This is a genomic window from Alcaligenes sp. YSL9 (genome assembly GCF_030515105.1).
Lineage (GTDB): Bacteria > Pseudomonadota > Gammaproteobacteria > Burkholderiales > Burkholderiaceae_B > Alcaligenes > Alcaligenes phenolicus.
On sequence record NZ_JALXJU010000001.1, the window covers coordinates 341,573 to 399,243 of the forward strand.

The 57,671-nt window shown below is 55.2% G+C and carries 44 protein-coding genes, 1 tRNA gene and 1 pseudogene (2 of these 46 running past the window's edge); 30 read left to right on the plus strand and 16 right to left on the minus strand.

Features of this window, described 5'->3' with window-relative positions:
- From M2Q46_RS01575 to M2Q46_RS01585, 3 genes and pseudogenes are all read left to right on the plus strand, one after another.
- On the plus strand, positions 1-435 hold the 3' portion of the coding sequence (locus M2Q46_RS01575; RefSeq protein ID WP_302356463.1) for a sulfite exporter TauE/SafE family protein. 372 nt of this gene lie to the left of the window's left edge; 435 of the gene's 807 nt are visible here — the last part of the coding sequence; its start codon lies off the left edge, out of view; its stop codon occupies positions 433-435.
- Between the two features lie 153 nt (positions 436-588).
- Positions 589-1,443: pseudogene (locus tag M2Q46_RS01580) on the plus strand (SLC13 family permease); the annotation flags it as partial.
- A gap of 90 nt (positions 1,444-1,533) precedes the next feature.
- Positions 1,534-2,376: an SLC13 family permease gene (locus M2Q46_RS01585; protein ID WP_367997714.1), complete on the plus strand. Its 843-nt coding sequence runs from the start codon at positions 1,534-1,536 to the stop codon at positions 2,374-2,376.
- Positions 2,377-2,472: 96 nt separating this feature from the next.
- Here the strand turns inward: M2Q46_RS01585 and M2Q46_RS01590 are convergent, their stop codons facing one another.
- Positions 2,473-2,904 carry a hypothetical protein gene (locus tag M2Q46_RS01590; RefSeq protein ID WP_009455757.1) on the minus strand — a complete coding sequence of 144 codons (432 nt, stop codon included), beginning with the start codon at positions 2,902-2,904 and terminating at the stop codon, positions 2,473-2,475.
- Positions 2,905-3,161: 257 nt separating this feature from the next.
- Here M2Q46_RS01590 and M2Q46_RS01595 point away from each other — a divergent pair, with 257 nt between their 5' ends.
- Positions 3,162-3,560: a DUF1090 domain-containing protein gene (locus tag M2Q46_RS01595; RefSeq protein ID WP_009455758.1), complete on the plus strand. Its 399-nt coding sequence runs from the start codon at positions 3,162-3,164 to the stop codon at positions 3,558-3,560.
- A gap of 185 nt (positions 3,561-3,745) precedes the next feature.
- The gene (locus tag M2Q46_RS01600; RefSeq protein ID WP_081055387.1) at positions 3,746-4,669 is read left to right on the plus strand and encodes a DNA/RNA non-specific endonuclease; all 924 of its coding nucleotides are present in this window, start codon (positions 3,746-3,748) and stop codon (positions 4,667-4,669) included.
- Between the two features lie 34 nt (positions 4,670-4,703).
- On the opposite strand, the gene M2Q46_RS01605 is transcribed toward M2Q46_RS01600, so the two are convergent.
- The gene (locus M2Q46_RS01605) at positions 4,704-5,129 is read right to left on the minus strand and encodes a hypothetical protein (protein WP_251197139.1); all 426 of its coding nucleotides are present in this window, start codon (positions 5,127-5,129) and stop codon (positions 4,704-4,706) included.
- 131 nt (positions 5,130-5,260) lie between these two features.
- Here M2Q46_RS01605 and M2Q46_RS01610 point away from each other — a divergent pair, with 131 nt between their 5' ends.
- The 3 genes from M2Q46_RS01610 to M2Q46_RS01620 all read left to right on the plus strand — a co-directional run bounded on the left by M2Q46_RS01610 (position 5,261) and on the right by M2Q46_RS01620 (position 7,432).
- Positions 5,261-5,503 carry a hypothetical protein gene (locus M2Q46_RS01610; RefSeq protein ID WP_009455761.1) on the plus strand — a complete coding sequence of 81 codons (243 nt, stop codon included), beginning with the start codon at positions 5,261-5,263 and terminating at the stop codon, positions 5,501-5,503.
- Positions 5,504-5,550: 47 nt separating this feature from the next.
- Entirely contained in the window at positions 5,551-6,516 is a 966-nt protein-coding gene (locus M2Q46_RS01615; RefSeq protein WP_302356467.1) for an arsenic resistance protein, read from the plus strand.
- A gap of 379 nt (positions 6,517-6,895) precedes the next feature.
- Positions 6,896-7,432, plus strand: a complete 537-nt coding sequence (locus M2Q46_RS01620; protein WP_026482851.1) for an AmiS/UreI family transporter — start codon at positions 6,896-6,898, stop codon at positions 7,430-7,432.
- Positions 7,433-7,593: 161 nt separating this feature from the next.
- Here M2Q46_RS01620 and soxR read toward each other — a convergent pair whose 3' ends face one another.
- Positions 7,594-8,082, minus strand: coding sequence for a redox-sensitive transcriptional activator SoxR (gene soxR / locus M2Q46_RS01625; protein ID WP_035268132.1), 489 nt, complete (start codon positions 8,080-8,082; stop codon positions 7,594-7,596).
- A gap of 113 nt (positions 8,083-8,195) precedes the next feature.
- Here soxR and M2Q46_RS01630 point away from each other — a divergent pair, with 113 nt between their 5' ends.
- The gene (locus M2Q46_RS01630) at positions 8,196-9,629 is read left to right on the plus strand and encodes an MFS transporter (protein ID WP_302356469.1); all 1,434 of its coding nucleotides are present in this window, start codon (positions 8,196-8,198) and stop codon (positions 9,627-9,629) included.
- Positions 9,630-11,089: 1,460 nt separating this feature from the next.
- On the opposite strand, the gene M2Q46_RS01635 is transcribed toward M2Q46_RS01630, so the two are convergent.
- A tRNA-Leu gene (locus M2Q46_RS01635) sits at positions 11,090-11,174 on the minus strand.
- A 123-nt stretch (positions 11,175-11,297) separates the two neighbouring features.
- On the minus strand, positions 11,298-12,509 hold the full coding sequence (locus M2Q46_RS01640; protein WP_254003042.1) for a CaiB/BaiF CoA-transferase family protein: 1,212 nt from the start codon (positions 12,507-12,509) through the stop codon (positions 11,298-11,300).
- 173 nt (positions 12,510-12,682) lie between these two features.
- Between M2Q46_RS01640 and tig the strand changes: the two genes are divergently transcribed.
- The 4 genes from tig to lon all read left to right on the plus strand — a co-directional run bounded on the left by tig (position 12,683) and on the right by lon (position 18,787).
- Entirely contained in the window at positions 12,683-13,993 is a 1,311-nt protein-coding gene (tig, locus tag M2Q46_RS01645; protein ID WP_009459092.1) for a trigger factor, read from the plus strand.
- On the plus strand, positions 13,993-14,646 hold the full coding sequence (clpP, locus tag M2Q46_RS01650) for an ATP-dependent Clp endopeptidase proteolytic subunit ClpP (protein ID WP_021446711.1): 654 nt from the start codon (positions 13,993-13,995) through the stop codon (positions 14,644-14,646). Before tig ends, clpP begins: the two co-directional genes overlap by 1 nt.
- 100 nt (positions 14,647-14,746) lie before the next feature.
- Positions 14,747-16,048 carry an ATP-dependent Clp protease ATP-binding subunit ClpX gene (gene clpX / locus M2Q46_RS01655; protein WP_009459099.1) on the plus strand — a complete coding sequence of 434 codons (1,302 nt, stop codon included), beginning with the start codon at positions 14,747-14,749 and terminating at the stop codon, positions 16,046-16,048.
- Between the two features lie 273 nt (positions 16,049-16,321).
- Positions 16,322-18,787 (plus strand): endopeptidase La, encoded by a 2,466-nt coding sequence (gene lon, locus M2Q46_RS01660; protein WP_009459101.1) that lies wholly within the window; start codon positions 16,322-16,324, stop codon positions 18,785-18,787.
- A gap of 313 nt (positions 18,788-19,100) precedes the next feature.
- Here the strand turns inward: lon and lexA are convergent, their stop codons facing one another.
- From lexA to M2Q46_RS01675, 3 genes are all read right to left on the minus strand, one after another.
- Positions 19,101-19,760, minus strand: a complete 660-nt coding sequence (gene lexA / locus M2Q46_RS01665) for a transcriptional repressor LexA (RefSeq protein ID WP_026482844.1) — start codon at positions 19,758-19,760, stop codon at positions 19,101-19,103.
- A 105-nt stretch (positions 19,761-19,865) separates the two neighbouring features.
- Complete coding sequence (locus tag M2Q46_RS01670) at positions 19,866-20,426, minus strand: GNAT family N-acetyltransferase (RefSeq protein ID WP_302356473.1); 561 nt, start codon at positions 20,424-20,426, stop codon at positions 19,866-19,868.
- A 71-nt stretch (positions 20,427-20,497) separates the two neighbouring features.
- Positions 20,498-21,700 carry an amino acid aminotransferase gene (locus M2Q46_RS01675; RefSeq protein WP_009459106.1) on the minus strand — a complete coding sequence of 401 codons (1,203 nt, stop codon included), beginning with the start codon at positions 21,698-21,700 and terminating at the stop codon, positions 20,498-20,500.
- Positions 21,701-21,784: 84 nt separating this feature from the next.
- On the opposite strand from M2Q46_RS01675, the gene uvrB reads away from it, so the two are divergent.
- The 8 genes from uvrB (at position 21,785) to M2Q46_RS01715 (ending at position 29,389) form a co-directional block, all read left to right on the plus strand.
- A complete protein-coding gene (uvrB, locus tag M2Q46_RS01680; protein ID WP_088452618.1) occupies positions 21,785-23,806 on the plus strand; it encodes an excinuclease ABC subunit UvrB in 2,022 nt (673 codons plus the stop codon).
- Positions 23,807-24,103: 297 nt separating this feature from the next.
- Positions 24,104-24,595: a low molecular weight protein-tyrosine-phosphatase gene (locus M2Q46_RS01685; RefSeq protein WP_026482840.1), complete on the plus strand. Its 492-nt coding sequence runs from the start codon at positions 24,104-24,106 to the stop codon at positions 24,593-24,595.
- Between the two features lie 141 nt (positions 24,596-24,736).
- Positions 24,737-25,213, plus strand: coding sequence for a Fe-S cluster assembly transcriptional regulator IscR (gene iscR, locus M2Q46_RS01690; protein WP_021446710.1), 477 nt, complete (start codon positions 24,737-24,739; stop codon positions 25,211-25,213).
- Between the two features lie 33 nt (positions 25,214-25,246).
- Positions 25,247-26,440 (plus strand): IscS subfamily cysteine desulfurase, encoded by a 1,194-nt coding sequence (locus M2Q46_RS01695; protein WP_088452620.1) that lies wholly within the window; start codon positions 25,247-25,249, stop codon positions 26,438-26,440.
- A complete protein-coding gene (locus M2Q46_RS01700; RefSeq protein ID WP_081055386.1) occupies positions 26,437-26,820 on the plus strand; it encodes an iron-sulfur cluster assembly scaffold protein in 384 nt (127 codons plus the stop codon). Before M2Q46_RS01695 ends, M2Q46_RS01700 begins: the two co-directional genes overlap by 4 nt.
- A gap of 54 nt (positions 26,821-26,874) precedes the next feature.
- On the plus strand, positions 26,875-27,198 hold the full coding sequence (locus tag M2Q46_RS01705) for an iron-sulfur cluster assembly accessory protein (RefSeq protein ID WP_003801383.1): 324 nt from the start codon (positions 26,875-26,877) through the stop codon (positions 27,196-27,198).
- Between the two features lie 6 nt (positions 27,199-27,204).
- Positions 27,205-28,083, plus strand: a complete 879-nt coding sequence (locus tag M2Q46_RS01710) for a methylglyoxal synthase (RefSeq protein WP_115635136.1) — start codon at positions 27,205-27,207, stop codon at positions 28,081-28,083.
- A gap of 289 nt (positions 28,084-28,372) precedes the next feature.
- Positions 28,373-29,389 (plus strand): tripartite tricarboxylate transporter substrate binding protein, encoded by a 1,017-nt coding sequence (locus M2Q46_RS01715; protein ID WP_257113276.1) that lies wholly within the window; start codon positions 28,373-28,375, stop codon positions 29,387-29,389.
- A 193-nt stretch (positions 29,390-29,582) separates the two neighbouring features.
- Here the strand turns inward: M2Q46_RS01715 and lysS are convergent, their stop codons facing one another.
- From lysS to infA, 5 genes are all read right to left on the minus strand, one after another.
- Positions 29,583-31,106: a lysine--tRNA ligase gene (gene lysS, locus M2Q46_RS01720; RefSeq protein WP_035268111.1), complete on the minus strand. Its 1,524-nt coding sequence runs from the start codon at positions 31,104-31,106 to the stop codon at positions 29,583-29,585.
- A gap of 11 nt (positions 31,107-31,117) precedes the next feature.
- Positions 31,118-31,855 (minus strand): SDR family NAD(P)-dependent oxidoreductase, encoded by a 738-nt coding sequence (locus tag M2Q46_RS01725; protein ID WP_302356479.1) that lies wholly within the window; start codon positions 31,853-31,855, stop codon positions 31,118-31,120.
- Position 31,856: 1 nt separating this feature from the next.
- A protein-coding gene (prfB, locus tag M2Q46_RS01730; RefSeq protein ID WP_115635138.1) for a peptide chain release factor 2 occupies positions 31,857-32,961 on the minus strand; the annotation gives its coding sequence in 2 pieces (ribosomal slippage) (positions 31,857-32,879 and positions 32,881-32,961; 1,104 coding nt in all).
- A gap of 111 nt (positions 32,962-33,072) precedes the next feature.
- Entirely contained in the window at positions 33,073-34,782 is a 1,710-nt protein-coding gene (locus tag M2Q46_RS01735; RefSeq protein WP_302356481.1) for a methyl-accepting chemotaxis protein, read from the minus strand.
- A 111-nt stretch (positions 34,783-34,893) separates the two neighbouring features.
- Positions 34,894-35,166 (minus strand): translation initiation factor IF-1, encoded by a 273-nt coding sequence (gene infA / locus M2Q46_RS01740; protein ID WP_009458008.1) that lies wholly within the window; start codon positions 35,164-35,166, stop codon positions 34,894-34,896.
- A 694-nt stretch (positions 35,167-35,860) separates the two neighbouring features.
- On the opposite strand from infA, the gene M2Q46_RS01745 reads away from it, so the two are divergent.
- A complete protein-coding gene (locus M2Q46_RS01745; protein ID WP_302356483.1) occupies positions 35,861-36,772 on the plus strand; it encodes a DMT family transporter in 912 nt (303 codons plus the stop codon).
- A gap of 118 nt (positions 36,773-36,890) precedes the next feature.
- On the opposite strand, the gene M2Q46_RS01750 is transcribed toward M2Q46_RS01745, so the two are convergent.
- Positions 36,891-37,823: a bile acid:sodium symporter family protein gene (locus tag M2Q46_RS01750; protein WP_035268109.1), complete on the minus strand. Its 933-nt coding sequence runs from the start codon at positions 37,821-37,823 to the stop codon at positions 36,891-36,893.
- 347 nt (positions 37,824-38,170) lie between these two features.
- Here M2Q46_RS01750 and M2Q46_RS01755 point away from each other — a divergent pair, with 347 nt between their 5' ends.
- From M2Q46_RS01755 to M2Q46_RS01785, 7 genes are all read left to right on the plus strand, one after another.
- Positions 38,171-39,094 carry a DMT family transporter gene (locus M2Q46_RS01755; protein ID WP_115635142.1) on the plus strand — a complete coding sequence of 308 codons (924 nt, stop codon included), beginning with the start codon at positions 38,171-38,173 and terminating at the stop codon, positions 39,092-39,094.
- A 236-nt stretch (positions 39,095-39,330) separates the two neighbouring features.
- Positions 39,331-40,947: a ShlB/FhaC/HecB family hemolysin secretion/activation protein gene (locus tag M2Q46_RS01760; protein WP_226349700.1), complete on the plus strand. Its 1,617-nt coding sequence runs from the start codon at positions 39,331-39,333 to the stop codon at positions 40,945-40,947.
- 47 nt (positions 40,948-40,994) lie between these two features.
- Positions 40,995-49,790: a hemagglutinin repeat-containing protein gene (locus M2Q46_RS01765; RefSeq protein WP_239055491.1), complete on the plus strand. Its 8,796-nt coding sequence runs from the start codon at positions 40,995-40,997 to the stop codon at positions 49,788-49,790.
- Positions 49,787-50,218, plus strand: coding sequence for a hypothetical protein (locus M2Q46_RS01770; RefSeq protein ID WP_060185969.1), 432 nt, complete (start codon positions 49,787-49,789; stop codon positions 50,216-50,218). Before M2Q46_RS01765 ends, M2Q46_RS01770 begins: the two co-directional genes overlap by 4 nt.
- A 945-nt stretch (positions 50,219-51,163) precedes the next feature.
- Positions 51,164-51,385, plus strand: coding sequence for a hypothetical protein (locus M2Q46_RS01775; protein WP_155624336.1), 222 nt, complete (start codon positions 51,164-51,166; stop codon positions 51,383-51,385).
- A 295-nt stretch (positions 51,386-51,680) separates the two neighbouring features.
- The gene (locus M2Q46_RS01780; protein WP_060185968.1) at positions 51,681-52,112 is read left to right on the plus strand and encodes a hypothetical protein; all 432 of its coding nucleotides are present in this window, start codon (positions 51,681-51,683) and stop codon (positions 52,110-52,112) included.
- Positions 52,113-52,628: 516 nt separating this feature from the next.
- The gene (locus tag M2Q46_RS01785) at positions 52,629-53,465 is read left to right on the plus strand and encodes a dienelactone hydrolase family protein (RefSeq protein WP_226349696.1); all 837 of its coding nucleotides are present in this window, start codon (positions 52,629-52,631) and stop codon (positions 53,463-53,465) included.
- Positions 53,466-53,752: 287 nt separating this feature from the next.
- On the opposite strand, the gene recJ is transcribed toward M2Q46_RS01785, so the two are convergent.
- Entirely contained in the window at positions 53,753-55,477 is a 1,725-nt protein-coding gene (gene recJ, locus M2Q46_RS01790) for a single-stranded-DNA-specific exonuclease RecJ (RefSeq protein WP_115635146.1), read from the minus strand.
- Positions 55,459-56,406 carry a hypothetical protein gene (locus M2Q46_RS01795; RefSeq protein ID WP_137430912.1) on the minus strand — a complete coding sequence of 316 codons (948 nt, stop codon included), beginning with the start codon at positions 56,404-56,406 and terminating at the stop codon, positions 55,459-55,461. The genes recJ and M2Q46_RS01795 overlap by 19 nt, the downstream gene beginning before the upstream one ends.
- A 42-nt stretch (positions 56,407-56,448) precedes the next feature.
- Here M2Q46_RS01795 and M2Q46_RS01800 point away from each other — a divergent pair, with 42 nt between their 5' ends.
- Positions 56,449-57,671, plus strand: partial view of a lipoprotein-releasing ABC transporter permease subunit gene (locus tag M2Q46_RS01800; protein WP_009457991.1) — the 5' portion only. The gene runs 52 nt beyond the window's last position; 1,223 of the gene's 1,275 nt are visible here — the first part of the coding sequence; the start codon lies at positions 56,449-56,451; its stop codon lies beyond the right edge, outside the window.

Genomic DNA, 57,671 nt, shown 5'->3' on the forward strand with positions numbered 1-57,671 from the left:
CTGTTTCGTTCCGGCTTCACCCAAGAGTCCAGCAATACCATGCGCCCTTTAAGCAAGGCCAGTAGTGCTGGGGCCGGGGTAATTATTGGTGTGATTGCCGCCTTTTTGGGCGTCGGTGGTAGCGTGATAACCGTCCCCCTGATGCGTCGACGCGGTGCCAGCATGACCGCTGCCACGGCCGCAGCCAATCCCTTGTCCTTGCCGATGGCGGTGGTGGGGAGCCTGACTTACGCCATGCTGGCCTGGAATGCCGATTCCTTGGGGGCCTGGCATGCAGGTTATATCGACTTGCGCGCATGCCTGGTGCTGGTGGTTGGCTCCTGGCTGGGGATTCGCTTCACCTCGCGCTGGATCGGCAAGATCCCGGACAGCATTCATGCCAAAGCCTATATCGCCTTGTTGGGGCTGGTGTTTTTGGTGATGCTGCTGGTTTAAGCGTTGCAGGGGTGGCCTTGCGCCACCGATCCTTCCAAGCTTGAAGGCTTCACTTTTCCTGTTTTGAAAACTTGTGTTTTTTGTTGAGTGCGGCGAAATGCAGTGCTTGCTGTGCTGCATTTTTCCCTATACTGAGCAGCACAGCACAAACAGGAGTGGGGCAACATGACAACAGAGATTGCAGTGGTCTTGGGTCTGGCTTTAATCGCGATTGTCTTGTTTGCTACAGAAAAACTCCGAATAGATGCTATCGCCTTGCTGGTGCTCAGCACCTTGGCGGTTCTGGGTTTGGTGACTCCCGAGCAGGCCGTGGGTGGTTTCAGCAATCCGGCCACGGTTACCGTCGCGGCCATGTTTGTGCTGGCTGCCGGGCTGCAAAATAGCGGGGCGCTGTCCGGGATTGGGGATTTGCTGAGCAAGGCACGCTCCCCTGTGCAGTTTCTGCTGCTGTTGTTTCTGGTTCTGGCGGTGATTGCTCCCTTCGTCAACAACACGGCGGTGGTAGCGGTATTCATTCCCATCGTCATGGCCGCCTGCGCACGGATAGGCATGTCGGCCTCCAAAGCGCTTATCCCCTTGTCCTATGTCTCGCAAATGGCCGGGGTCTGTACCTTGGTCGGGACCTCTACCAACCTGCTGGTCAATGCCATTGCCCGCGATCTGGGCCATCCCGGTTTCACCATGTTCGAGTTCACCGCCTTGGGGGTGATCTGTATGGCTGTGGGGTGTCTTTATTTGCTGACGATAGGGCGCTGGTTACTGCCCGATGCCCGTGGCGGCGAGTTGGTCGAGCAATATGAGCTGGGAAAATACATTACCGAGCTGCGGGTGATGCCCGATTCTTCCCTGATTGGCCAATCGGTGGGCGATGCCAAGCTGGGCGAGCAATACGGGGTGTTTGTGCTGGAGCTGTTGCGCGGCGATACCAAAGTGTGGGGCCCGCGAGAGCAGAAGATCGAGCAGGACGATGTGCTGTTGGCGCGCGGAGACTGGACCAAGCTGGACGAGCTGCGCAAAGAAGCGGGTCTGGAGGTAGACCCCCAGTTCAAGCTGGAACAACAGTCTTTCGAGCAGGTTGATCAGGTTTTGACCGAGGTCATGATTGCGCCGCGTTCGCGTATCAGTGGTCGTACTTTGGCCAGTTTGGGAGCAGGCTGGCACAAGAACGCCACCGTGCTGGGCATTCATCGCCGTGGTCAGGTCTTGCGTGAGCAATTGCGTGCTGTGCGTTTGCAAGTGGGCGATATTTTGTTGATGTTGACTCCGGCCGCAGAGGCGGCCGATTTGCGGGCTGACAGCAATATCATCGTGCTGTCCGAGCGCGAGGCCGAAAAGGAAATGGGCTGGCGTGCACCGTTTGCACTGGTCACCATGGCCCTGGTGATTTTGTTGCCTGCCTTGGGCTGGGTGCCTATCAGCATCACCTCCTTGTTCGGTGCCGTGGCCATGACACTGGCCGGTTGTCTGAAAGCAGATGATGTGTACGACGCCATAGATTGGCGCATCATCATCTTGATGGCGGGCTTGCTGCCTTTGGGTATGGCCATGAGCGAGACCGGCGCGGCCCAGTTCCTGGTCGAAAATACCGTTGGTCTGGTGAAGTCCTTTGGACCTTTGACCGTGTTGGCCGTGGTCTACCTGATGGCCCTGATGCTGACGGAGTTCATGAGCAATGCCGCCGCTGCTGTCTTGCTGACACCGATAGGAATGTCCACGGCGAAAATGATGGGCGTCGATCCCACTCCATTCCTGATTGCCGTTACCTTCGCGGCTTCCACCAGTTTTGCCACACCTGTGGGTTATCAGACCAACACCATGGTTTATGGCGCAGGCGGCTATCGATTTGTGGATTTCCTGAAAGTGGGTTTGCCCTTGAATCTGATTTTCTGGGTGTTGGGCGTGTTGTTGATCCCCGTTTTCTGGCCCTTCAATCCGGCTTGAAGCCGCTATTTATACGGCAAGAATAAAGGAGACCCTGCTCATGGCCTCACTGGCCCCGCAGACCATCCGGATGATGCAGGGACGAGAGGAGCTTGATTACAGGCTTGCGTCACCCGAGGGGCCGGATTGTTCCTTAGGACCTTTCCAGCGATAGCTCAGCAGCAGCACCCACAGGGTGGCCATGCCCAGTCCGTACAACATGGCTCCATAGGAAACAGAAATATCAATACCGCAGACCCGCGAGAAGCGGTCCGCGGTATCGCAGATATTCTTGATCGCCAGTACAAACAAGACGGTGTTGACGGCCATGGCCAGACAAGCGGACACCGCCCGTTCTGCCCAGATCAGACTGGCAACGGCCAGAATGGACAAGGGCATCAAGGAGTTGAGCACACTGGTATGCCAGGCTGAATACGCCTGGGAGGAGTTGAGCAAACTTTCGTTGACGTGCGCAAAGGGAAAGAGCCACAACACAATCAAAGCAGCGCACAGGAAAAAAATCAGTTTCCTGGTGGTGATGTTGAACACGATTAAAAGTAAAAGTTTGCTTTATGAGGATTTCGAGTGTAACTGAACTGTTTTATGCTTAAAGACAAGTTGTGTAAATTTCTCGGCACAATTTGCGACAATTTTGTTACTTGAATATGACATAAACAGAAGAATTTTCGAATTTAATCACGTTTTCGTGACAAATTGACGAAGTCTATTCCAATCGTCCACCTGAGGTAAATTGGAGTCTGGATTGTATGATGGCTATCTGGATGAACACTGCAGGAGTAACAAGGATGAAACGTTCCGTATGGTGCTTGAGTGCTGTATTAAGTGTGATGGCCTTGCCCGCCTGGGCTGATAACCCGGCTTGCCAGTATCGGGCTGCCGAAATTCAGAACCAGATCAACTATGCTCGCCAGCATGGCAATGTTCATCGAGAGCGTGGCCTGGAGCGCGCCTTGGCCAATGTGCAGATGCATTGCCGGGACGCGGATTTGCTGCGTGATGTACAGGAAGATATCCGCGAGCAGGAAGAGGACATCCAGGAACGCCTGGATGAAATCGCCGAGAAACGGGCTGAAGGGCGACAAGACAAGGTGGAAAAGCTGGAGAAAAAACTGGAACGTGATCGTGCCAAATTGGAACAACTGCAAGATGAATTGAAAGAATTGCAGGCTCTGGGTGCTCAGTAAAAAGCGTCACCGCAAGTCCTGAGTCTGTTCCTGTTCTGGCGATTGATCGCGTTAAAAAAGCCGGAGTCAGAAATAAATACGTGCTCCCACTGGGGGCTCGTTCTTTTGAATCTGAAAGGACTGCTTATAATCACAGGTGCAGTCGGCGCAATGATGTAAGCCGACCAAGCATAAACAAGAGTGGTATGAGCAGAAAAAGTACAGGTCGTAGCGTTAAAAAAACCAGTAGTAGAAAAAAGACAGGGCAGGCAAACCCGTCCCGATTTCTGAAGTCCGTCCTTGCCGCGGCCCTGACCAGTTTCGGGATTGCAACGGCCTGGCTTCATCCCCAAGGGCTGAACTGGCAAAGTCTTGAACCGTTTCTGGTGTCTTTGGGTTGGCCAGGCGCGACGCAGCAGGATAGTGTGCCTGTCCCGGCCTCGGTCGAGGGGTATGTTCAAACCTCTTTTGCACATTGCCCCCAGTTCTTTCCTGGCTCGCGACCTGTCGTGCCCATGGCTTACACGCAAAGAGAGTTGTGCTTCAGCTCTTTTGCGATTTTGCATAGCGGCCAAACCAAGACGCCGGTGTTTGTCGTCCAGCGTCTGAACCGTCAGCAGATTCAGTCCGCCAAAGGCTTGAAGCGCACGGATCGTTTTTATGCTGAAGGCCGTTTGCCGCAGGCAGAGCGGGCCGAGCTGAATGACTATCGAGGCTCGGGCTTTTCGCGCGGGCATATGGCTCCGGCAGGGGATATGGCTTCGGAGCAGAGCATGGCGCAGAGCTTTTCTCTGGCCAATATGGTGCCGCAAAATCAGGTCCACAACGCCGGCCCCTGGAACAAGATCGAAGCCGATACCCGTAAATATGTGGCGCGTGCCGCAGGCAATGTGTATGTGTTCACCGGACCTGTGTACGAGCGCAATGCCGCGACGATAGGTTCCAGCCAGGTTGCCGTTCCCAGTCATTTGTTCAAGCTGGTGTATGACGCCACCACAGGACGCTCCTGGGTACATTGGCAGGCTAACCAGGCTTCCACTCGTGTTGGACCACCCATCAGCTACGAGGAGTTTGTAAGACGGACAGGCTTGCACTTGCTGCCTGACACCAGTCTGAAAAGATCGGGTTGAAGCAGGCATCTTGGCGTGTGGGCACTAGCCCGTTTTATTTATTGAGTATGGCGTGGACTTGATCTTCAGAAAAATACACGCTGTCCCCGACCTCGAAAACGTGGTAACTGATGTTCTGCTCGCTGACGACGCCCCTGAAATACGCCTTGGGGGTGGCTGGCAGTTGGGTGATACGAACACTGATGTAGCGCTCGCTGGTGTAAGAAACCAGCTGTACATGCATACCTTGCTTCAAATCCAGGGCACCTGGGAAACGGTCCAGATCGTCATGGCTGACTACAACTCGAAATGCAGTGGGCCTGTGAATGACATAGGCTTCCTTCAGCCGGAGATGTAGGGTCAGGATCTGTTGTGCTTGTGTGCTGATTTGCGCGCCAGGATGTCGGACTTCCTGCTCCAGTTCGGGATTGGGCGTCAGATTCAAGATTTGGGCCAATAGCAAAAATTGTTCGTGAGTCATAAATTGCAAATTATCAGGAAAGGGAATCGACGGGCTTTGGAGGCTCAGGGTACAGTGTTCCTATTGTCCGCGATCGGTTCTGATTTCGATTCGCGGTAATTGCAATAAAGATTTTTTGTAGGGAAAACACAATGATGGTTCGACGTCTGATTCAAAGTTGCGCGGTGCTCGGTCTGGCCGCTTTGATGGCAGCTTGTTCCTCCGCGAAGCCCGGTGGTGGCCCCGTGTCAAAACTCTTTAATGAATGCACCTGGGACCGTGAGTCCTGCATGCACGAGGGCCGTTACGAAGCCGGAGAAAGCGAGTATGCCGAGCGTGAGGCTCGAGATTTGAACCGTCAGTCCGCCGCACGTTTGCGCCGTAGCGGTCTGTAAAAGGGAGTTCTCACGGCAGTGCCGGAGTTGTTCTGCCAAACGAGGTATTGGCCGTGATTCGTGATGTATTAGAGCGCCGGCAAACCGCTATTTATTGTGTGGCGATGTTGCTGGCCGCCTGGATGGCCAGTGTCTGGGTGATGCCAGCTAGTCTGGTCGACTGGATCAATCCAGCGCTGGCTTTCATGTTGTATGTCACCTTTGTGCAGGTGCCTATTGCCCAGTTAGGCAAAGCGCTGACCCAGCTGCGCTTTCTGGCCGTTTTGCTTCTGGCCAATTTTCTCCTGATACCTCTATTGGTCTTTGCGCTGGTGCCCTTGCTGCCAGACCACACCGTGTTGCGCCTGGGCGTGCTGTTGGTCTTGCTGGCTCCTTGCATTGATTACGTCGTGACCTTTGCTCAATTAGGTCGTGCCGACGCCCGCGCACTTCTAGCCGCTACGCCGGTACTGCTGCTTGTGCAAATGCTGCTCCTGCCCTTGTTTTTGAAATTGGCCTTGGGGGAACAGTTCGGTTTGTACATCAAAGCCGGGCCGTTTCTGAATGCTTTCTTTTACCTGATTCTGATTCCGCTGTTGCTGGCGGGGGCCACCCAGTATCTTGCGGGTAAAAGTCATAGCTGGGCGCAGATAAAAACGGGGTTGGGCTTGGCCCCCGTTCCAGCCACTGCTTTGGTCTTGTTCATCGTCGTGGCGGCTGTTCTGCGACAACTGGAGCCTGCGCTGGATGTCTTGTGGCGAGTGTTGCCGGTGTATGCGCTGTTTGCCATTCTGGCTCCTGTCATCGGCTGGGCGCTGGCACGGCAAGCGCGGCTGGCCGTCCCGTTGCGACGTGCGGTGGCTTTCAGCAGTGCAACTCGCAATTCTTTGGTGGTGCTGCCTCTGGCTTTGGCGATTCCGGGGGCTTTGCCGTTGTTGCCAGCCATCATTTTGACGCAGACTCTGGTGGAACTGCTGGCACAGTTGGTCTATGTGCGTGTGCTGGCTCGCTGGGGCCAAAACGAACAGGCTTGAGCGGGTTCTTGAGCAGGCACGCTGTTTATGGTTTGGTCAGTTGCCAGACCTCATTTGTAGCGGCCTTGCCCAGGCTCCGATCAGGTTTTAACTCATTGATTAAAAGGGATTTTGTTTGTCCCTGGGCTGAGTTTGCTTTCAAAACGGAGAAGGGGGCGTTAGCCTGCTAATGCCTGTGCAAACCGCTCGCTTTTCAGCCAGAATTTTCACTGGAAAACCGCCGCAAAATTGCGCGGTTTTTTCTTATAGAGCTTATAAAAAAAATCACATGGCAATTGCGTAGCCAAGCTCTATGATCTGCTCCGCCTCAGCCTTGAGTGCAACATCATGTTGCGGGCATGTTCTGTGTCCGCCTTCTATTATTTAGGATATCTTCAAAATGCTAGTTGCCGCTTTTCTGGCGTTTGCAGGCCTGTGCCTGTTCGTTAATGGTGTTCGTCTCTTTTACTCTGAAGGCCATCATGCTGGCAGGCTGGTGGATGCCAAAGATGCTGCTATCGTCAACTTGTTCACGGCCGTACTGGGATTCATCTGCATGTCCCATATCTTGAACCCTGCCAATAGCACCGTGTACTCTCCCTTGTCGGCCATTTATCTGGGCCTGTTTGCCTTGACCTATTTTTGGGTAGGGGTGAACGCGTTTACAGGAAGTGATGGGCGTGCCTTGGGCTGGTATTCCCTGGTGGTCGCCTGCATCGCTGTTCCCGCCGCACTTACAAATTTGAGCGTAGCCGAGCGGATTTTTGACTACTGGCAAGTCCTGAGCTGGTTGTCCTGGGCAGTGCTCTGGTTCATGTTCTTCTTGCTGCTGGTGCTGAATAAACCCATTGCCCGCCTGACTGGGCTGGTGTCTGCCGTGCAAGGGGTGCTGACAGCCTTGCTCCCCGCGCTGTTGTATTTCTGGGGCGTGATTTAAGAGAGCAGGGCGTTTCTTGGAGAGTGAAAAAGGCCTGGTGTGAAAACTGGGCCTTTTTGCTGCCTGATGCCTTCTGGCATAGTGAAGTAAGAGTCGGTTTTCGCTGATTTCCAACCCTGATGCGCTGCGTGTTCAGCCTGGATTTCACACAAGCCGCGCGATCAGATTTCCCCCGCTCTTTTCTTCCGCTTCTGATTGTGTCGTCCGGCATCAAGCAGCACAGCACCCGCGCCTGACAGGGATAACTGATCCCCCGGGTTTCTAAGTGGGCAGTCCGTCATGGACAAACACCCACAGCCTATACAGCCATCCAGCTCATCGCGTAGCTGTGTCAGGCTGAGAATCCGCTCATTCAACATATCCCGCCAGCTCGTGGACAAGGTCGCCCAGTCCTTTGCGTTCAGTGGCCGGCCAGTAGGTAATTCATCCAAGGCTGTTTTGATGGTGGCCAGCGGAATGCCGGCGCGCTGCGCAATTTTGATGACCGCAATTTTCCGTAGAACATCCCGGTGATAGCGGCGCTGGTTACCATCGCTACGCCAGCCATGAATGAGACCTTTGGTTTCATAGTGATGCACGGTTGCAATGGTGACCCCGCTGCGGCGGGCGACTTCACCCACGGACAGAGGGATGCTGGTATCGATTCTCATGGTGTTTGGATCTCTTGACCTCATCTATACATGAGGTTTTATAAAAGACCACTCTTGCCTATGCAAGCTTTTCAAGCGGCAGGGCTACTTTCAAAAGAATGAGTCGAGATCTTATGAAGAATCAGCAAGCTTGCGCGCGTAGCGGGCAAGGGGTACAGACCGGGTGGGGCGCTTTGTTGTCGGGGGCCAATGCCATGCGTGCCCTCGTCCTGGCCGGTGGAGTGGTATTGCATGCCGTCAATGTCTACATTGTGACCACCATTTTGCCCACGGTTGTGCAGGATATTGGTGGGCTGGATTTATATGCCTGGAATACGACCCTGTTTGTCGTGGCGTCTATTCTGGGTTCGGCTCTGTCACCCAAGTTGCTGGCCTTGACGGGTCCTAAAGGCAGCTATGCCGTCGCGGCCTTGATCTTTGGGGTGGGGGCGCTTGTTTGCGCGCTGGCGCCGAATATGTCCCTTTTGCTGTTCGGGCGCTTCGTCCAGGGGATTGGCGGTGGTTTTCTCTTTGCTCTGGCGTACGCCATGATTCGTCTGGTTTTTGCAGAGCCCTTGTGGCCTCGAGCCATGGCGTTGGTATCAGCGATGTGGGGCGTGGCAACGTTGGCCGGGCCGGCAGTCGGTGGCGTGTTTGCGCAGTGGGGAATGTGGCGTGCGGCTTTTGGATCGGTCGCCTTGATTGCCGTACTTTTTGCCGCTTTGGCATTAGTAGTCCTCCCCAAACGCGAGCAACATGCCGCGGCGGTGAGCAAGGTGGCTATTCCTGTGATTCAACTGCTGTTGTTGACGCTGGCGGTGTTGGCGATCTCTGCCGGTAGTACCTCGGCAGATGTACTGCAAAATGCGCTTGGCCTGGGCTTGGCGGGGGGGTTGGCCGTCGCTTTGCTGGTAGTGGAAAAACGTTCGTCTACCAAGTTGCTGCCATCGGGGGCGTTTCAGTTCAGATCTGCAATTGCCAAACTCTATGCCTTGATGTCCTTGTTAGTGCTGACGGTGACCAGTGGTGAAGTTTTTGCACCGCTTTTTCTGCAAGTCTTGCATCAACAGTCCCCGTTAGTAGCGGGGTACTTCACGGCGCTGATGGGGGCGGGCTGGACGGTAGGGGCAATTATCAGCTCGGGCCTGGGGGAAAAAGCCATTGCGCGGGCGATCATGGCTGGGCCTATCCTGGGACTGCTGGGTATGGTGGGGCTTGTTGTTTTACTGCCAGATACCAGTACGGGTTCCGTCCTGGCTCTGGCACCGATTTGTCTGGCTCTGGCCTTGATAGGCGTGGGAGTAGGGGTAGCTTGGCCCCATTTGCTGGTGCGGGTTTTCAAGGCAGTGCCAGCCCAAGAGCAGGAACTGGCGGGGGCATCGATTACAACCATTCAGCTCTTTGCAACGGCAAGCGGAGCAGCCTTAGCTGGAATGATTGCCAATGCGGGTGGACTCATTGATCCCGGTGGCGTGGAGGGAACGCGTCAAGCGGCTTATTATTTATTTGGAATTTTTGCTGTGGCACCGCTGTTAGGGATAGGAATGGCAAGGAACTGTCGGGCGTGAATGCTGTCTGATTAATTATGAGCCAGCTAATTTGTTCAGCATTCTGCTAGGGTTAATACTAGAGCGTCCATTAATTAGCTCTTATTGATATAAGATTTAGTGCAATTGAAGCCTGGTTCTATATTTTTAATTTTCATGAAGGAGGTTGCCTTGTGAATAGTGCCCCCTTTACTAATCAGGTATCCAAACCCGATTCGCAGCCTAAGCCCATGCGCTGGCCTAGCGATTTTCCGGGTAAACACGATCGGCAGGAATAAGCTCCGGATTTAATCGGGAAGCCGCCTTCAAGGGCGGCTTTTTTGTGTCTGCGCTTCAAGGCTTTCTTTTGTGGAGCTCGGAAATGAGGAGGGGAATCTTTCGGGCTTGGTAGTAGGGATATCAGGTGACGTGCCCGTTGCTCTTGCTGCTTCACTAAGCTGTTTGTTGTGGCCCAGCCATCTCTGTGCCGACTTTCTCTTTATGCAGGGCATGGTTTTTGTCTTGTCTGGCTGGCCGTGTTGAAGTCCTCCCCTGAGACTCCCTGACGACAAGATCCCTTCCTCTTGGGCCGGTTTCAAACCGACTTTGACCTACGTCTATAGAACGATGTCCATGCTCCCTTTCAGCTCATCAATGTAGTATAAAGTAACAAATATTCTTCGGTTTATCGGTCTTTCAGACAAATTTATGACCTCTTTATGCATGAAAAATGTAGTTATTGAGTAAAAAGCAGGAATAAATGTTATTTATTGTCAAATGTGACTAGGTAATATAATTACTTGCGAATGATTGTCATTATTGATTTTTTATAAAGGAAAGATGGGGATGAATCGCACTCCAAAGCCAAGCCCAAATCCGGATCCCAGCCCAAGTCCTGATCCGGCTCCCAAGCCCGAGCCGCAACCCATGCGCTGGCCCAGTGACTTTCCTGGAAAGCACGATCGCTACAACTGATGTTTAAGTAGAGGTGTTCAGGAGAAAAGCGCAGTGCCCAGCGGGGTTCTTGCGATTCTGCCCCCCCGGCATGTGCTTTTTCTCAGCAGTCTCGAGGTCGATTTCAGTAAATACCGTTGGATTTATCAGATCTATATAGCGCAGCTTTGGTGGGCTGTTACCTGAAAATAACTTTGTTAGCGCGGACAAGCTTTAACTAATGATTGTGAGAATGGGCTAGCTTTCGTACGCAACAATACAAGACGTGCAGCGAGTTGATTGAGTGGCAATTATTAGCGGCCAAACAATTACAAGGGAACCAAATCAATAGACGCACTCGCAGTCATGTGCATCGCTCACAGCATTGAACTGGACTCAATACCTAGGCGATGTGGCTATTTTTGTTTTTTTGAGGAATTCGTGGGGCCTTTATGGGTCCTACGATGTTGAATACTTGAAAACAGGCTATTAAAAGCTGTTAGGGTATGAAAGTTAAGCCGTTGATTTTGCTTAAAATTGATTTTTCTGAATCAACGGTTTTCATGCTCTGGTGCGAACGGAGAGACTCGAACTCTCACACCTCTCGGCGCCAGAACCTAAATCTGGTGCGTCTACCAATTCCGCCACGTTCGCAGCACGAAAAAAGTAGATTCTAGCTTGGATTTTCATCCTCGGCAAGTGCTTGCTCCGTATGAAAAACAAATAGATTAGGGGCCATCTTGTACTGGCCCCCAGGTGCTTTTGTACTGCTTTGTTTTACTTGCGTTTTGGGTTCTTGGCGATCAGGCCGCGTGCTTGCCAGTCGGCTTGTTGTTCGGCGCTGATCCCCAGGTTATCCAGGATTTCCTGGGTGTCCTGGCCCAGGTGCGGAGCAGGGCGGTAGATGGCGCCAGGGGTGTGGCTCAGCTTGGGAACGATGCCGGGTACTTTAAGCGGTGTGCCGTCTGGAAGACTGCTGTCCAGCAGCATGTCACGGGCCTGATAGTGGGGATCTGCTGCGATATCGGCAATGTCATAAACCCGCCCTGCGGGAACGCCAGCCTGGTCCAGAATTTCCAGTACCTTGTCCAGTTCCAGAGCGCTGGCCCAGTGGCCAATGGCGGCATCGATCACGCCTGCATTTCGGGCGCGACCATCATTGTGCGCGTAGTCGGGATTGTCAGCCATATCAGCGCGCCCAATGGCGTTCATCAAGCGCTTGAAAATGCTGTCGCCATTGCCGGCGATCAAGGCGTACTTGCCATCCTTGCAGACGTAGGCATTGCTGGGCGTAATGCCGGGCAGGCTGCTGCCGGCAGGCTCCCGAATGGCGCCGAAGGCGGAGTATTCGGGCAGCAGACTTTCCATCATGTTGAACACGGATTCATACAGGGCCACGTCAATATATTGACCTTCGCCCTTGTTCTGTTCACGCTGGCGCAGGGCCATCATGATGCCGATGACACCATGCAAGGCTGCCAGAGAGTCTCCAATGGACACGCCAACCCGTACCGGCGGCCGTCCGGCCTCACCGCTAAGGTGGCGCAAGCCGCCCATGGCCTCGCCAATCACGCCGAAACCGGGCTTGTCCTTGTAAGGGCCGGTCTGGCCGTAGCCCGATACACGCAACATGATCAGACCGGGGTTGATGGCTTTCAGGTCTTCCCAGCCTAGCCCCCATTCTTCCAGGGCGCCGGGGCGGAAGTTCTCGATCAGAATGTCACATTCTTTTACCAGTGCGCGCACCACATCCTGACACTCCGCCTGTCGCAGGTCCAGAGCCAGAGACTTCTTGTTACGGGATTGCACCTCCCACCAGACCGAGTTACCGTCATGCAGCAAACGCCATTTACGCAAGGGGTCACCGCCTTTGGGGGATTCGATCTTGATGACGTCCGCGCCAAATTCGCCCAGGATCTTGGCGGCAAAGGGGCCGGCGATCAATTGGCCCAGTTCCAGGACCCGGATGCCGCCTAAAGGGGAGTTCATGTGCATATCAGTCTTGCGTAGGGAAGGTAAAGTAAGGGATCATAGTCCGGCACGGCTGTATTGTCTTGACAGGAAATTATGATTCAAAATACGTTTGTTTGGATTTACCGTGCCAGTTTCCGGTAAAATGCCGGATTACTCTTATCAATTACTCAATTTAATATAGGTCTTCAATGCAGCCCGAGGTTGAAATTCTGTCCGGCTTGGAGCGCCGAGTCGATGTGGTCGTTTCGGTGGCCGACGTAGAAAAACAAGTCCAGGCCCAGCTCAAGCGTGTGGCTCGTACGGCCAAGGTACAGGGCTTCCGTCCCGGTAAAGCGCCTTTGTCCGTTGTCGAGCGCAGCCACGGCCCTGGTATCCGTTACGACGCCATCAACGAAGAAATCGGCAAAGCCCTGGACAAAGTGATCCAGGACTCCAAATTGCGCGTAGCCGGCACTCCTAATCTGGAAGCCAAAGAAGGCGAGCCTGCTGAAGGCACCATGGCCTTTACCGCAACTTTCGAAGTTTACCCAGAAGTGGCTCTGCCTGATCTGTCCAAACTGGAAATCAAGCGTGCCAACACGCCTGTGACCGACGAAGACATCCAGCGCACCGTAGACGTGCTGCGCAAGCAACGCGCCAACTACGAATCCAGCGCTGATCGCCAAGCTCAGGAAGATGACCGCATCACTCTGGACTTTGTGGGCACCATTGACGGCGTCGCCTTTGAAGGCGGTAGCGCTGAAGGTTTCCAGTACCTGCAAGGTCGTGGCCGCATGCTGCCCGAGTTCGAGACTGCCGTTGCCGGCATGAAAGCAGGCGAAACCAAAACCTTCCCTCTGGAATTCCCTGCCGACTACACCGGCAAGGAAGTGGCTGGCAAAACTGCCGAATTCAAGATCACCGTGACAGACGTGGCCCAGCCTGTTCTGCCCGAGCTGGATGCTGAGTTTGCCAAGTCCCTGGGTCAGGCTGAAGGTGATGTGGACGCTTTGCTGGCCGACATTCGTGCCAACATCGAACGCGAAATCAAGGCTCGTGTGCACGCCCGTAACAAATCCGCTGTGATGGACGCCTTGCTGTCTGCCAGCGAATTTGACGTGCCTAACGCTCTGGTGGACAACGACGTGGAAGGTCGCATCGCTTCGGCTCGCGCCGAACTGAAAGAGCGCGGCGTGCCTGACGCAGACAAGATGCCTATCCCTGCCGAGGCCTTCAAGGAAGAATCCACTCGCCGCGTGCGTCTGGGTCTGCTGGTCTCCGAACTGGTCAAGGCTGCTGAACTGCAAGCCAAGCCCGAACAGGTTCGTGCCCGCATCGAAGAATTTGCCCAGAACTACGAACAGCCCGCCCAAGTGGTGGCCTACTACTTGTCCGATCGCCAGCGTCGCGCCGAGATTGAGGCAGTGGTACTCGAAGATAACGTCGTCGAGCACGTACTGTCCCAGGCCAAGGTGTCCGACGAGGAGGTGGCGTTCGACCAAATCATGGGAACCAACTAATGTCGTCAACCTTTGTCGACTTCTACGCCTCAATGCATGGGGGGCAATCCGTTGCCCCTACGGGTTTGGGCTACGTGCCTATCGTGATCGAGCAGTCCGGTCGTGGAGAGCGGTCTTACGACATCTACTCCCGCCTGCTGCGCGAGCGCATCATCTTTCTGGTGGGCCCGGTTCATGACAACTCGGCCAACCTGATTGTGGCCCAGCTGCTGTTTCTGGAGTCGGAAAATCCTGAAAAGGATATTTCGCTCTACATCAACTCGCCCGGTGGTTCGGTCTATGCAGGCCTGGCCATCTACGACACGATGCAGTTCGTCAAGCCGGAAGTCTCGACATTGTGTACCGGCATGGCTGCCAGCATGGGCGCTTTCTTGCTGTCTTCGGGCGTCAAGGGCAAGCGTCTTGCCTTGCCTAACTCGCGCATCATGATCCATCAGCCTTCGGGCGGTGCGCGAGGCCAGGCTTCCGATATCCAGATTCAGGCCAAGGAAATCCTGAGCCTGCGTGAACGCTTGAACAAGATCCTGGCCGAAAACTGCGGCCAGCCTGTCGAGCGTATCGAGCTGGATACCGAGCGTGACAACTTCATGGCAGCTGAAGACGCTGTGGCCTATGGCCTGATCGACAAGGTGATGAACACTCGTGACGAGTAATCATCTGTCCCTACAGGGATCGATCTGACGCAGTACTATGGCTGTTCGGGGGCGGGACTTGTTCCCGTCCTTTTACCATCCTGAAGTGAAATTTAAATTTATGTCCGAAAAGAAATCGGCCGACGAGAAAGTTCTGCATTGCTCGTTTTGCAATAAAAGCCAGCATGAGGTCAAGAAACTGATCGCTGGACCTTCGTCCGTGTTCATCTGCGACGAATGTATTGATCTGTGTACCGATATCATTCGTGACGAAGCTGCGGGCGCCACTCCTGATGGTGAACGTAAAGAATTGCCCACCCCCCAGGAAATCAAAGAGTTTCTGGATGGGTATGTCATTGGCCAGGAAATGCCCAAGCGCACCTTGGCCGTAGCGGTGTACAACCACTACAAGCGAATTCGTAGCGGCAAGGCAGGCCGTGACGATGTGGAACTGTCCAAAAGTAATATTTTGCTGATCGGGCCTACGGGTTCGGGCAAAACGCTGCTGGCCCAAACACTGGCCCGCATGCTGGATGTGCCTTTTGTGATGGCAGACGCCACCACACTGACCGAAGCCGGTTACGTGGGTGAGGACGTCGAGAACATTGTTCAAAAACTGCTGCAAAACTGCGATTACGATGTGGAAAAAGCGCAGCGCGCCATTATCTACATCGATGAAATCGATAAAATTTCCCGCAAGTCGGATAACCCTTCGATCACCCGCGACGTGTCGGGCGAGGGCGTGCAGCAGGCACTGCTCAAGCTGATCGAAGGTACAGTCGCTTCGGTGCCTCCGCAAGGTGGTCGCAAGCACCCGAACCAGGACTTTGTGCAGGTGGATACCACCAGCATTCTGTTCATCGTGGGCGGTGCTTTTGATGGCCTTGAAAAGGTGATTCGCGACCGTACAGAAAAATCCGGTATCGGTTTTTCTGCTTCCGTGAAAGCCAAGTCCGAACGAGGCGTAGGCGAGCTATTCTCTGAGGCCGAGCCCGAGGATCTGATCAAGTTTGGTCTGATTCCCGAGCTGGTGGGGCGTTTGCCTGTGGTCGCCACTCTGGAAGAACTGCACGAAGACGCACTGATCCGCATTTTGACCGAGCCGCGCAATGCCTTGGTCAAGCAGTTCCAGAAGCTGCTGAGCATGGAAGGCGTAGAGCTTGAAGTTCAGCCCGAAGCCCTGCGTGCGGTGGCCCAGCGTGCCATCAAGCGTCGTACCGGCGCTCGCGGCCTGCGCAGTATTGTCGAGCAAGCGCTGCTGGACACCATGTACGAACTGCCTTCGCGTAAAGACGTCAGCAAAGTGGTGCTGACCGAGGACGCCATTGTCGGAAAGAGTAAACCCGAATTGATTTTGGGTCGTCCTTTGTCCGATAGTGAAGCCAGTGACACTGAGTCGCCCTTGAAAAACGCAGTAGCTTAGAGATATCTCCTCGTTTGTGCACTGTCTGGCTTTGGTCGGACAGGCGAAGGCGGGACAGGGCGACAGGCGAAGGTAAAGAGAAAGGAGTGGACCTATGAAGACCACCAGGCATAAGGGCTTGTCTCTCTTTAACTCTGTAAAGTTCTGTTCTAATGTTCGTTCGGCCTACTTGAAATATCAAAATTCGCCACAATCTGAGCTACAACAGGTTAAACCGTGAAAGGGAAGCCCAGGCTTCCCTTTTGCGTCTAAGGACATTTATAGGAAATGACTATGTCTGCGAGCCAGATTCTTTCTACGGAACCTATTGAGCTGCCGCTGCTTCCCTTGCGCGATGTAGTGGTGTTCCCTCACATGGTGATTCCGCTTTTTGTTGGCCGGCCTCGCTCGATCAAAGCCCTTGAGCTGGCAATGGAGTCCGGCAACAACATTATGTTGGTGGCGCAAAAGTCCGCAGGCAAGGACGATCCCGCTCCCGAGGATCTCTACGAAATTGCGTGTGCGGCCAGTATTTTGCAAATGCTCAAGCTGCCCGACGGCACGGTAAAAGTGCTGGTGGAAGGCTTGCAGCGCGCTCGAATCACCCAGGTACAGGATGCCGAAACCCACTTCATGGCCTCGGTGGTCGAAGTGCCCGGCGACTCCGGTGATGCTGCTGAAACCGAAGCCCTGCGTCGTGCGGTGCTGGGTCAGTTCGAGCAGTACGTCAAACTGAATAAAAAAATCCCTCAGGAAATTCTGACTTCCCTGACCGGGATTGACGATGCTGGCCGTCTGGCCGATACCATCGCCGCTCATTTGCCTTTGAAGCTGGAACAAAAGCAGGGCATGCTGGAAACGCCCAAGGCTTTGGAGCGTCTGGAAAGCCTGCTGTCGCAACTGGAAGGCGAAATTGACATCTTGCAGGTCGAGAAGCGCATTCGCGGCCGTGTGAAAAAGCAGATGGAAAAGAGCCAGCGCGACTACTATCTGAACGAGCAGGTCAAGGCGATTCAGAAAGAGCTGGGCGAAGGCGAAGACGGCGCTGATGTTGAAGAGCTGGAAAAACGCATCGAGCAGGCTCAATTGAGCAAGGAAGCGCTCAAGAAAGCCGAATCGGAAATGAAGAAGCTCAAGCTGATGTCGCCGATGTCAGCCGAAGCAACCGTGGTGCGTAACTACATTGAAACGCTGGTTGGCCTGCCTTGGCGCAAAAAGAGCCGTATCAACAACTCCTTGAGCAATGCCGAGGAAGTGTTGGATGCGGATCACTTTGGTCTGGAAAAGGTCAAGGAACGTATTGTCGAGTACCTGGCGGTTCAGCAACGTGTCGACAAACTGAAGGCTCCAATCCTGTGTTTGGTTGGCCCTCCAGGCGTGGGTAAAACTTCGCTGGGACAGTCCATTGCCAAGGCAACGAACCGCAAGTTCATTCGTATGGCTTTGGGTGGTGTACGTGACGAGGCCGAGATTCGCGGTCACCGTCGTACCTACATCGGCTCCATGCCGGGCAAGGTGGTTCAGAACATGAGCAAGGTGGGTGTACGTAACCCGCTGTTCCTGCTGGACGAGATCGACAAGATGGGCGCGGATTTCCGTGGCGACCCATCCTCGGCACTGCTGGAAGTTCTGGACCCTGAACAAAACCACACCTTCCAGGATCACTACCTGGAAGTGGACTATGACTTGTCCGATGTGATGTTCGTGGCAACCAGCAATACCTTGAACATTCCACCGGCCCTGCTGGACCGTATGGAAGTGATTCGTCTGTCGGGTTACACCGAAGATGAGAAGGTGCGTATTGCTTTCGATTACCTCTTGCCCAAGCTGATGAAGAACAACGGCGTGCGCGATGGCGAGCTGGAAGTGACCGAAGATGCCGTGCGCGACATCGTGCGTTACTACACCCGTGAAGCGGGTGTGCGTTCCCTGGAACGTGAAATCAGCAAGATCTGCCGCAAGGTTGTTCGCAAGCTGTTGGTGGCCAATCCACAAGCCGGTACGCGTGCAGCTCGCAACAAAACACTGACCCAGGAAACCTTGGTCGTGAATGCGGCGAATCTGAACGATTACCTGGGTGTACGTCGTTTCTCCTTCGGCCTGGCCGAAAAAGAGAACAAGGTTGGCCTGGTTACCGGTCTGGCCTGGACCGAGGTGGGCGGTGAGTTGCTGACCATCGAAGTGGCCGATATGCCCGGTAAAGGCAATGTGCTGCGCACCGGCTCGATTGGCGATGTGATGAAAGAATCGGTCGAAGCGGCTCGTACGGTTGTGCGTTCGCGTGCTCAGAAGTGGGGCATTGCCAATAGCGTGTTTGAAAAGCGTGACCTGCACGTGCACTTTCCTGAAGGCGCTACGCCCAAGGATGGTCCATCGGCCGGTATCGCCATTACGACCGCTATCGTGTCCAGCCTGACGGGTATTCCGGTTCGTGCTGATGTGGCCATGACGGGTGAAATCACCTTGCGCGGCGAAGTTCTGCCTATCGGCGGCTTGAAAGAGAAGCTGTTGGCTGCGCAACGCGGCGGCATCAAAACCGTGATGATCCCGGAAGAAAACATCAAGGACCTGGCCGATATTCCAGATAACGTGAAAAACACGCTGGAGATCATCCCGGTGCGTTGGATTGACCGTGTACTGGAAGTGGCCCTGCAAGACGCTGTAACGCCCCTGAGCGACGAAGAAGTAGCTCGCCTGGCCGCTGAGGCCTTGGCAGCCACGCGTGCCGCTGGGGCGGGTTCTGAGTCTTTCAAGCACTAAGCATCAGCAGTAGTCAGCAAGCAGTGAAACAGGCTGCCTTGGGTTCAAGGTAGCCTGTTTACATTTTGCTCAGACTGATCGTGGCTTCGAGGTTAGCCATATTGACAGCAGTGGGAGCCAGATCTTTGGGCAATGATATTGAGGGAGTTGAGGGTCGCTAGCTTGCGCGAGGGGTTTACGGCTGCTCAAACCTGTATATCGGCATGCACTTCGACCAATAAAAAACCCCATGTACCAAACGGTATACGGGGTTTTTCTCTTGTCAGGAGCACCAAGCCTGTAAAACAGCTCTGGTGACCAAGAGAGAGGAAGCTTAATGCAGCGGGCTGGTACGAATCAGACCCACAGCAATGCCCTCCAAAGACAGGGAATCCGGGTCGGTGACGATGATGGGTTCAAAGTCCGGGTTCTCGGGCAAGAGGACCACTTGATTGCTGGAGCGCGACAGGCGCTTGACGGTGACATCGTCGCCAATGCGCACCACCACGATCTGCCCATTACGCGCTTCACTGGCTTTCTTGACGGCCAGCAGGTCGCCGTCAAAAATGCCCGCGTCTTTCATGCTCAAGCCGCGTACGCGCAGCAGGTAATCAGGCGTTTGGGTGAATAGGGTAGGGGCGACGCCAATCTCGCGCTCGATATGCTCGGTGGCCAAAATAGGGCTACCGGCAGCCACGCGACCAATAATGGGCAGCAAGAGGGCGTCAGCCAGATTGGCCAATGCGTTGCTGCTGGGAGCAGCACTTTCGCGGGTATCCGTACCGAGCAGGCGTATGCCGCGCGAGGCGCCGGCAGTCAGCTCGATAGCGCCTTTGCGGGCCAGAGCTTTCAAATGATCTTCGGCCGCATTGGCGGATTTGAAACCCAGCACCTGAGCAATCTCTGCTCGAGTGGGAGGGAAACCCGTCCGTTCGATTTCAGAACGAATGATGTCCAGCACTTGTTGTTGGCGTGCAGTGAGCTTGGCGGTCATAGTATTGTCTGCTGAATATATATACAGTAAAGATTGTGCGTTACAGTTGGCGTTTTTGCAAGCGGTGAGGGCCCTAAAGGCTTAATTTTTGACCCTTCGGGCTGCTCAGGCTGACTGGGGCCAATCCTTGCTGTCCAGGGTGTACAGCACATGGGGGACGAGTTTGTGGCCTGCCGCTACACCGGGGTGATCAAAGGTACCAGCTTGCTTTGTCATGCCCAGGCGTTGCATGACGGTCTGCGAAGGCAAGTTCAACTGAGCGGTGTACGCCACAATTTGCTCCAGGCCCAGTACGTCAAAACCAAAGTCCATGCAGGCTCGTGCCGCTTCGGTGGCATAGCCCTTGCCCCAGTATTCAGGCAGCAAACGCCAAAGAACTTCCACGCAAGGCTGAAAGTACAGATCGGCGGTCGGGCGGTTCAAGCCCACCATGCCAATGAAGGCCCCGTTTTCTTTCAGCTCGACTGCCCAGGGACCCCAGCCATGCTCGTCAATCAGGCTTTGGCTGCGGTGGGCGATGGCATCGCTTTGCTCACGGTCCAGGGTGGCCGGATAAAAACGCAGTGCGTGGGGATCGCTGTTCAAGCGGAAAAAGGGCTCCAGGTCGGAAGCTTTCCAGGGGCGCAAGATCAGGCGTTCGGTGTTCAGGGAAATCGTGTCTGTCATGGTAGTGCTCCAAGGGCTGGAACGACAACGCCCTTCCGAAGAAGGGCGTTGGGGCTGTACTGAGGGACAGCTTACTTCAGGACTTGAGCGATGGCCTTGGCCACGACGTCAATATTCTGGCTGTTCAATGCAGCAACGCAAATACGGCCGCTGCTGACAGCGTAAATGCCGTGTTCCTGGCGCAGGCGTTCGACTTGCTCGGCAGTCAGGCCGGAGTAGGAGAACATGCCGCGCTGTTGCAGCACGAAGTCAAAGTTTTGGGTAGCGCCGTGCTCTTTCAGCTTGGCAACCAGTTGAGCGCGCATTTCGCGGATGCGATCACGCATGCCGGCCAGTTCAGTCGCCCAGGTCTGGAACAGTTCAGGCGAGTTCAGTACCGTGGCCACAACCTTGCCACCGTGTGTGGGTGGGTTGGAGTAGTTGGTGCGAATCACACGCTTGACCTGGCTCAGTACGCGGGAAGTTTCGTCCTTGCTGGAAGTAACCAGGGTCAGGGCGCCAACGCGCTCGCCGTACAGCGAGAAGGACTTGGAGAACGAGGAGCTGATGAACATGGACAGGCCTAGCTTGGCAAACAGACGCACTACGCTGGCGTCTTCTTCCAGACCGGCGCCAAAGCCTTGGTAAGCGATGTCCAGGAAAGGAACCAGTTGACGTTCTTTGATCAGCTCGGCGATCTGGGCCCATTGTTCCATGCTGGGGTCCACGCCGGTCGGGTTGTGGCAGCAAGCGTGCAGGACCACGATGGACTGGGCCGGCATGGCGCGCAGCGAGGCGATCATGCCGTCAAAGTTCAGGCCATGCGTAGCGGCATCGTAGTAAGCGTAGGTGTTGACCTTGAAGCCGGCGCGCTCGAACAGGGCGCGGTGGTTTTCCCAGCTTGGATCGCTGATGTAAACCTCGGACTGGGGCAGCAGTTGCTGCAGGAAGTCAGCACCGATTTTCAGCGCACCGGTACCGCCCAGGGATTGCACGGTCAAGGCGCGGCCTTCGGCAATGATGGGGGAGTCGGCACCCAGCAACAGGGTTTGAGCACCCAGATTGTAGGTATTGATCCCTTCAATAGGCAGGTAGCTGCGCGCGGCGGCTTTGCTCATCATGGCTTCCTCAGCCTTTTGAACAGCCTGCAAAATCGGGATACGCCCTTGATCGTCGTAGTAAACACCGACCCCCAGATTAACTTTGCCGCTGCGTTCGTCGGCATTGTATTGTTCGTTCAAACCCAAAATAGGGTCGCGTGGAGCCAGTTCGACGGTTTCGAAGAGCGATGTCATGATGATATGGGGGCGTTAGTGCAGAAAGGTAGAAAAACAAAGCATTAATGTGATAATACGGGCTTACCCTAAAGTGTGTCTAGCATGAAATTTGAGCCTGCCTTTCAAGAATTTCCGGGGAGTTCCTTCAAACTTTTCCAACCTTATTTGCCTGCTGGCGACCAGCCTGCGGCGATTGAGCAGTTGGTTGAGGGGATTGATGATGGCTTGATGTACCAGACCCTTTTGGGGGTAACGGGCTCGGGCAAGACCTATACGATGGCGAACATTATTGCTCGCACCGGGCGTCCGGCCATTGTTCTGGCGCCCAATAAAACCCTGGCGGCGCAGTTGTACGCCGAGATGCGCGAGTTCTTTCCACGCAACGCCGTGGAGTACTTCGTGTCTTACTACGATTACTACCAGCCCGAGGCCTATGTGCCATCGCGCGATCTGTTTATTGAAAAGGACTCGTCCATCAATGAACACATCGAGCAGATGCGTTTGTCGGCCACCAAAAGCCTGCTGGAGCGGCCGGACACCATTATTGTGGGCACTGTGTCCTGCATTTACGGTATCGGTAATCCCGGCGACTACCATGCGATGGTGCTGACGTTGCGCAAGGGCGACCGTATTGCCCGGCAGGAGCTGCTGGCGCGTCTGGTCGCCATGCAGTACGAGCGCAACGATCTGGATTTTCAGCGTGGGATGTTCCGTGCTCGTGGTGAAGTGGTCGATATTTTCCCGGCAGAAAACGCGGAGCTGGCCTTGCGGGTCAGCCTGTTTGATGACGAGATCGAAGAGTTGGAGTTGTTCGATCCGCTGACAGGCAAGGTCGTGCAGAAGCTGAACCGCTTTACCGTGTTCCCTAGCTCGCATTATGTGACGCCACGCGAAACCGTGTTGAGGGCGATTGAAACCATCAAGCTCGAACTGCGCGAGCGTCTGGAATTTCTGACACGGGAAGGGCATTTGGTTGAAGCTCAACGCCTGGAGCAGCGCACCCGTTTTGATCTGGAAATGCTGCAGGAGCTGGGCTTTTGCAAAGGCATCGAGAACTACTCTCGCCACTTGTCAGGAGCAGCGCCTGGCGATCCGCCGCCGACACTGATCGACTACCTGCCGCGTAACTCCCTGATGTTTATCGATGAAAGCCACGTCACTATCGGGCAGTTGGGCGCCATGTATCGCGGTGACCGCTCGCGTAAAGAAACCCTGGTGCAGTTCGGTTTCCGCCTGCCTTCGGCCATGGATAACCGGCCTTTGAAACTGGAAGAGTTCGAACGCCGTATGCCGCAAACCGTGTTCGTGTCGGCTACACCCGCTGCCTACGAGCAAGAGCATGCAGACAATGTGGTTGAACAGGTGGTGCGACCTACCGGACTGGTGGACCCGGAAATCGAGGTTCGTCCGGCTACCACGCAGGTCGATGATTTGCTGGGTGAAATCAAGCTGCGTACTGCGCAGGAAGACCGTGTGCTGGTGACAACGCTGACCAAGCGCATGTCCGAAGATCTGACCGAGTATTTGTCAGAAAACGGTATTCGCGTGCGCTACTTGCACTCGGATATTGATACGGTGGAACGGGCCGAGATCATCCGGGATCTGCGTCTGGGCGTCTTCGACGTGCTGGTCGGGATCAACCTGCTGCGCGAGGGTCTGGATTTGCCCGAAGTGTCTCTGGTGGCGATTCTTGATGCGGACAAGGAAGGCTTCCTGCGTTCGGAGCGCAGCCTGATTCAAACCATAGGTCGGGCAGCGCGTAACCTGAACGGTAAAGCCATTCTGTATGCCGACAGAATGACGGACTCCATGCACCGCGCTATCGAAGAAACCGAGCGCCGTCGTGCCAAGCAGATCGCCTTTAACGAAGAGCACGGTATTACGCCGCGCGGCGTGAACAAGGCCGTCCGTGAGTTGATTGATGGTGTTGTTGCCTCGGATCCAACCGCCAGCTTGCGCGAGGATGTGCCGGACGAGTTGATTCGCGACGAGAAGGCCGCTGCACGCGAGATCAAGCGTCTGGAAAAAGAGATGATGGACCACGCCCGCAACCTGGAGTTCGAGCAAGCGGCAGCCGCGCGCGACAAGTTGCAAAGACTGAAGTCCAAACTGCTGATGGCTTGATGGTTGTTGTGTATTTGCAACTAAAGCTGGACGAAAGCTCAGAAAAAACACCGTTCTGCTACCGGCTTTCATCACTCGGGTGTATTGCTTGATTTATCTCATCTCGAGAAAGTGGTGTATCCGCTAAGCAAAGGTTGCTGCGCCTTTGGTTTATTCCAAACTTCAAGCAGCTGCGACCGGTTCTTATTGGCAGCTCCCAAACGATACGGATTTGCTGTTTTCAAGGCGATTTTCGGGGTCTGTTTTCACCCCGGTTTCGTCTTGCCTTATTTGGGGTTTTCCCGCAGACTTTGACGCATTATGAGTAAGGTTCTGTTTGTCTGTACAGGGAATATTTGCCGCTCCCCCAGCGCCGAAGGTGTCTTGCGCCAACTGGTCGACCAGGCCAGTTTGTCGGAGGCTATTTTGGTGGATTCAGCCGCCACGCATGGCTTTCATGTTGGCGAGCATCCTGACACACGCGCACAGATAGCCGCTCGTAAACGCGGTTATGACATCTCTACCTATCAGGCCCGACAGGTCCAGCGCGAGGACTTTCGCAACTTCGACCTTATCTTGAGCATGGACTGGGAAAACCACGCTGCCTTGCAGCAAATGTGTCCTCCCATTTATCGTCACAAGCTCATGCTGCTGATGCGCTTTGCCACTGACTATGAAGCGGCTACCGTGCCCGATCCTTATTATGGCGGCCAGGATGGCTTTAATAAGGTCATGGACTATATCGAAGATGCCTGCCAGGGCGTGTTCGAACTGGTTCGCAAGCGCGTCCCCAATTACCGTGCTGCCTGAGTGGCTACATAACACTTCAGTATAAGTGTAAAAACACACGCTCAAGCACGGTAGTTTCCCCTGTATTTGCTATACTGGACCAAATTGGTCGGATTTGCCGTTGGCAGTCCGGCCGCTTTCGCCTTTGGCAAGGAAACTATCATGCGTTTGACGACAAAAGGGCGTTTCGCCGTAACCGCGATGATCGATCTTGCGCTGCGCCAGCAAAGTGGACCGGTGACGCTCGCAGGCATCAGCCAGCGACAGGGTATCTCGCTCTCGTATCTTGAACAGTTGTTTGGCAAGTTGCGCCGCCATGAACTGGTCGATAGTGTGCGTGGTCCGGGTGGTGGCTATACGCTTGCGCGTCTGGCTCGCCACATCACCGTTGCTGACATTGTGTTTGCGGTCGATGAGCCCGTTGATGCCACCCAATGCGGTGGCAAGGGTAATTGCAAGCAGGGCACAAACGGGCAGAAAGGCGAGTGCATGACTCACGAGCTTTGGGCGACGCTTAGTCGTAAAATGGTCGATTATCTGGATTCTGTCTCGCTACAGGACTTGGTTGATCAGCAGCGTCTGCGTCAGCTCAAGTTGGCCGCTCAGGAAGCCGGCCAGCCAGAAGAATGTACTTTGTAGTGGGCAAGATCCGCTACTGACCCGGAGTTTTGTATGAGTCGCGCTCAGCGTATCTATATGGATTATGCCGCCACTACACCGGTAGACCCGCGTGTGGCCGACAGCATGATTCCCTGGTTGACGGAACGATTTGGCAATCCGGCCTCCAGCAGCCATCCCTATGGGTGGGATGCGGAAGAGGCCGTGGACCAGGCGCGCCGTCAGGTTGCCGCTTTGGTAGGGGCAGAGCCGCGTGAAATTGTCTGGACCTCCGGTGCTACCGAAGCCATCAATCTGGCGTTAAAAGGTGCCGCGCAGTTTTATCAGTCCAAGGGCCGCCATATTATTACCGTCCGTACGGAACACAAGGCCGTGCTGGATACCTGTCTGGCCTTGCAGGACGAAGGGTTTGAAGTCACCTTTCTGGATGTCCTGCCCAGTGGTCTGATTGATCCTCAGGCGTTTGAACAAGCCATTCGCCCCGACACCATCCTGGCCTCGGTCATGTTGGTGAATAACGAAATTGGCGTGATTCAGGATGTGCAGTCCCTGGGGGCAATGTGCCGGGAGCACAAGGTGCTGTTCCATGTGGACGCCGCCCAGGCCACCGGCAAGGTGGCGATCAATCTGCAGGAGTGGCCGGTGGATTTGATGTCCATGTCTGCCCACAAGACTTACGGTCCCAAAGGAATCGGTGCCTTGTATATCCGTCGTAAACCGGCGGTGCGCCTGAAAGCGCAGATTCACGGTGGCGGCCACGAACGCGGGTTTCGCTCCGGTACGCTGGCCACTCATCAGATCGTGGGCATGGGGCGTGCTTTTGAACTGGCTGCGCAGGAAATGGACCTAGACAATCAGCGCATCACCGCGCTGCGAGATCGTCTATGGGCCGGCCTGCAGTCTATCCCTGATCTGTTCCTGAATGGCACCTTGGATCAGCGCGTGCCCCACAACCTGAACATCAGCGTGGATCACATCGAGGGCGAAGCTCTGATGATGGCTCTGACAGATTTGGCAGTGTCCAGTGGCTCGGCCTGTACCTCGGCCAGCCTGGAACCGTCCTACGTATTGACGGCTCTGGGTCGTAGTGATCAGTTGGCGCACAGTTCCCTGCGCTTGAGTCTGGGCCGTTTCACGACCGAGCAGGATATTGATGACACGATTGCGGCCATCCGTCGTGTGGTTGAACAATTGCGGGCTATCTCTCCCTTGTGGAGCGAGCCTGCTTCGGAGCAGTTCGCGCAATGATATATAGTGACGCTGTCATGGAGCATTTCCTGCACCCGCGTCATGTGGGTGTCATGAACAGCCGTGATGCTGACGTAGGTACAGGGGAAGCGGGAAGTCACGAAACCGGGGCCTTGATTCGCATCCAGCTCAAGGTATCGGAGCAGGGCCAGATTCAGGATAGCTGTTTCAAGGCTTATGGCTGTGGCTGTACCATCGCTTCCGCCTCGTTTGCGACACAGTGGCTGCAAGGTCGCAGTCTGGAGCAGGCAGCTCAGTTCTCGTCTACAGATGTGCAGCAAGCGCTGGAATTGCCGCCGGTCAAAGTGCATTGTGCTTTGTTGGCCCAGGAGGCGGTTCAGGCCGCTATTGCCTCGGTACAGAACAAAGGCGCGTTTTAGTTGTCCAAGCCTGAAGGCTGAATATTCTTTCAGGTTTATAGAAAGGAAAAGATTATGTCTATTTCTCTTACTCAGCCCGCCGCAGAACATATCCAGCGTCATTTGAAAAAACGCGGGGGCGGTTTGGGGCTACGTTTGGGTGTACGTCTGACCGGTTGCTCGGGTCTGGCCTACAAGCTGGATTTTGTTGATGAGCCGGTTGAAGGCGATCAACTGTTTGAAGAGCACGGCGTTAAACTGTTTGTTGATCCTAAAAGCCTGCCCTTTATTGACGGCACGCGTCTGGATTATGGCCGTGATGGCCTCAATGAAGGTTTCAAGTTCATCAATCCAAACGAGAAAGCCTCCTGCGGGTGTGGCGAATCGTTTACCGTGTAGGAACTCATGTCATTACGTTTCGGTTTGGCGGCCAATCAATTGCACCATGATTCGGCAGATGCGGCTTTGTTTCAGTGGTTGCGGCGCTCAGCCAGCGGTATTCGCGAATTGGAAGTTGAGCTTTACACGGTCGGTCGTACCTGTAATGCCATCGAGCGGTCGGGCCTGCTGGAAGGCTATGGCGGCCTGGTTCGCTATCCCTATGGTCGTGATGGCGGCTTGATGAAGCTGGTGGCCCGGGTCACGCAAAGCCCGGATGGTACACCGCCTTTTGATGGCGCCATTTACCTGATTGACCCGGTAGACCCTTCCTCCATTTTTCCGGAAGCACTGGCGCTCAAGCGCCAATGCATCACGCATGGCCGTCCTTTCATTTCTACCTTGATGGGTGCAATTGAATGGATTGAAGTGGAGCGTGTCAGCCGCGGTTTGTGGCCCGATTCCAGCTGCAAACGTATTTTTGACTTCCCTAATCAAACCTTGGCCATGATTGCGCACGATGCACTCAAGGACAAGATGATTGAGTTTGCCGACAAGCACTTTGATCTGCTGTCTCGCTTTGGCCAACGCGTGGGAACCGGGACGACAAGCCGCTTGTTGAATGAGCTGGCCTGGTCTAAAGGTTGGCCCAAGGACACACTCTGGGTTCAGTCTTACCTGAGTGGTCCTTTGGGTGGCGATGCGCAAATTGCCGAGCTGGTGCTGGAAAATCGTTGTCAACGCGTCATCTTCTTTGAAGACCCGCACGTTGCGCGTCAGCACGAGGCTGACATCCAGCTGCTGGAGCGTGCGGTGCGCGTGGTGGCAGACAAGGCTTCGTGTTTTTCTTCGCCTGAGGTAGCTCATAAATGGGCACAGGCGGTGATGCGTTTGCCGGTGGATTAATTGCCTGCAAATCGTACTCGCAGCACAGGTGCAACACGGTGAAGCTATGAACCTGGATTCGCAATAAAAAGAGGACGCTTTCGAGCGTCCTTTTTTGTTTCGGCATGACGTGTTGCTGAGCAAGTTGTCAGACTGCGCGAAAGTCGTTGATAGCTGCTTTAGCAGCGGTCGGGACGGGGGCTGCTTGATTCGCGCATGGGGGCTCTCTAGACTACAGTTCGTGATTGGCAAGCACTGCAAACACAATGTCGCCTGATCAATGGGCAGTCTGTGGATACTGGAGGTAGGCTTGAATCGACGCATGATCTTGAAAGCGATCGGCGCGGGTATCGCCGCCCGGCTTGGTGTTCCTGTTTCTTCTCTGGGTGCTATGTTTGCCACGGCTCCGGCACGTGCGCAGCAGGCCGATACGTTTCCCTCCGGGCCTGTGCGTATTGTTGTTCCGGTGAATCCGGGCGGCAACGCTGACCGTATCGCACGGATGCTCGCGCAAAATCTTGCCAAATTGTGGCAACAAACGGTGATTGTGGATAATGTGCCCGGCGCTCACACCAGCCTTGGCGTCAACCGGGTAGTTCGTGCAGCCCCAAACGGGCATACGCTCTTGTCTAGCGGGGATCAGCTTGCGATCAACGCTGCCCTCGGTCGCAAGCTGCCCTATAGCGAGACGGAGGTCCGTGGCGTGACCCGCACTATTGTTAATTCGCAGGTGCTGGTCGTGCGTCCCGGTCTGGGCGTTAAGCACTTTGATGACTACGTGGCACTTCTTAAACGTCAGCCTGGCGAAGTATCTGCAGCGCTGCCGATTGGTTACGGCAGTATTTATCATCTGGCCGTCGAGATGCTTAACCAGCGTTTGGGTACGCAAACCAATAACATTCCCTACGCGGGAGGGGCCCCCGCTATGTTGGACATACTGGGCGGGCATGTTGACGGAGCACTTATTGATATCTCTGGAACAATCCAGAACATTCAGAAGCGTGAGCTCATCCCTCTGGCGGTGACCTCGCCGGAGCGCTCGAAGGTTTTACCGGATGTTCCCACTTTTCATGAGTTGGGTGTTTCTGATTTCGTGATCGAAAGCTGGCAGGGCGTCTTTGTGCCACGTGCCACGCCCGATAAGGTAGTTGAGGTGTTAAATCGCGATATCACGGCTGTACTGCGTTCACGCGAATTTGCGGAGCCATTGGAGGAGCAGGGCTTTGTGATCGCGCCTGATTCGGCTGAGTCTCTGGATCAGATCGTGGCACGTGATATTGCCCTGTTTCGTAAAGTGGCGGCAACTGCTGGCATCAAGCCCGAATGAAGTCTGCCCTTACAGGTGTAGGGCTGGCTAATGATGAGATTGGAGCGGGGGTTTGTTCAGGGACCGGGAAGAATAGCTGCGTATCTGTGTATGTGTATGTGTATGTGTATGTGTATGTGTATGTGTATGCGGGGGCGAGGATGCATAAAAAAACGCGCGGTCTTGACCGCGCGTTTTTCTGTCTTGAGACTGATCAGTCCTCGCGACGCAGGTGCGGGAACAGGATCACGTCACGGATAGCAGGGCTATCGGTCAGCAACATGACCAGTCGGTCGATACCGATACCGCAGCCGCCTGTAGGGGGCATGCCGTATTCCAGCGCACGGATGTAGTCCGCGTCATAGAACATGGCCTCTTCGTCGCCAGCGTCCTTGGCCTGAACCTGGGCCTGGAAACGTGCGGCTTGATCTTCAGGATCGTTCAACTCCGAGAAACCATTGGCAATTTCGCGACCAGTAATGAACAGCTCAAAGCGTTCGGTAATGCCTTCCTGGGTGTCCGAGGCGCGTGCCAGTGGCGACACTTCCACGGGGTAGTCCACGATGAAGGTAGGGTGCCACAGCTTGGATTCTGCAGTTTCTTCAAACAGAGCCAGTTGCAAGGCACCCAGGCCGGCATCACGCAGTGGCGGCGAGTTCACGTCCACTTTCAGGCGAGCCAGTTCGGTACGCAAGAACTGGATGTCTTCCAGTTGCTCGATCTGGTAGGAAGGAGCGTACTTCATGATGGCGCCGGTAATGGTCAGGCGATCAAAAGGCAGGCTCAGATCCAGTTCGCGTTCCTGGTACTGCAGGGTAGCGGTACCACGGGCGCTGATCGCGGCTTCGCGTATCAGGTTTTCGGTGAAGTCCATCAGCCACTGGTAATCCGTGTAGGCTGCGTAGAACTCCATCATGGTGAATTCGGGGTTGTGACGAGGGCTGACGCCTTCGTTACGGAAGTTGCGGTTGATCTCGAACACGCGCTCGAAACCGCCCACGATCAAACGCTTCAGGTACAGCTCGGGAGCAATACGCAGGTACATTTCCATGTCCAGCGCATTGTGGTGGGTCACAAAGGGTTTGGCCGATGCGCCACCCGGAATGGGGTGCAGCATGGGGGTTTCCACTTCCAGGAAGTTGGCCTGGGCCATGTGCTGGCGCAGGCTGCTCATGACCTTGCTGCGGGCCAGGAAGGTTTGACGGGTGTCTTCACCCATGATCAGGTCTACGTAGCGCTGACGGTACTTCAATTCCTGGTCAGCCAGACCGTGGAATTTGTCGGGCAGGGGGCGCAGGGACTTGGCCAGCAGGCGCACGCTGGAAGCATGTACGGACAGCTCGCCCTTATTGGTTTTGAAGACTGTGCCTTCCACGGCAAGGATGTCACCGATATCCCAGCCCTTGAATTCCGCGTAGTTTTCTTCGCCCAGCGCGGCTTTGTCCAGGTAGATCTGGATGCGGCCGGAAGCATCTTGCAGTGTGGCAAAACTGGCTTTACCCATGACACGCTTGAGCATCATGCGGCCAGCTACTTTCACGACTTTATTGGTTGCAGCCAGGGCATCCTTGTCCTGCTCGCCGTACTGGCTGTGCAGCTCGGCAGCGTGGGCGTCAGGGCGAAAATCGTTGGGGTAGGCGATGCCGTTTTCGCGCAGGCGGTCCAGTTTGGAACGACGCTCGGCGATCAGGCGGTTTTCGTCTACGACGGGGGCGGAAGTGTCTAGCGGTTCAGTCATTGTGTCAGTACTTATTCGTAGTGGCGGATGTCATCCAGGACGTGCTGGCCAAAATCCGGGCTGTTCAGGTGGCGCAAAATGCGCTCGGCCGTATCGTCCGGGCTGCTTAGCTGACCTTGTTGATGCAGGTCGATAAAGCGGCTCAGGTTCGGGAACTGGTCGCGGGATTGGCTACGGATATGGCCTTGCATATCGGTATCGACCACGCCAGGGGCCAGAGAGCAAACGGCCAGCTCGGGATTCTCCAGCTTCAGGGTTTGCGTATAAAAATCCAGCGCTGCCTTGCTGCAGCCGTACACGGCCCAGCCCGAGACGGGTTTGCGGCCAGCACCAGAGGATATATTGAGCACCTGGCGTTGGGCATCCTTGGGGGCGCCTTGCAAGAAGGCGGCGGTCAGGCTCATGACACTGGCGACATTCAATTGCAGCGCCTGTGTAATGGCCTGGGCATCGAGCAGGTGGCTGGCCTGCCCAACGGGATCAACCGTGCCCGCATTATTAATGAGGACGTAGCGTTGAGCCTGTGTCTGGCTGATCAAGGCTTGCAGAGCCTTGGCAGCCTGTTGTGCGCCTTCCGCGCTGGCCAGATCCACTTGCAGATGTTGATGAGCCTCTTGGGGCGCATCCAGTTGCAGTTCGCTGCGGGCCAAAGTGATCAACTGATGGCCAGCGGCCAGTGCCTGACGTGCCAGGGACAAGCCCAGACCGCGAGAGGCACCGCTTAGAACAGTCAGCGTGGAAGTGTGCATATTAAATACCTTGTTTCAGGCTGGCTTGAATAAAGGCATCCAGGTCGCCATCCAGAATCTTCTGGGTATTGGAGCTTTCGTAGTTGGTACGCAAGTCCTTGATGCGGCTTTGGTCCAGCACGTAGGAACGGATCTGGTGACCCCAACCCACATCGCTCTTGGAGTCTTCCAGTTTTTGCTGCTCGGCCATACGGTTGCGCATTTCCAGCTCGTACAGGCGGGACTTCAGCATCTGCATGGCTTCGGCACGGTTACGGTGCTGCGAGCGGTCGTTCTGACACTGCACCACAATGCCGCTGGGCTCGTGCGTAATACGAACGGCCGAGTCGGTTTTGTTAATGTGCTGACCACCGGCACCACTGGCGCGGTAAGTGTCGATACGCAAGTCGGCCGGGTTGATTTCGACTTCAAAGGAGTCGTCGATTTCCGGGTAGACGAACACGCTGGTGAAAGACGTGTGGCGGCCGTTGGAGGAGTCAAAGGGACTTTTGCGAACCAGACGGTGCACGCCGGTTTCAGTGCGCAGAAAACCGTAGGCGTAATCGCCTTCAATCTTGATGGAGGCCGATTTGATACCCGCCACGTCGCCGTCAGACTGTTCCAGGATCTCAGCCTTGAAGCCCTTGTGTTCGGCATAACGCACATACATGCGCAGCAGCATGGAGGCCCAGTCCTGGGCTTCGGTACCACCCGCACCGGCCTGAATATCCATAAAGCAATTCAGCGGGTCGGCAGGGTTGGAGAACATGCGGCGGAATTCCAGCTCTTCAATACGGCTGGCCATGGCGGCACAATCTTCTTCGATGGCGGCGATAGTGGCATCGTCATCGTCCATCGCGGCAAGCTCAAACAGGTCCTGCGAATCTTTCAAACCCGTGTGCAAGGCGTCCAGCACATGCACCACGTTTTCCAGACTTTTCTTTTCGCGGCCCAGATCCTGAGCGTGTTGAGGATCGTTCCAGACGTTGGGATCCTCGAGTTCGGCATTGACTACGTGCAAACGATGAGCTTTGTCATCGTAGTCAAAGATACCTCCGTAAGGCATTTTCCCGCTCCGAATAATCGGCAAGGCGGGCTTCCAGTTGATTAAGTCGTTCCGATTCCATGATTCAGCGGCTTTCCTATATTTGATGTGCCACCCACGCCAGCCAGCAAGGCGGCGCGCGGCAAACTTCCGATTTTACCCTTATCGGAGGTCTATGGCACGTATTGGCCGCTCAGGAACCGGACATTGTGCACGTGGCTGTGCGATAGGCGGGCACGGATCGGTAAGAAGGCTGCTTGGGGGCGGCGGGCAGGGTGGGAGCATCGGGCCCGGAAAGATCGCTATCCAGACTGAAATGCGCCACCACCTGGGCCAGCAAAGTGGTTTGCTCCAGCTGCTCCTGAGCGGTGTGGGCGCTGTGTTCAAGCAGTTGGCGGTTGGACTGGCCTTGCTGGTCCAGGCGCGTCATGACCTGGTTCACGTAGTCGATATGCGTCGCCTGCTCCTGAGAAGCTTGGGCAATATCGGCCACAATGCTGCGCATTTCATTGACCTTGTGTTGTGTGTTGGCCATGACTTGCGCCATACCTCGGGCGGCAGCCGAGCTTTGCTCGGTTTGTTCGACTGAGCTGGAAATCAGGGTGGAAATCTGTTGCAAGGCGTCGGTGGAGCGCAAAGCCAGGTTGCGCACTTCGGCAGCAACAACCGCAAAGCCATGACCATGGACTCCGGCGCGGGCGGCTTCCACCGCGGCATTCAGGGCCAGGATATTGGTCTGGAAGGCAATGTTGCGGATCAGTTTGGTGATTTCGCTCATTTTGTTCGAGCTGTCGGCAATCGCGTCGATGGTATCGAGCAGGCTGTGTACCGCTTGATTGCCCAGGGCCACCTGGCTGGAGGTGTCTTGCGCCAGATGATCGGCGGTTTGGGCCTGCTCCGCGTTCTGGCGCACGGTGTCAGCCAGTTGATTCATCGCCTTGACGGTCTGATTCAATTCGGTGGATTGGTCCAGAATTTGTTCGCTCAGGTTTTGGCTGCCCAGCACAATCGCATGCGAGCCGTCGCGTATCAGGCCGGTTTGTTCGCGGATCTGATGCACTACGGTTTGTACGCCCTGGCCGATGCCATTGAGTGCTGTAAGCAAGGTCCCGAACTCATCATGGCGACGCACGCTGAGCTGCGCATTGAGCTTGCCCTGGGCCAGTTCCTTGGCCAGATTAGCCCCTTGATCCAGCGGCTGCTTGATGGAGCGATACAAGAGGCGTAGAGCAATGGTGCTGGCCATGAAGAACAGGGCCAGTGCCGCTAATGCCAGGCTGAACGCACGGTCGCTGCTACGACCAGCCAGATCCAGGGAACTGTCCAGGCGCTCGCTGAACTGGTGCTCGAACTGATCCAGTGTGTTGGTGATTTGGGCCGAGGCTTGAATGTATTGCTGGCTGAACACCAGCACTTTGGCCATCAAGGCATTGGGCAGGGCGATACGGATAGCGCCGTTACCATCTTCAAACTGGCCGCTGGCGGTTTGAATGGCTTCGGACTGAACCCGGCTGAGTGCCAGGGTCTGTTCATAAGCAGAGCGCAGCAGGTCCTGTTCAGCCGGCTCCAGCTCCAGATCCCTGAAGCGGTCCAGCATCGCCAGGGCGACGCCGTCCTGATCCGGCTGGACACCGGTAAACACCGCCAGGAGGTGGCGGAAGTTTTCCTGAAATTCGATCTGCTCGCTGGAGACAAACGCGATGGCCTGACGGCTGAGCAATTCGCTGATGCGTTTGAAGTCTTTGCTAAGCGCCGTCGTTTGATGGCGCTGGGCTTCCAGATGCTTGCGCTGTTCGATGCTGCTGCTCAAATGTTGCAGGGCAATCAGCATCAGGATTAGAAACAGGCTCAGAATTGCAAAATAGGCGATGAAGCCAGTTTTGAGCGTCAGTAATTTTTTCAAGGCGACTCCCACAAGATGTGGGGTGCGCCCGAGCGCTGATGGCTCTTGTCGCACCCCTGTCAGGCGCGCCTATCTTTGCATCTAATTGTGACAGGGGTGTGGCGATATGTCTTAACGGCGGTGGGGAGTGCGACGAGGGGCAGAGGTCGGCGCGCCAATACGCTTGGGCAGGTGGCGGAAGATAATGCGACCTTTGCTCAGGTCGTAGGGCGACATTTCCAGGGTGACGCTGTCGCCAGCCAGAATACGGATATGGTGCTTGCGCATTTTACCGCCGGTGTAGGCGATAACGGCGTGACCGTTGTCCAGGGTGACACGAAAGCGCGAGTCAGGCAGGATTTCGGTGACGGAACCTTGCATTTCAAGTAGCTCTTCTTTGGCCATAAATCGGGACTCCTTTAAAAATAATAATTCCCGTCTGGCCTTGCTGGGCGGGACGGGGACGGGCTTGGAAACAAGGCAGACCGACAAACCGGACAAGCGGTGTCTGGAGCCCAGCCTTGCACTAGGCCCATAAAAATCGGGGTGAATCTGTGTCTGTCAGGAATGGTTGGTTCCAGACAGGGTCAGGTGGATCAAATTGAAAACACGCCCGCCGTTCATAGGGGGATCCAGCCGGGGCAGACAAGGTCTGCCTACCTGAAAAACGGGCAAAAACACGAATACTTGCCAGGAACAGAGACCTGCATAACGACGCGCGGGACAGGCCCTTGCGGTTAAAGGTGCTGGTTGTGGTGCCAAGTAATGCACTTGGGGCGCTTGATCGGGTCAAGCTTTATTCCCAAAAGTGGGGGTGTTTCAAGGTCGATTTACCCTGGGTAGCTGCATCTGATGTTGCTAAAGTCAGACGAGCGTGGATGGGATGGGCCAATAAAATTCAATCAGCGCCATGACGTGACAATTGTATGATTATAAATAATATTTATGGATTGGTCAAAGATTGACCAGTTCTCATCGTCACAAGCAGGCAGGTAAAGGCGTAGAGGGCAGAGCATGCTTGCCTATATACTAGGCCAATCGTAACGGCGCAGAGTTGACCTGAGGAGGGATCACATGCGCCGTTGCCGTTTTTTAGGACATGCTTGTGAGCACTCAGAAACTGACCCCTGGCACGACGGCTTTACTGGTTTTACCCACGATCTTGTGGGCCAGTAATGCTATTGTGGGGCGCCTGATTCATGATCAGGTTCCGCCCATTACCCTGAATTTCTTCCGTTGGCTGGTAGCTTTCACCATTCTGCTTTTTGTAGGACGGCAAGTGCTGCGACGCGGCAGTAATTTGTGGACCAACTGGAAGCGCTACTCGATTCTGGGTTTGCTGGGCATAGGGATCTATAACGCTTTGCAATACCTGGCACTACAAAGCTCGTCCCCCATTAACGTGACTTTGGTCAACGCCAGCTTGCCGTTCTGGATGCTGGTCATTGGACGCCTGTTCTTCAAATCTACCGTCAATGGGCGTCAGTTGGTGGGGGGCTTGATGTCCTTGCTGGGTGTGGTGCTGGTGCTGACGCGTGCGGACTGGCAGGAGTTGATGGCCTTCCGTTTTGTGCCGGGTGATGTGTACATGGTGATTGCCACTATCGCCTGGGCGATCTATAGCTGGATGCTCAGTACGCGCCGCCATGAGGGTGTTATCGCAGAAACCTGGGCCACGGTAGTGATGGCACAAGTGTTTTTTGGTCTGATCTGGTCGGGCGCTTTTGCCGCCATGGAGTGGCAATTTACCGACTGGCATATCGACTGGTCCTGGGGCTTGTTGCTGGCCATTCTGTATGTGGGGACTGGCCCGGCTCTGATCGCCTTGCGATGCTGGGGCGTGGCTGTCCAGCGAGTGGGCGCTGCCACGGCCGGTTTCTTCGTCAATCTGATGCCCGTATTTGCCGCCTTGATGTCGGTTTTTATTCTGGGCGATACCCCCAAGCTCTACCACGGTGCGGCTTTCTTGCTGATCGTAGGCGGGATTTATGTGTCTTCGCGTAAAAGCTGAGGCTTGAGCGGATGCGGGTGTCTTGCGACACGCTGGATGCAAAAAAAGGACGCCCGGTAGAGCGTCCCTTTTTACTTTGTGGACTTGGGTTCAAGCCCTTGCACCTGGCTGCAGGTGTTTACTTGCCATCGCCCATGCGACGGAAAATTGTCGCGACCAAGGGACCGGAAATATTGTGCCAGACGCTGAAGATTGCGCTGGGCACGGCGGCCAATGGCGAAAAGTGGGCGCTGGCCAGGGCCACACCCAGCCCGGAGTTTTGCATACCCACTTCAATAGCCAGCGTCTTGCGCTGTGCTAAAGGCATGCCGCTCAAGCGTGCCAGTACATAGCCCAGGATGTAGCCCAGGGTGTTATGTACAACGACAACCGAGAACACCAACAAGCCACTGGTCGCAATTTTGGGCTGGTTACCCGCGACAACAGCGGCCACGATAGCCACAATGGCCACCACAGATACCAGGGGCAGGGCCGCCACACCGGCTTTGATCTTTTCACCCATCAGGGATTGCACAATAATGCCCAGGGCAATTGGCAGAATCACTACCTGAACAATGGACCAGAACATGGCCGAGGCGCTGACTTCCAGCCATTGGCTGGCCAGGAAGTAAATCAGGGCAGGGGTGACGATAGGAGCCAGCAAGGTGGTGACCGACGTAATGGCAACCGACAGGGCCAGGTCGCCACGGGCCAGAAAAGTCATCACGTTCGACGAGGTGCCACCGGGGCAGCAGCCCACCAGAATCACGCCAATGGCCAATTCGGGTGGCAGGGAAAAGGCGTAGGTCAGAAACCAGGCCAGACCGGGCATGATGATGAATTGTCCCAATACACCAATAGCCACACGGCCAGGGCGTACAAACACCTCCGCAAAGTCCTGGCGCGACAAGGTCAGTCCCATACCGAACATGATGATGCCCAGAAGTGGAACAATATAAGCGCCTAACCAGCGGTAGTGGTCGGGAAAGTAATAGGCCAGTACGGCAAACAGTAGAACCCAGATGGCAAAGGTATTGCCAACAAAACGGCTCAGGCGGGCGATAGCCTGCATGATGAAATATCCTTCAAGGAGCACGGCTGGCCGGTGGGCCGGCGCGGTGCGGATTAGTCTGTTATGGGGAGCAGCATGGGTCGGGCCGGGTGTAGGGCCGTCCATCGCAGACCTGCTTAAGGGCTGGCGACGCGACTTTCCGATGGGGTGGGATAAAGCGCTGGCAACACGGGGCTGTACGGGCAGATCTGGGTAAGGTCAGGGGTACAGGCGGTGGTGAGCGAAACGGACAACATGGCAGGCCATGTTTTTTATCCTGGAAGGCCGAGCTCGGGCGTATTGTAGACCTTGGCCGCCGTGGTATTTTGATTAGTTGCCTTGCAAATGTGTGTATTAGGAGAGGGTGGGTGAATAGAGCGGGATCACGTCTGGCGGCATACGCCTGTTTGGCCTTGTCCATGTCTTTGGTGGGCAGTTATATCGCCCTGACACGGCCGTTGGTGGCGGCACTGCCGGTGTTCTTGCTGGCCTGGCTGCGTTTCGGCATTGGCGCGATAGCCATGCTGCGTTGGCTGCGCAAACCGGCGACCGAACCCGCACTGGACCTGCGTACCCGTGGCCTGATTTTTCTGGAATCCTTTTTGGGTAATTTCCTGTTCACGCTGTGCATGGTGACGGGCATCAGCATGACCAGTGCGGTATCTGCAGGCGTCATTTTGTCTGCCATCCCCGGCATGGTGGCTTTGTTCAGTTGGTACTTCCTGAAAGAAAGCATAGGGCCGCGCACCTGGGTGTCACTGGCCCTGGGGATGGGCGGGATTGCCTTATTGGCCTTGGTACAGGCGGATGATCACGGTGTGGGTCAACTGGACCCAGGAAAAATGTGGCTGGGCAATGCGCTGATCTTTTGTGCCGTCCTGTGCGAGTCGGCTTATGCGGTCATAGGCAAGCGCCTGACCGCCGTGCTTAGTCCCAAGCGCATCAGCGCGATTATCAATCTGTGTAGCCTGGTGCTGATTACGCCCCTAGGTTTATACGCCGCCTGGGATTTCGATTTCACGGCACCGGCAGGCTGGATCTGGCCTTTGCTGGTGTTTTATTCCTTGGCTGCAAGTGTCTGGACGGTCTGGCTGTGGATGACGGGAGTGCGTTCCGTACCTGCTTCGCAAGCCGCGGTGTTTATGGTCTTGATGCCCCTGGGCACCGCAGCAGTAGGTGTGCTGGTGCTGGGTGAGAGCTTTACGACCGTGCATATTTACGCCTTCATCCTGGCCTTGGCGGGTTTGCTGTTGGCGACGTTGCCGCAGCGTTCAGGAGCCAAATCGCCCTGACTTATACCCACACAACTTGTCCGCATCCGTAAATGGTTCTACAAAGTATTACTGCTGTGCTCACCCTTTGTTTACTTGGGTATCATTAGTCCCGCCAGTTTATAGGTATTAGAAAAAACTATTGATGCTTACGCAAAAGGATATAGGTGATGAGGGGCACGGTTTGGCCCAAGAGGTGGCCTTTGTTGGTTTTGTTTGCACCGTTTATTCCTGCATTGGCGCAGACACAAAATGGTATGGCGCAGGAATTGCTGCGGCAGCAGGAACGGGAACGTATCCTGCGTGAACAGCAAGAAACCTTGCCCGATGTGCGTTTGCCGCCTGTGCAGACCCCTGCTCCTGAGCAATTGCCTGATAAGGAAAGTCCTTGCTTTCCTATTTCACAAATACGGTTGGAGGGGGACCAGTCCCCGCGTTTTACCTGGGCCTTGAGGGCAGCCGACCCGGCCCATGATCCCGCTACGGGGCGTTGCCTGGGTACGGACGGGATCAACGTGGTGATGGCCCGTATTCAGAATGCGATTATCGCGCGTGGTTATGTCACAACGCGTGTGTTGGCGCCTGCACAAGATTTGCGTGCGGGCCAACTGACCTTAACGCTGGTTCCAGGTCGTGTGCGTGACGTACGTTTTACCGAAGAAACATCCTTGAAGGCGACAGCCTGGAACGCGGTTCCTATCCGACGGGGCGATTTACTGAATTTGCGCGATATTGAACAGGCTTTGGAGAATTTCAAGCGTGTTCCCACCGTAGAGGCAGATATTCAGATTGTTCCCGCTGAAGGCGACGATGCCCGGCCTGGCGACAGTGATCTATTAATCGCATGGCAGCAACGCTCGCCGCCGATCCGTTTATCGGCCCATTTAGATGACTCTGGCAGTAAGTCAACAGGCAAGCTGCAAGGGGGCGTGACCGTCTCGCTGGATGACCTGTTGATGCTGAACGACTTGTTTTACGTCAACCTTAACTACGACCTGTTCAGCAGCCGTGGCAAAGGTAACCGGGCACAGACCTTTCATTACAGTGTGCCCTATGGTTACTGGACGCTGGGCGCGACCATCAGTAGCTATAAATATCATCAAACGATTGCGGGCTACAACCAAGGCTATGTGTACAGCGGCACCAGTGACAATGCAGAGTTACGCTTGTCACGTTTGGTTTACCGTGACGCAACACGAAAAACAGCCTTGTTTGGCCGAGCCTGGACACGTCGCTCGAGTAACTTTATTGACGATGTGGAAATCGAGGTCCAGAACCGTCGCACGGGTGGCTGGGAGCTGGGGGTGACCCATCGTGAGTATTTGGGTAACAGTACCTTGGATGCGAGTGTGGCTTATCGCCGTGGCACGGGAGCCTTTAAAGCGAAAAGTGCGCCTGAGGAGCCCTTCGGAGAAGGCACCTCACGGATGAAGTTGATTACTGCCGATGTGCAGTTGATGGCGCCGTTCTCGCTGGGAACTCAGCGCGCCCGCTACATCAGTAGTTGGCGAGCGCAATGGAATCGTACGCCTCTGGTCCCGCAGGATCGCTTCTCTATTGGCGGCCGTTACTCGGTGCGTGGCTTTGATGGTGAGCTGATGCTCATGGGTGAGCGCGGTTGGGTCTGGCGCAATGAAATCGGTGTAGCGGTTGGTGCCGGCCAGGAACTGTACTTGGGTGCCGACTATGGTCATGTAGGTGGGCCATCCACACGCTGGCTTCAGGGACGCAACTTAGCGGGTTCCGTGATTGGGCTGCGAGGAGGGGCCAAGGGGTTTTACTGGGATCTGTACGCCGGTGTGCCTCTTCATAAGCCTGAAGGATTCAAGACCGATTCGGTCACGACGGGCTTTACCCTGAGCTGGTCCTACTGAACTGAACTTTTCTTTCTTATTTCGCGCCAGATCCAGAGTGTGATGATATGAACAAGAATTTATATCGTATTGTTTTTAACCGTACGTTGGGCTTATTCCAGGTTGTAGCGGAAATTGTGCGCCGCAATGGACCCGGTGGGCGTGCTGGTACGAGCACCACCGCGCATAGTCGCTTCCTGGCCGTTGTCAATCCTGTCTACTTTGCCTTGGCGATGGCACTTGGTCAGGTTTTTATGGTGCCGGTAGCCCATGCTCAGCTTGTAGCCGATCCGAATGCTCCGGGCAATCAGCAGCCAACGGTGCTGGAAGCAGCCAATGGGGTGCCGTTGGTTAACATCCAAACGCCTAGCGCTGCGGGTGTCTCGCGCAATACTTATCAGCAGTTTGATGTCGATACGCAAGGTGCGATTCTTAACAATTCCCGTACAAGTGTGCAGTCCCAATTGGGAGGCTGGGTGCAAGGCAACCCCTGGCTGGCGCAAGGGACGGCGCGCGTTATCTTAAATGAGGTCAACTCCAACGATCCCAGCCTGTTGCGGGGCTATGTGGAAGTGGCGGGTGATCGTGCGCAACTGATCATTGCCAACCCTGCGGGTATCTCGTGTGATGGTTGTGGTTTTATCAATGCTGACCGTAGCACGCTGACCACCGGCAAACCGATTATCAATGGTGGGGCGCTGGAGGGCTACCGTGTGCAAGGCGGCAGCATTTCGGTTTTGGGTCAAGGTTTGGATGCCAGTGCCGCTGACTATACGGATTTAATCGCCCGCTCGGTGCAAGTCAATGCAGGCATCTGGGCACAGCAATTACAGGTCACTACGGGTGCCAATGAAGTCAGTGCCGACCACAGCAAGGTGCAAGCCGTCGATACCGATAGCGGGGCGCCTGCATTTGCCTTGGATGTCGGCGCCTTGGGGGGCATGTACAGCCAGAAAATTGTTCTCGTGGGGACCGAGCGTGGGGTCGGGGTGCGTAACGCTGGTGCGATTGGTGCTCATGTGGGGCAGGTGGTGGTGACTGCCGATGGTCGTTTGGAAAATAGTGGCACGATACAGGCCAAGGCAGATACGCAGATACAGGCAAATGATGGCCTGGCAAACACCGGCGTCATTAGTGCGGGCCGTGAGCTGTCCATAGACAGTGTCAAGGATATTGATAACCGCCAGGGGACGCTGAACGCGCGGCGGGTGGCGATTAAAGCCCAGTCTTTGGATAATCAGGCAGGCACCATTGAGCAGGCTGGAACCCAGAGTTTGTCATTGTCAGCCGCTCAAATCAGCAACCGGGAGGGCGGTCGTATTGGTTTGATTGCTCAGGACTCATCGTCAGGAGAGCCCCCTCCTTCGGGGACCGGTGTGGATGGGGAAACGGGCGGTACGGGCGCTAATCCGGCGCCGGGCACTGGCCAGGAAGGCACGGGCGTTGGTAGCGTTGCGCCGCTGGAGCCGGGACAGCTTGATATTGCGACTAGCTTGGACAATACGGGTGGCCGTATTGTGGCTGGTGGCAATATCAATATGCTTGCCAAAGCGGGGCTGAATAATGATGGGGGACACCTGGGCCTAGGGCGGCTTGAGGTTAGCGGCGGCGACTTGAGTAACCGTCAGGGGGAAATCAAGCTTGCCGATCAGGCCCAAATTGCCGTCGGGCAGTTCCGTAATGACAAGGGCCTGTTGCAATCGGCCGGTTCGCTTGATCTGAGCGCACAGGAACTGTCCAATCGTGGCGGCCAGCTTGTCGCTACAGGCGATCAATCGACTCGTGTGCAGGTGGTGGGCACACTTGATAACCGTGACGGGGGAAAACTGGCCAGTAATGCTGATCTGAACATTCGAGCCGGTGTCTTGGAAAACAAGGAAGGTGAGGTTTTGCACGCAGGCAGTGGGCACCTTGACCTGTATGCCGCCAACTTGCAGGGGCAGCAAGGCCATATTGCCAGTAATGGCACCTTGAATCTTCGCGGTACAACGACAGACTTGCAACAGGCCACGACGCAGGCACAGACAATCAGCGTTGAGACTGGCACGCTCAATACCGCCAGAGGCACTTTGCTGGCCACGGGCGGGGATGCCCTGGTACTGAAGGCGCAGGACTCAATCGATAACCGTGACGGAATGATCATCGGCAATGGTCACGTGCAAGTGCAAGCGGGCGCGCTTCACAACCAGGGCGGTACGGTATCGTCCGCACAGACATTGAGCATGGATGTTCAAGAGTCGCTCAATAATCAAGGTGGCAAGGTATTGGGTGTGGCCGATGTGTTTATTGACGCCGGAACCGTCGATAACCGTGAAGGCGGTCTGCTTGTGTCCACGGACGGTGGCATGGAGGTACGGACACAGGGCCGTACCGAGAACGCCAACGGCATAGTACAAGGTGCTGCGGCTACCCGCCTGATGAATGCTGGGTTGGGCAATGCGGGGGGCATCGTGCTGGGCTCTCGTGTTGATGTTCATACCCAAGGGGCCTCGCTGGACAATGCCGGCGGCACCATTGCTAGCACGGATGGCACGTTGAATCTGGACAGTGGAGCATTGAATAATGCCGGCGGCTTGCTGCAATCGAACAAAGCGTTGCGTCTGGATACCCATGGGCAGGAACTGATCAACACAGGCTCGGGCAGTGCGGGCGGGATCGTGAGCGGCCAGGCCCTGACGCTGACCAGTGCGAATGTGGATAACCGTGAAGGGGTGATCTACAGCCAAGGTGATGCCAATCTGGAGCTGTCGGGCGTGGCGAACAATAGGGCTGGGCTGATAGCGGCAGGTAAGGCGCTACACCTTCAAGCGGAGCAGATTCTTAATCAGCATACTCAAGGCACAGATGCCAGCCCCTCTCGGGGCATACAAGGCAAACAGGTCACGTTGACGGCGGGTCATGTTGATAACACCAAGGGTGCGTTGGCTGCGGATGACTCCCTGGTGATTCGTGGAAGCGGTACGGCCAGTGTGGTGGATAACACGGCAGGCCAGTTGTATTCGGATGGCCGTATTGAACTGGCTGCCCATCGGGTGCTTAACCAGTCAGGTACGATGCTTGCCGGCCAATCCTTAGCGCTTGCCGCAGACACGGTAGGAGGTGATGGCAGCCTGCATTCAAAAGGCGATCTGAGCCTGTCTGTTCAGCAGAATTTCACTAACCTGAATGATATTCGGGCTAACGGCCAAGCAGTGATTCACTCGGCTGCACAGTTGAACAATCAGGGCGTGATTCAGGCGGGTACGCTTGAACTGCGTGGCGAACACGTCAATAACACGGTTACGGGGGAGATCAGCGGGGGGCGCACCACCGTTGTTGCCAAGGGAACGTTAAGTAATCGTGGCCTTATCGATGGCGCTCGAACTCATATTGATGTGGGCACGCTGGATAATGCGGGTACGGGTCGCCTATATGGGGATCATCTAAGCATTCAGGCCGATACTGTTAATAACCGGGAAGAGGGTGATCGTGCTGCTGTCATCGCCGCACGAGAGCGCTTGGACATCGGTGCCAAGCTTATTAATAATCGGGAGCAAGCGCTGATATTCAGTGCTGGCCCAGGTGCTGATGCTCTTAATGTCGGTGGTGCACTGGATGGGCAGGGGCAGGCGACCGGTCGCGCGGACCTGGTTCTGAATGACAGCGCCGTCATTGAATCTTTGGGTGGCATAAGCATCGATGCCAACCGTTTGCTCAATCGCAATCTGCATTTCAATACCGAATTGGTCCGGGTAGGTGAACCGACACAGCATACTTATATTCAGCCCTCGGGGGATCCGAACAAGCATGATATCAGTGAGTATCGGTGGGAAGGCTGGAGCCGCGCTGGACGCTATCGTCACCGGGAAACGGGTGCCGAGGTGCGCAACTGGACTCAGTATGAGATTACCCGCAGCGAATATGAAACCCAGGTGACCGAAAGTGCTCCATCCCTGATTCGCGCCGGTGGTAATCTCACTTTACATGGCAATGAGCTGCTGAACGACAAGAGTCAGATCATTGCTGGTGGCGTTCTTCAGGGTGATTTGGATAAGCTAAAGAATGAAGCGGTCTTTGGGCAGCATGTCATTCGCCAGGCTGGAACCAGCCAATACACCTACAGCCGGTGGCGGGGTGGTTTCAAGCGTTATCACCAGCGCAAATGGCATTCGAAAATTGCCTATAACCCGGCTGATAGCGTCACTACATTCAGCCTGGATGTATCTAAGCTTATCGAGAATGCGGCGGGACAAGGCAGTGGCTTTGCCATTGATGATCGACAGACGGCTCAGGTGGGGGGGCAACTGGAGCGCAATGGCGCCGTGGAGCGCAAGCCAATAAGTGAAGTTCAGGCTCAGGCCCCTGGCTTCAATGGTGATACGCTCGAGCACATCCGGATGGTTCAGGTCGATACCGAGATCCCCACTAACAGTTTGTTCCGCACCAGCCCCGATGCTGGTACTTATCTGGTTGAGGCCGACCCGCGATTTACCGACTATCGCCAATGGCTCAGCTCGGATTATATGTTGACCCGGCTTGGCTATGATCCTGTCACGATGCTCAAGCGTCTGGGCGATGGGTTTTATGAGCAAAAGCTGGTTCGTGACCAGATCAATCAATTAACGGGACGCCGTTTTTTGGAAGGCTACGTCAATGATGAGGAGCAGTATCGTGCTTTGCTGGAGGCGGGCAGCTCCTATGCCAAGAAATGGAATTTGCGCCCTGGAGTCGCGCTCAGTACAGAGCAAATGGCTCAACTGACCAGCGATATGGTTTGGCTGGTCGAGCGTGATGTCACCTTACCGGATGGCAGCAAGGCCCGTGCTTTAGTGCCGCAAGTCTATGTTCGCGTCAGACCGGATGATCTTGATGGGAGCGGCACCTTAGTGGCGGCCAACGCGATCGATCTTGCTATCAAGGATGATGTGCTTAATTCCGGAATGATTGCCGGGCGTACAGCCGTCCGGATCACGGGACAGAACCTGCGTAATCTGGGAGGGCGTATTGCCAGTGACGCAGTGGTCCTTAGTGCCCGTGAGGATATTGACAATGTGGGTGGCACGATCCAGGCCAAGAGCGCCTTGCTGCTTGATGCCGGACGCGACCTTAACGTGGTCAGCACGACCCACAGTGATGTCAAGCAGGCAGGGAAAAGTGACTTTAGCCGGACCAACCTAGACCGGGTGGCGAGCCTTTACGTGACCAATTCTGATGGCATTCTGTTGGCGGCAGCCGGTCGTGACCTCACACTGAATGCAGCACAAGTGATCAATAGCGGCAAGGACGGCCAGACTGCGCTGGTGGCCGGTCGTGATGTCAGTCTGGGGACCGTCGCCATTGCAGAACAAGAGAATAATGTTCTTGATGCCAACAACTACCTGAAGCAAGGTTATGAGCGGGAGGTAGGCACCAGTATCACGACCGCGGGGGACGTACGGGTACAAGCAGGTCGAGACTTGACAGCGCTTGCCGCGACCGTGACCAGTGAGCAAGGCGCTGTGGTCGCTGTTGCGCAAGGCGAGGCCCAGATTTTGGCCGGACAAGATAGTCGTAACTGGAGTGAAGGCCGGCAAATCAAAAGTCGTGGTCTGCTCAGTTCCAAGAAAATGACCACCCGCGACAGTCTGGAGGAAACAACGGCCGTATCCAGTACCTTCAGTGGTAAGACCGTGGCTGTGCAAGGGGAAAATGTCACGGTCACTGGCAGCAATCTGGTGTCTGATGCGGGTACCGTTATTGCGGCCCGCAATGATCTGACCATTCAGGCCGCAACAGATACCAAGCAGGAAAGCCATTTCAAGCGGGTCGACAAATCCGGTTTCATGACTGGCGGCGGTTTGAGTTTCACGATTGGCAAGCAGATGCAAAGTGCTGACCAACAGGATGCCAGCACACGGGCAGCGGCCTCGACAATCGGCTCGACGGATGGGGATGTCATGTTGGCAGCGGGTAATCGCTATCAGCAGACAGGTAGCCATGTTCTGGCACCCAAAGGCGATATCGACATTCATGCTAAGCGGGTGGATATTCTTGAGGCTCGTGAAACCGGCATAAACATTCAGGAAAGTAAGTTTCGCCAGTCGGGCCTGACAGTGGCTTTGACCTCGCCGGTCATTTCCGCTATTCAGACAGGTCAGCAGATGAAGCGGGCCTCCAGCGATACCTCTGATACCCGAATGAAAGCCTTAGCGGCCGCCACGACGGGGCTGGCGGCCGTCAATGCCTACGATGCGGTCAGCGCTGACCCTACAACGGCCGGGGGGATCAACCTCTCGATTACGGTCGGTTCCAGTAAAAGCGACAGTAAGTCCAAGACCTCCTACGACACAGCCGCCGACTCTACGGTGGCAGCAGGTGGAAATGTCCGTATTAGTGCGACGGGTGCGGGCCAGGATTCCGACCTGACGGCGCGTGGCAGTACGGTCAGCGCAGGGGGCGATGTTCATCTGAAGGCTGATGGCGACATCAACTTGCTGGCGGCAGAAAACACGGTCCAGACTGACCGCAGCAGCAGTAGTTCCAGTGCTGGCGTGGGGGTGGCCGTTTCCTTGGGGTCCAATGGGATTGGCTTTGGTGTGACGGCTAACGCCAGTCGTGGCAAGGGCAAAGGCGAGGGTAAAGACCTGACCTGGAGTCATAGCTATGTCACCGCGGGAGACCGTCTGGTGCTGGAGTCCGGCGGTGATACGAATCTGCGCGGCGCGGTAGCCCGTGGTCAGCAAGTGGTGGCGGATGTGGGGGGCGATCTCAATATAGAGAGCCTGCAAGATACGAGCCGCTTTACCAGCAAGGACAGTAATGTTGGTGGCAGCGTGATGGTAGGAGTCGGTTTTTCGGCCAGTGCCAACGTTGGCAAGCAGAAGATCAATAGTGATTACGCCAGCGTTCACGAGCAGTCTCGTATTGAGGCTGGGGATGCGGGCTTCCAAATCACGGTCAAAGGGAATACGGACCTGAAAGGGGCCGTCATCACCGCTTCAGAGCAAGCCGTCAAGGACGGGCTTAACACCTTGACGACGGGTACGCTGACCGCAAGCGATATAGACAATTACGCCCATTACAAAGCCAGCAGTATGAGTCTGGGGGTTGGGTATAGTTCAGGCGGCAGTGATACCTCATCGGGTGTAGGTACGGACCAGCAAGGCCAAGCTGCCACGGGCGAGCAGGTGCCTGGCACCACCTTGCCCAACACGGGCGGCTTTAGCGCCAGCCCGCCAATGGTCATGGCGGCCAGCGGCAAGAGCAGCAGCACCACGTATAGCGGCATTAGTGGCGCCCAAATCACGATTACGGATCAAGCTAAACAACAGCTTCTCACCGGGGAAACACTGGATGAGCGTCTGGCCAGTTTGAACCGTGACGTATTGACGGGCCAGGACGGCAGCAATGCCCTCAAGCCGATTTTCAACGAGCGAGAAATCCAGGCGGGCTTTGAGATTGTCGGAGCGTTGCAACGCGAGACCGGCGTATTCCTGAATAATCGGGCCAACGAAGCCACTGCCGCTAAGAAGGCATTGGATCGTGAACGAAGCAAACCGGAAGGTGAGCGTGATCCTGCACGTTTGGCAGCGCTTGAGCAACAGCTAAAAGCCACGGCAATCTGGGCCCCGGGTGGTACGGGTCGTCAGGTGTTAACGGCCTTGGCGGCAGCTGCGGGCGGCAACGTGACTGGTGCTTCATCCCAGTTTGCCCAGAATCTGGTGGTCAATTACCTGCAACAGCAAGGGGCAGGGTATATCGGCGGCTTAGTTAAAGACGGCACACTGACCGAAGGCAGTGCCTTGCATGCCGCCTTGCACGGTGTGCTGGCGTGTGCGGGAGCGGCGGCCAGTAATCAAGGTTGTGCCGACGGTGCGTTAGGCGCTGCAAGCAGTAGCTTGTTGACCAATTTGTTCTTGGATCAACCGGGAGAGACGGCGCAGGCAAAAGAAGCGAAGCGCAATCTGATTGCAACGCTGGTGGCCGGCATCAGTGCGACCGGTGGCCTGGAGGCGGCTACCGCCACCAACAGCGCTATTGCTGCCCTTGATAACAACTATCTGACGCAATCGGCTGTCGATAAAGTGAAAGCCTGCCTGAGCGGCAAGACCTGCTCGTCCGAGGAGCAAAAGAGGGTCAGTAAGGAAGAGGCTGAACGTCTCAGTCAGTTGCTTGATCGAGAAATGAATGCGCTGTGCGCGGCCAATCCGGTGGGGGATGCATGTCGTACTGCGGTCAATACGGCTACGCAGTACATAGCCATGCAAGATGCCTGGGCCTTATTGAATGGAGACGTGACCCGTTCGTCCAAAAACACCTTTGATTATGTCTACAACAGCCTCGGGGCCGAATCACGCTTTGCGCTGTACTACAACACCATTGATAACCGGGCGGACTTCTTTGGTGCATCGGACCGCTATGAGCAACATGTCGGTTCGGGGGCGAAGTGGTATGGGGGTGCGGAAGATGTATCGCGTGCAGCCTTAACAGGCCTGGGTGCGGACGGAAAGGGTTCAGGATATTCATTCCTGTTCGGTTCGCTTCTCGCGGGGGTAAATGCAGACACAATTTATGATTGGAGGCAAGAAGCTGGTAATTCGCTAATGAGCGCCGGGTTCTCAAATTTCAAGGACTTGTATAACCAAGATCTTGACCCAGTGCAGTGGGATATCAATCAACTACGAAGTGAACAACAAACCTTGCAGCCTATCCATCAAAAATACTTGAAGGACCGCGTAGTGTTTACATGGGTATCTAAAACGATGACCAATAGTGATGGTCTGGGCGCAATACTGCCAGATAGACAAACCGCACCCGGCGGGATCGATATTCTGGACTATAACTCGCGGATAAATTACGGATGTAAGCTGCTAGGTTATAGCCAGGAACAGGGGTGCAAACCATGAGTCCATACCCACGCTGGCGTGTATTTTTGAGTTTCTTGCTTTGTCCCGTGCTGGCCGGCCCATTTATTGGGGTGTGGCTGGCCTTGTCGGGGTCACAGCCCGGGGATGAGGCATGGGTGGTACTGGTAGGCAGTATGGCAGGTGCTTTGCTGGCCGCACTCAATGCGCTTGTTTTCTATGGTGTTCCAGCGCTGCTATTAGCCTTGCTCTATAGCGTAGTGAAACCTACAAAAACAGGGCTTAGTGTCTTATTGATTACCATTCTGGGGGCGCTGACTGCGTTGTTTTGGAATATGTTTGTGTTTCCCGGTCTTAAGGATTGGGCGAGCGCGTTGTTGGGGGGGGGCACGTCACTATTCATGGCCCTATGGGCCTTACCTAAGCAGTCCCCAAATTCGCACCTGAAAGGCACGATGTCGGACACGTAGCACAGCCTGGGGACGTAAGTGACATAACCTAGGCATGCTGAGCTTGTGTTATGAACTCTTCAACTAAGGTGGAGGCTAGTACATATAGCCTCCACCTACGCGTTTCTACTCAGAGGATTTTTCTTTGCAAGTTTCACGGCAAGGAAAAGGGCTTGAGCATCAGTGGCAATTTGCAATAGGTGATAAGCACTGAGTTTTTGTGTTCATGCTTGATTAACGTGCTGAGATGATTATGTGGTCCGACTATAAAAGATACGGAATGAAATTGAACAGAATTGGATGAAAGTTGATGGTTGTTTTTAGACTTTTCTGTTCGGGTCTGCTTTAGCTGGAATAAACGCAGATACTATTTATGATTGGCGGGCAGAAGCGGGTAGCGCCTTGATGAATGCGGGCTTTAGCAACTTCAAAGCCCTGGATAACCACGGAGGCGACCCGGTGCGGTGGGATATTAATCAGTTAATAAGTGAGCAGCAAACTTTGCGGCCTATCCATGAAGGTTATCTTAAGGATAGATTTTTATTTGGGTTGATGTCCGAATGGCAGACTAATACAAACTCTATATTAGGTGCTGGAAATAATTTTGTTACTTCTGATAAGCAGGGGCAGCCTGGTGGGATTGATGTCTTGGATTATCAGTCTCGTGTTAGATACGGATGTAGGCTTCTAGGTTATTCTGAACAGCAAGGTTGCACACCATGAAGGGCTATCCATACTGGAAAGTTGGTCTGGGGTTTATTTTGTGCCCTGGAATTGCGGGTGTTATTGCAACTTTAGTGGGAACCTATTATCAAATAATAGATCCGAAAATAAGTTGGCTTGGGGTTTTGGGTTTTTTTTTCTGGTTCTTTGCCGGTAATAGTTTTTTTTACTATCGTTATTAATATTCCACCGGCTTTTATTATATCTATGGTTTTGTTGTTTTTTCGTCCTTTTCGATCGTTGATGAGTTTGTTGTTTATTTCTATTTTTGGTGGGTTTCTGGCTTTTTTCTGGGGTCAGTATATATCTCCTGCTAATGATGGGCTTGGTTATTGGGAGGCAATTTCTGAAAATTGGTTAACCACGCCGTTTGCCAGTGCATTTGTACTTGGCGCGATTTCGTCATTGGTGATGGCGTTTTGGGTTTTGCCTAAACGGTCTGAAGTAAGCGACAGAAAACAGTGAAATAGTTGAAATTAACCCGGTCATGAATTGGTGAAAGCCAACGTAAATGGGTTTTATTAAATATTAAGACGATAGATCGATCATTTTCTTAACACCCTGTCCACTTGGAGCGGGTGAGCGAAGAGCATAACGGTGCGAGCAATCATGGTAATCAATAGCGCCATGACAGCCCTTGATGGCTTATGGGTCTTGCCTAAGTACCCTAGAGGCGAATAAGTTGATTCATCTTGGAAGAAGGGCTTAGGTTCGTTTTGCGTATAAGTTTTTGATGTATAGCCAATCAGGGGGGCGAAGCATGAGTCCGTACCCACGCTTGCGGGTATTTTTGGGTTTCTTGTTGTGTCCCATGCTGGCGGGTCTGTTTATTGGGGTGTGGCTGGCGCTCTCGGGGGCCCAGTCCGGGGATCAGGCTTGGGTGGTGCTGGTAGGCAGTATGGCAGGTGGTTTGTTGGCCGCTCTTAATGCACTTGCTTTTTATGGCGCCCCAGCGCTGTTACTGGCCTTGATCTATAGCGTGGTGAAACCTACCAGAACATGGCTTAACGTTTTATTAATTGCGCTTCTAGGAGCATTGACCGCCTTACTGTGGAACATGTTTGTATTTCCAGGCCTGAAGGATTGGGCGAGTGCGTTACTGGGAGGCGGCACCTCATTGTTAATGGCCATATGGGCCTTGCCTAAGCAGGCCCCAAATTCGTACCGGAAAGATAAGGTCCCGGAAAAGTAACGGAGCCTGAATAAATAGGTGATCTAGCCTGTGGGTGTGTTGAGCTTATTTCTTGGACGCCTTAACTAAGCCAAAAGGCAAGAGAGGGTAAGCCCAAAGTTGAACGGCTCAGTTTGATCAGGTGAGTGCCGGGGCTTGTCTGGACACAAAATTCAAGGATTAGCGCTAGGTATTTCGTTACCTAAGGTATGGATTGTGCCTGTTCGAGGCAGTACCGTGCGCCATGTTCTGAGAGCGCCAATAGGCTTAAGGGGTTGTTAACCTCGGTTGAATCGCAGTTCCAATTATGTTGCACTAGGCTTGGAGCCGCATTGTTGTCGTACTGTCTGGCGGCAGCGCTTGGCCTTGTGTTTTGAACGAGATTTTCTGGTAGTGGTGGCGATGAAGAAGAGTAGGCAGAACCTGGTAAATAATCGGATTGATGCGGGATATATAGTAAGAGACTTCAGCTTTAGGTCTGGTTCGCGGATCAGGAACCTGGTCTCAGCGGCTTTGGCTCTTGTGTTGGGCGGGGCCATGCTGGGAGTAGCGCAGGGGGAACCGGTACAGCCTGAGCAGCTTCGTTTTCCTAGTCTGGATAAGTGGAAGGGCGATCAGGCTTTAACGCTGGACGGATACCTGTTCAAGCCCGCAGGCGCTGCGCCTTTCCCTGCTGTTGTCATGTTTCATGGCTGCGCCGGTGCATTATCCGTCAAGACTGGGCGCATTACCTCGCGATTTACCAATATGGCGCACTTGCTCAACGAGATGGGCTATGCGGTGTTGATTGTGGACAGCTTTAATCCACGTGGCGTGTCACAAATATGCACGACACCTCTTGCGGACCGGGATATTAAGAACAGACACCGGATCAGGGATGCCTATGGGGCCTTGCAGTACTTAAATTCGCGCCCTGACATTGTGACTGACAAGATCGGTGCCATCGGGTTTTCGCACGGGGGTAGCGGTGCGTTGTCGGCAATGGACGCGACAAGCGAAGCGTATAAGCGCTCGGGACAGCAATTTGCAGCGGCGGTGGCCCTATACCCAGGCTGCGGCTGGCAGTCGCGCAAGCGCCCCGAGTTTTCTGCGTATGGCCCTTTGTTGATTTTGGCTGGCGAGAAAGACGACTGGACGCCGGTAGCGCCGTGCAGAGATTTGACGACTCGTAGCCAGCAGCGCAACGAGCCTGTTGAACTGATTGTGTATGAAGGCGCCTATCATGCCTTTGACAGCGAAAATGAAGTCTACGTCCGTAAGAATGTACCTAACGGTGTTAATGGTCAGGCAGGAGTGCATGTGGGAGCCAATCCCGCTGCCCGCGAAGCGGCCTATAAACGCATTCGCGAGTTCTTCCGTGAGCATTTGAGCTAAGCCGTCCAAAAGGTGGGTTCTGACGCTGGGCAGTGCATAGGCGGACCAGAACAGCAGCCCTTTTCGAGCGCTCTTTATTGGTTCAGCTCAAACGAGATATGCCCCAGGCACCCTGGCAGGCTAAGGGTTTTATCCGAATGGGGCGCATCATTGTTGAGGGCAGTGCTGATTCTGCGTAGGTTTGCCTCGTATTCTCCCATCGTGAGTGCGCTACCCCTGTTTGTGTGTGATGAGCGAGGGATAGCGGTCACGGATATGTTATTGGGAAGGGCAGTGCTTGGGTTCGGTCAGCGGGATGGATCGTTGGGGCAGTCCTGGGCAAATTCAATAATGAATTGCACGCTGACGTTTCCATTCCATTCGTTCTGGTCCAAGCGATAAGCGGCTTCGATATGCTCGGACAGCAAGGTATCGCGATTGAACCAAATGGCATCGAAGTATTCGCCGTTACGCTCCAGACTCAATTTCAGATGCTTGTTTTTCAGTAAGCGCTGCTGGCGCACAAAGAATCGGTCATGGAATACTGGTGCTGGAAAACCTGCGCCCCAGACTTGTTTTTGTAGCATGCCGGCCACCGTAATATTGATGTGCTCGGGCTCCAGCGAACCGTCCGTTTCGATGACAGGATCAAACTGGAAGCGGCCTGTCAGTTCCTGCACGGCTTCTTCAAAAGCTTGCACAAACACATCGTAATTATCTTCTTCGATTGTCAGGCCAGCTGCCATGGCGTGGCCACCAAACTTCAGAATCAGGCCGGGGTAGCGTTTGGAGACCAGATCCAGCGCATCGCGCAGGTGGACGTCGGGGATGGAGCGGCCCGAACCTTTGATCTCGCCTTCGTCACCTTGTGCAAACGCCAGGGTAGGACGCCAGTACTTTTCTTTCAAACGCGAGGCGACCAGGCCAACCACGCCCTGGTGCCATTCGGGGTGGAACACGCACACAGTGGCGCTGGTGTCCGGTTCGGCCAGTTCGGCTGCGCGCAGGGCCTCTTCGCGCATGGATTGCTCAATCGAGCGGCGATCCTGGTTCATGTCCTCCAGTTCGCGAGCCAAATTAGCGGCCTCGTCTTCGTCATCCGTGATCAGGCAGCGTATGCCCAAGGCCATATCGGCCAGTCGACCGGCGGCGTTGATGCGTGGCCCCAGGGCAAAACCCAGATCAAAGGCGCTGGCCTGCCGCGGGTCACGGCCAGCAACCTGGAACAGGGCGCGCAGCCCAGCCTGCATCTGGCCCTTGCGCATGCGCTCCAGCCCTTGGGTGACGATCAGGCGGTTATTGGCATCCAGGCTGACTACGTCGGCCACGGTCCCCAGGGCGACCAGATCGGCCAGTTCGTTCAGGCGTGGGCCTGCATTGGCCTCATATACCCCGCGCTGACGCAGCTCGGCACGCAAAGCCAGCATCAGGTAAAAAATAACGCCCACACCGGCCAGGTTCTTGGAGGGGAACTCACAGCCGGGCTGATTGGGGTTCACAATCGCCAGGGCATTGGGCAACTCATCGCCGGGCAGGTGGTGGTCTGTGACCAGAACTTTCATGCCCGCCATATGAGCGGCTTCCACACCATCAATACTGGCAATGCCGTTATCCACGGTAATCAGCAGATCCGGTTTGCCCGAGGGATGTTGCTCAGCCAGTTCGACCACGGCGGGTGACAGGCCATAGCCGGTTTCAAAACGGTTTGGAACCAGAAAGTCCACGACTGCGCCCATGCTGCGCAGCGCGCGCAGGCCGACTGCACAGGCGGTAGCGCCGTCACAGTCGTAGTCGGCAATGATCAGCATGCGGTCCCGGCGGGCAATGGCATCGGCCAGCAAGACGGCGGCTTCACGAGCCTGGGTCAGCATATTGGGCGGAATCATGTTGCGCCAGGCCGGATCGATCTGGGCGGCATCGGTTACACCCCGGGAGGCCAGCAGACGGGCCATTAAATCGTGAATCCCGGCCTGTTTCAGGGCGTGGCTGGCGGCTTCTTGAGCGGGACGGTTTTTCAGGATAGGGGTGACCACCACTGACTCCAGTTAGAGGTTTGTTTGAACAGGGACAGGGGCCAGATGCGGCGCGAGGCGGGACCGACGTGAGCATAGCGGTCCAGTCCGGTCAGCACCAGTTCTGGCATGGGCCCTGCGGCCAGGGGGGCGAGCACGGTACGATCCAGCTCGGCCAGTTGTTGCAGCCAAAGCCCCCAGTCTTGACGTATCAGGCTGTCTTGCAAGTCATCAATAATGCGCAGTTCGGCGGGCTCGGGGCCTAATTGCTGACAGGACGCTCCGCCAAACAGCCACAAGCTGTTCACATTGGGCAGACCCGCCTGTTCGCGCTCCTGATTGTCCGGCAGGGAAAAGGCCAGCATTTGAAATTCATTGATAAGACGACGCCAGGGGCGGGTTTGCACATCCTGTGTCCACCAATTATTCAAATTGCTTTGGCTGACCAGTTCTGTGGAGGCCGCTTGCACCGTAAAATCAGCCGGTGGAGTGACACGCCACAAGGCCGGGCTGATGTACTCGAATTGAAAGCCGGTGTCGTCCAGATAAGGGCGAATGGCCTCCAGCAAGGCGCGGCTATAGGACTCAGTCAAGGCCAGTTGCTCGCTGGGTATCAGCATGGCGCCCTCGCGAGAGGGGGCAATGTGCACCAGCTCTGCCAGCCAGACAGCTTCTTCAGGTGTCACCGAGTGGATTTGTTTCAACTGGCGTAGCCGCAAAGGGGCCAGACCTGCGCTAAGATGCTGGGCTTGGTGCGCCGTAAAGCCGTGGGCGTGCAAAAGCCAGGCTTGTGCTGGCGTGCACAGGTCCTCGGACGGGTCGCGTACCGACAGCGTGCCTTTGCCCTGAGTCAGTAACTGAACCAGTGAAGGGGCCGTCTGGGGCAAGTGTTTGATGAGTTCGCGCGCGATGGCCGGTTCCGGCAGCGCACCGTTGATTACGATCTGCATGACAGCGATTGTAGTGTTTTCTTTGAGGCGATAGCAGCTCGCATGGGATACGAATTTTGGATTGGAGCGCGGTATGCCGGCCTGGCCAAGGGCCGCAAACGGCGTGGGGGACGAAAAGACCGTTTTGTCTCCTTTATTGCGGGCAGCTCGATGGCGGGGATTGCCCTGGGGGTAGCCGCGCTGATTGTCGTGCTGTCTGTCATGAACGGTTTTCAGACCCAGGTGCGTGATCGCATGCTGTCGGTCTTGCCGCATATTGAGTTGATTGTGCGCAATGCCGATCATCAGCAAGTCCTGAATGAATGGAAGTCGCTGGCCCAAAAAGCCCAGACCAATCCGGCGGTGGTGGGCTCGGCCCCCTATGTGGCCGGGCAGGGCATGCTGGTGCGCAGTAATCAATTGATGGGCGTGCAGGTACGTGGCATTGAGCCTGATCAGGAAAGCAAGGTGTCCGAGCTGGCCCAGCAAATGGTCATGGGCCGACTGGAAAATCTGCAGCCAGGCACTTTCGGGATTGTGCTGGGCGAGCAGTTGGCCAATCAGTTACGTGTCAGTACGGGCGATACGATCATGCTGATGGCCCCGCAAGGCTCGATCTCGCCAGCCGGCTTTTCGCCACGCATGCGCCAGTTCACGGTAACCGGCGTGTTTTCCTCCGGCTATTACGAATACGATGCCAGCCTGGCTTTTGTGAACGTGGATGATGCTTCCAAGATTTTCCGCGACAGTGGCAATAGTGGTGTGCGTCTGCGTATTAAAGATATGCAGCAGGCCCCCATGGTGGCTCAGGAGTTGGCCAGCAAAATGCCGCGCAACGTGCTGGTGTCGGACTGGACAGCTAATAACCGTACCTGGTTTGCCGCTGTGCAAACCGAAAAACGCATGATGTTTCTGATTCTGGCCTTGATTGTGGCCGTGGCGGCTTTCAACCTGCTGTCTTCCTTGGTGATGGCCGTGAAAGACAAGCAGTCGGATATTGCGATTCTGCGCACTATTGGTGCCACCCCCAGCGAGATTGCCCGTATTTTCCTGGTGCAAGGTGCTTTGATTGGCGTTGTGGGTACCTTGCTGGGCGTCGGTTTGGGTACCTTGATTGCCTACAATATCGACGTGATCGTGCCCTTTATTGAAAACCTGATGGGTCGTAAATTCCTGCCTCAGCAGATTTACTTCATCAGCGAATTGCCTTCCAATCCGCAGGTCTATGACATTGTGCTGATTGCTATCGTCTCGCTGGTTTTGTCCTTCCTGGCCACGCTGTACCC

Coding starts and splice junctions, on each gene's coding strand:
- M2Q46_RS01585 (WP_367997714.1), top strand. CDS start 1,534: ATGATTGCGCCGCGTTCGCGTATCAGTGGTCGTACTTTGGCCAGTTTG.
- M2Q46_RS01595 (WP_009455758.1), top strand. CDS start 3,162: ATGAAACGTTCCGTATGGTGCTTGAGTGCTGTATTAAGTGTGATGGCC.
- M2Q46_RS01600 (WP_081055387.1), top strand. CDS start 3,746: ATGAGCAGAAAAAGTACAGGTCGTAGCGTTAAAAAAACCAGTAGTAGA.
- M2Q46_RS01605 (WP_251197139.1), bottom strand. CDS start 5,129: ATGACTCACGAACAATTTTTGCTATTGGCCCAAATCTTGAATCTGACG.
- M2Q46_RS01610 (WP_009455761.1), top strand. CDS start 5,261: ATGATGGTTCGACGTCTGATTCAAAGTTGCGCGGTGCTCGGTCTGGCC.
- M2Q46_RS01620 (WP_026482851.1), top strand. CDS start 6,896: ATGCTAGTTGCCGCTTTTCTGGCGTTTGCAGGCCTGTGCCTGTTCGTT.
- soxR (WP_035268132.1), bottom strand. CDS start 8,082: ATGAGAATCGATACCAGCATCCCTCTGTCCGTGGGTGAAGTCGCCCGC.
- M2Q46_RS01630 (WP_302356469.1), top strand. CDS start 8,196: ATGAAGAATCAGCAAGCTTGCGCGCGTAGCGGGCAAGGGGTACAGACC.
- M2Q46_RS01640 (WP_254003042.1), bottom strand. CDS start 12,509: ATGAACTCCCCTTTAGGCGGCATCCGGGTCCTGGAACTGGGCCAATTG.
- tig (WP_009459092.1), top strand. CDS start 12,683: ATGCAGCCCGAGGTTGAAATTCTGTCCGGCTTGGAGCGCCGAGTCGAT.
- clpP (WP_021446711.1), top strand. CDS start 13,993: ATGTCGTCAACCTTTGTCGACTTCTACGCCTCAATGCATGGGGGGCAA.
- clpX (WP_009459099.1), top strand. CDS start 14,747: ATGTCCGAAAAGAAATCGGCCGACGAGAAAGTTCTGCATTGCTCGTTT.
- lon (WP_009459101.1), top strand. CDS start 16,322: ATGTCTGCGAGCCAGATTCTTTCTACGGAACCTATTGAGCTGCCGCTG.
- lexA (WP_026482844.1), bottom strand. CDS start 19,760: ATGACCGCCAAGCTCACTGCACGCCAACAACAAGTGCTGGACATCATT.
- M2Q46_RS01670 (WP_302356473.1), bottom strand. CDS start 20,426: ATGACAGACACGATTTCCCTGAACACCGAACGCCTGATCTTGCGCCCC.
- M2Q46_RS01675 (WP_009459106.1), bottom strand. CDS start 21,700: ATGACATCGCTCTTCGAAACCGTCGAACTGGCTCCACGCGACCCTATT.
- uvrB (WP_088452618.1), top strand. CDS start 21,785: ATGAAATTTGAGCCTGCCTTTCAAGAATTTCCGGGGAGTTCCTTCAAA.
- iscR (WP_021446710.1), top strand. CDS start 24,737: ATGCGTTTGACGACAAAAGGGCGTTTCGCCGTAACCGCGATGATCGAT.
- M2Q46_RS01695 (WP_088452620.1), top strand. CDS start 25,247: ATGAGTCGCGCTCAGCGTATCTATATGGATTATGCCGCCACTACACCG.
- M2Q46_RS01700 (WP_081055386.1), top strand. CDS start 26,437: ATGATATATAGTGACGCTGTCATGGAGCATTTCCTGCACCCGCGTCAT.
- M2Q46_RS01705 (WP_003801383.1), top strand. CDS start 26,875: ATGTCTATTTCTCTTACTCAGCCCGCCGCAGAACATATCCAGCGTCAT.
- M2Q46_RS01710 (WP_115635136.1), top strand. CDS start 27,205: ATGTCATTACGTTTCGGTTTGGCGGCCAATCAATTGCACCATGATTCG.
- lysS (WP_035268111.1), bottom strand. CDS start 31,106: ATGACTGAACCGCTAGACACTTCCGCCCCCGTCGTAGACGAAAACCGC.
- M2Q46_RS01725 (WP_302356479.1), bottom strand. CDS start 31,855: ATGCACACTTCCACGCTGACTGTTCTAAGCGGTGCCTCTCGCGGTCTG.
- infA (WP_009458008.1), bottom strand. CDS start 35,166: ATGGCCAAAGAAGAGCTACTTGAAATGCAAGGTTCCGTCACCGAAATC.
- M2Q46_RS01745 (WP_302356483.1), top strand. CDS start 35,861: ATGCTTGTGAGCACTCAGAAACTGACCCCTGGCACGACGGCTTTACTG.
- M2Q46_RS01750 (WP_035268109.1), bottom strand. CDS start 37,823: ATGCAGGCTATCGCCCGCCTGAGCCGTTTTGTTGGCAATACCTTTGCC.
- M2Q46_RS01760 (WP_226349700.1), top strand. CDS start 39,331: ATGGCGCAGGAATTGCTGCGGCAGCAGGAACGGGAACGTATCCTGCGT.
- M2Q46_RS01765 (WP_239055491.1), top strand. CDS start 40,995: ATGAACAAGAATTTATATCGTATTGTTTTTAACCGTACGTTGGGCTTA.
- M2Q46_RS01770 (WP_060185969.1), top strand. CDS start 49,787: ATGAGTCCATACCCACGCTGGCGTGTATTTTTGAGTTTCTTGCTTTGT.
- M2Q46_RS01775 (WP_155624336.1), top strand. CDS start 51,164: ATGAGTTTGTTGTTTATTTCTATTTTTGGTGGGTTTCTGGCTTTTTTC.
- M2Q46_RS01780 (WP_060185968.1), top strand. CDS start 51,681: ATGAGTCCGTACCCACGCTTGCGGGTATTTTTGGGTTTCTTGTTGTGT.
- M2Q46_RS01785 (WP_226349696.1), top strand. CDS start 52,629: ATGCTGGGAGTAGCGCAGGGGGAACCGGTACAGCCTGAGCAGCTTCGT.
- M2Q46_RS01795 (WP_137430912.1), bottom strand. CDS start 56,406: ATGCAGATCGTAATCAACGGTGCGCTGCCGGAACCGGCCATCGCGCGC.